The organism is Shewanella sp. SM21, assembly GCF_025654335.1.
Lineage (GTDB): Bacteria > Pseudomonadota > Gammaproteobacteria > Enterobacterales > Shewanellaceae > Shewanella > Shewanella oncorhynchi.
Genome location: NZ_JAKKRL010000011.1, coordinates 1 through 57,671, shown reverse-complemented (window position 1 = coordinate 57,671; position 57,671 = coordinate 1). Strand labels below are relative to the sequence as shown.

Sequence of the window (57,671 nt, the reverse complement as noted above, 5' to 3'; positions counted from 1 at the left end):
ATACCTATTTTGAGGTACAACCATCTTATTTATCCATAAAAATTAAGTATTAAATGAACCGCTATTCTAGTATCCAGCAACGAAATAAAATGAGTAAAATGAACAGTTAAAACTGAAAAAAACTATTATTAATCCTTTTAGACATAATGGACTTATTGGCTTATTGCCAGTTAATGGCGTCATTACATAGCAGTGATACTACTAGATGAAGAACTTACCGCACTAGGGTTTGCTGGCAAGGATGTCACAACGATTTGACTGGATTTGATGCGAGGCTGAGCCCGTGTAGTGTCGTTATCGACATAAACGGGCAACATAAGCAGGTGATGAACACAATTTTGAGCTAGCTTGATAACAACACTAGTCGTGTCCCCAAGGTTTGGGTGGTAATGCGACGGGTTGAGTGAGATCAAAATCGACTTTGAAATCGCGGTTTTCGCGCGTAAGTTGATAGCTAAACGTTGTTGGCGTAATTTCCATGTGCCACACATTCGTGATCGACTGGGTTAGTCCATTCTTGACGAAGTTATCGATAGATTCCCTATCGATTGGAAATGACTGTTTCTGTACTGTCCCATCATTCTTGGTATCACCGCCATACATGGTCACAGCATCTTCACTTCCATCCTGATGGCGATGGTCGTGCTTCAACTTAAGCCCTTGCTGCGTTTTAGTCAGCACCCAAGTACGCGAGTGGTCATCACCCACATGGAACGGGATCTTAAGCTCAGTGTCGCTACATTCACGCACGTGCATAATTAACGACTTGCCGCTAAAGGCCGAATCAGCCGTGTCACCCGATACCACTTTTCCCGCAAAGGCTTGGCCACAATGGGCCGCGATTTGTGCGAAAAACGTATTCTGCGTCTTGGTGGATAGCGACTCAACTTGAGCGGCGATGGATGGCAACGCGATAAAAGACAAACTGATAAGCCCGAGGCTCGGTAGGGTAATGTTGGGATTCATTATGTTCTCCACTTTTTTAGATGGAAAACACCCTAACACTAGGAAATAAATTCAAACTGAATTTCACCTAGTGTTAGTGATGATAAACCAAAGTGATTACCAGCCGATATAAGTACGCGATCGATTACCCAGACGCTTTTTGATAAAGCGAGCCGTCATAATACTGCCTACCATCATAAAAATGAAAATCCCAGCGGAAAAGAGCACGCTAGTCACAGCAGAACCTGGTGGGAAGCGGAAACGCATTACGGTTGCAGCCGTGTTAAATAGCATATCGAAGAGTGGATGAATAAAGAAAATTGCAAAACTCATCTCGGCAACTTCGACTAACCAAGGCAAACGACTTCGTCCCGACAACCATTCACAGAAATTCAGTACTAATACACATAAACAAAGTTTCTGAATAAACTGCCAATCGATACCGCTGTACTCAAATGGTGCCTTATGATAGTTACCAATATGCTGCACTATGTAAGTTTGTTCGACTAAGCTAACCACTAAAAAAATCATCGCTAGTGCGGTGAAAATAGAGCCAAAGCGCGTCACAATATGTTCATCTTGCGAATATAAAATACCAATCAAGTAGAAAGGTACAAAATACACGACTGAGTGGATGAAATTGACGTTGCCTATAGGTCTATGCAATAGGATTGCTACCACACAGCTCAGTACAAATAGTGTCCAACGCATCTGCTGCGAGCAACGGATAAACCATAAAAAAATCGGCGAGAATAAAAACACCGCCATGATGAAGGGAATGTACCAGTGCGGATACAGAATATAACCGTTACGCACAGTATAAAAAATACTCAGCAAGACATTATCGAGCGGCTGATGCTCCATAAATATCCAGCGCAAACACAAACAAAATAGACCTATCAATGACACAACTAAAAAAGGATAAAGTACGTTTTGTACTTTGTTCTTCATAAACTTGCTGTAGTCGAAATCCTTATAAAAAATGCGATGGAAAAAGTATCCCGAGATAAACACAAATAACGCCGTGCCACCACGCAATAGATTTTCCAGCAACAGCGGGAAACCTTCACCAGAGTTGTAAATACTGTGGCCAAGCACGATAAAGATAATCGCAATGCCACGCATGTAGGTAAATTCGAGCTGATTTTTTCTCATTATTAATTCATCGCACAGTAGAGGGTTCTTCCATCAACAACGCTCGCAGAAACCCTAATAGTTCCATGGACTTCCGCTTCGTTGAATACCAGATACTGACCCTCACGCTGAAAGGGGAATGCTAAAGGTAACAGAGTTGCCGCCTCAATGCCCTCACAAAAATTTTGTACCGGAACATCGAGTAATGGACTGCCACTCACTGACAAGTTACTAAATTGCGCGCTCATCCCTAAATAAGCTTGAGTCATTTCCTCTTGATAGGGCACCACATAAAAGCCAGAACGTACGTCACCCACATCGATAAAACTGCTGCTATCGCTCACGCTCGGCATAACCAATAACGGCACTTTTGGATCCTGCACATTCAACAACAACTGAGACAATTTTGCTTGAGTGGCAGGGTAATACGCTAGCATCTCCTGCAGCTGTTTCTTTTGTTTAGCGTCTTTCTTGTCTAGCGGGGATACAGGCTTTACGCGGTTCAGTAGTAAATCCACAGGTAACATACCCGACATGACCGACTCTTTCCACACATAAGGGTCTTGAGTGCTATCCAACAATATGCCCGCCAGAGCGCCAATATTTGCCGCCTCAGCCGTCCAACCAACCCACATCTTCTGCTGTTGATAATAGTCATACACATATTTTGTCAGTATTTGCTGATAACCAAGTAAAGTTTGATTTTGACTCAACACACGCGCACCAGCGGCCAATTCCACATACTTAGCGCTGCCTTCAACAAGATCATTGATGTAACCGACTCGATCTTCATTCGGCGCAATTTGGCGCCATTGCTGCAACCAATAGGCTGCATAGCTAAGGTATAATGACTGTTGCTCGGGTTGTGCCAGCGCCGCCATTAAGGCATCAAATAACTGTAAACGATAATAGCGAGCATCGAAGTTGAGCGGAAAGACCTCGCCCTCATAACGCTTACCGTCTTCCAATACTCGCCATTCGGATTGGGCATAAAAATGGAAGGCTTCATGCAAGCCATTGCTCGCCCAGATTAAAAAAGCTAAATCCGTTGGCTTAGTGTCGCGAGTAAATTGGATGTTCGGCACTTCGAGCTGGATCAATACGCCTGGCTGGCCATTATATTGTGGAAAGCCGAAACTCACCGATAGACCAGAGTGCAGATTGACCGACTCTAACACACTGTTATCTTGAATTATTTCGCCACCAGGCTGTCGAAGCCAGACATTACCAGCATAACTAAAAAGGTGTACTTTATCTTCAAGGCGAAAACCGGGCCACAAAGCTTCGCTCTGGCGACTATTCTGTGCCATAAAATCGAGGTAAAGACGGGCGAGTTGTTCCGGAGAGGCCTCATCGGCAAACGCGGGGGTAGCGGCAGAGACACCTAAAAGCCATAGGATCACTACCATAATATTTTTCATTTATCTGCCTAAACAAACACAAGGGGTTTACAAAACAGCGCTAGCATATAGCGCAATCAAGCAATAGTGAAACATTTGCAAAAAAATATTTTTACCCCAGAAAATCTCAGTCAAAACCAAATCAACGACTCCTAATGAAATCATATTTTTAGCACAATTTTGCATCACTTAGGCGATTGCGTTTGCAATAGGCTTAAGTCTTAGGTTCGCTCGGCTTATCTCCAAACCACAGTGCGAGTTTATCCGCCGCAAGGGATTTCACTTCATCATCGATATATAAGGTCACCATAGTCAGGGCAGCGGCAAGGGCACCTAAATCATCGGTAAAGCCAACTAAAGGAGTCAGATCGGGAATCGCATCTAAAGGCAAAATAAAATACGCTAACGCGCCGTAGATGACTGACTTAGCCCACTTAGGCGTATTGGGTTGTTGCGCTGCATAATAAAGCCATAGTGCCCGCTCGATGACCTCTCTACCTGCTTGACGGCTAAAGAGTTTGATCTTGTTCCAAAATCCGCTGTCAGTAAATTGCTCATCCGCCATCATATTTCTCCAGTACCCTAAAGTTGTTTGGGTATACACCCATGCCACTTCACAGTGTACGACGATAAGCCGCGGGGGTCAGGCCAAATAGTTGCTTAAAACGTAAGGAAAACTTTTCCGCAGATTGATAACCACAGGCCAAAGCCACTTGTAATACTGGCTCACTCGAATTCTGCAACATGGCTAAACCATGACAAAGCCGCACTTCTACCAGTAACTGCCTAAAACTGGTGTCTTCTAAGGCCAATTTACGCCTAAGGCTTGCCGTGCTCATGTGTAACTTGTCGGCAATATCCTCCTGCTGCCATGATGCCGAAGGACTCACACTCATCAAGGCCAAGGCCGCTTGAGTCACGCTGCGTTGGGTGTGTCCATACAACCAGTTCACACTGCGTTTATCCGGCAAACTTAACAGTAACGCGGCCAAATAATGCAGTTGAACAGGATCGGCCAGAGACAAGGTCAAACTCTGTAATAGCGCATTCCAAGCTAAGTCCACAGCGCGTGATACGTTTTGGACTGGCATAGGGTCACGCCAATCGGTAGCGCTTGATAAAATACCTTGGGGTAAATCGTGGGGGAGTAATAACTGCACCGCCCGATAACGCCCAAGAAAAGGTCGATTAACAAAACTAATATGCGAACCAGCAGGAATTAACAGTAACTGCCCTTGGCCTACTAAAACAGATTCATCTTGCCAGAGCAGAGACTTTTCACCATAGATAACCCGAATAATCGACGGCTGATGTACAGGGACTTGAGATAAAGATTGTGCCTGCTTCGAATCATATTCAAACATACGGATCATGACACCAGCCTAATTATCAATGGATTATCGATTATATACCGCAGTCAACTTGGCGTTGCCGAGCGCTTGTGCCCTGAGCATAAAGCCCAATAAGGCAGGGCTAGCGTCCTTTGGCAATTCTAAAGCACTGGGTAATGCCCACACAGTAAATTCATACCTGTGAACGCCATGACCTTGGGGCGGGCATGCGCCACCAAAATTTGTAGTACCAAAATCGTTCTTCAAGGCAATGGCGCCTTTGGGCAGTGCATCAACATGCGAGCCCGCACCTTGTGCGAGCGAAGTTTGCGCTAAGGGTAAGTTATATACGGCCCAGTGCCACCAACCGCTGCCCGTTGGTGCATCAGGATCATAAGCTGTCACTGCAAATGCTTTAGTTCCTGTGGGCACGTCAGTCCAAGTCAGTTGCGGCGAAATATTTTCCCCTTGGCAACCAAAGCCATTAAACACTAATTGCGATGTCAGTTTATTGCCCTCGCTCATATCTTTGCTCGTTAATGTCATAGCACTTGCCTGTCCAACGAATAACCCAAGCACTAAACTCGCCCCTAACCACCCTTTATTCATGTCTATCTCCTATTCATGTTCGACCTGACTCACTTTACGTCAATCAAAAAAATAACATCTGCCCTAAAACGACAACTTTCTGCCCCAAATGCTCAAATGTGAGAAAAAAGTTATCACTTTTGCATTTTTCAAGCAGAAAGATGATTTTGTAACGAAAATATCTGCATAACAATGCAAATATGGAATGCGGTATAAATCAGAATGATGATTACAGCAGCCTTTTAATTAAGATTAGATATTTGAAATAAGATATTTTATGCAAATAATATTATTTAAATAATTCTGACAATATTTACTTTCATAATTTAGATAAAGATACTTAAGCATGATTGACTCCATTTAATATTGATAAATTAAGTTAAATTGACGTGCTAATTATTTAAAAATAAGACATAGGTCATGATTTTATTTATAACTCGCATATAAACTTCATTACGTAATAAAAACCTAACCATTTTCTCTAAGTCATAATGGAGTCGTATATGAAGAGGAAATCTAAAATTATGGCGCATATCAGGCGCACACGGCATATCATGATGCCTAGTCAACGTGACTATTTCGATCACTCCTTTATCTTCCTCCGCTAACCTTAGCGTAGGTAGTAGGCCAATTAACAGGTCTAAAGTGCTATTGCTCTAATAGGCGCAAACACTTATCGTACTGTTTTCATTTGGTTTATTATCTAACACCTTAATCAAAGCATTCTTTTATCAGTGCAGTTTTACTGCGGCTAAGCTATTCATACGCTCAATAAATATATTTCTACTTATATTTATTTCGTAACTTTGGCATAACCACATTTAATCTGCGCACGGAATAGCTATATCTAATTTTCATACCATTAATGTTTTTAATTAGGTATAGGCACACTTGTATCTATTTTTTATAAAGTAAAAGGGAAATTAACTATGAAATCATTAAAAGTAGCCGCTAGCTTATCTGTTAGATCTTGTTTCGATATCGACAGAGAAGTTGTCAATGTATTAACCACAGATTTTTGCGATGTGGGCGCGGCTGTCGTCTCTGTTGATGATGTTAGAAATGGTATTGTTGAAAAGATTAAAAACACCGGATTGAAACTGCCCATTTTCGTTTCAGTTTGCTGTGAAGAAACCTTCCCTGATGATGTTTGCTCATCGATTACAGGGGTATTTGAACTCTGCGGTGATAACACTGACTTCTACGGAAAACAGGTTGAGACTGCAATAAGTAAATATGAACAAGCGCTATTGCCACCTTTCTTCGGTACGTTAAAAAAATACGTCGAAATGGGTAACTCTACCTTTGCCTGTCCTGGTCACCAAGGCGGACAATTCTTCCGTAAACATCCTGTGGGCCGCCAATTCTTCGACTTTTTTGGCGAAACAATTTTCCGCGCGGATATGTGTAATGCCGACGTGAAACTGGGTGATTTACTGATCCATGAAGGCGCTCCACTGGAAGCACAGAAATACGCTGCCAAAGTTTTTAATGCCGATAAAACCTATTTCGTACTTAACGGCACTTCGTCATCAAATAAAGTCGCGACTAATGCGCTGTTAGCGAAAGGCGACCTCGTGTTATTCGACCGCAATAACCACAAATCAAACCACCATGGCGCATTAATTCAAGCAGGTGCTACACCTGTTTATTTAGAAACGGCACGTAATCCCTTCGGATTTATTGGTGGCATTGATGCCCACTGTTTCCAAGAGTCCTATTTAAGAGAGCAAATTCGTGAAGTCGCGCCAGAAAGAGCCGATGAAAAACGCCCATTCCGCTTGGCGATAATCCAACTCGGCACCTATGACGGCACTATCTACAATGCTCGCCAAGTGATTGATAAAATTGGTCATCTTTGTGACTACGTCTTATTCGACTCGGCTTGGGTGGGTTATGAACAGTTCATCCCTATGATGAATGACTGCTCACCACTCTTGCTCGAACTGACTGCTGAAGATCCAGGCATTATCGTGACTCAGTCGGTGCATAAACAGCAGGCGGGTTTCTCACAAACCTCGCAAATCCATAAAAAAGATAAACATATCAAAGGCCAAGATAGATATTGCAACCATAAACGCTTCAACAACGCCTTTATGATGCATGCCTCTACCAGTCCCTTCTATCCTTTATTTGCGGCGCTAGATGTAAACGCGAAAATGCATGAAGGCGCAAGCGGTCGTTATCTGTGGCGCGAAGCGGTAAAAGCGGGTATCGAAGCACGTAAGCTATTGCTCAAAAAGTGTAAATATATCAAACCATTCGTGCCAACAATGATCGACGGCCGCCTATGGCAAGACTATGAAACCGAACAAATGGCCGATGACTTACGCTTCTTCGAATTCGAACCTGGTCAGAAATGGCACTCCTTCGAAGGTTATGAAAAAGGCCAATACTTTGTTGACCCTTGTAAGTTCTTATTAACAACACCGGGCATAGATGCTGAAACTGGCAAATATACCGAATTTGGTATTCCAGCGACTATTCTGGCTAACTTCTTACGGGAAAATAATATTATTCCAGAGAAGTGCGACTTAAATTCGATTTTATTCCTGATGACACCTGCGGAAGATATGGCCAAGATGCAACATCTGGTATCACAAATATCTCGTTTCGAGAAATTAGTCGATGAAGATGCGCCATTATCTGAAGTATTACCTAACGTTTATAACGCCAATAAAGCCCGTTATAAAGACTATTCTATCCGTCAACTCTGCCAAGAAATGCACAATCTTTATGTCAGCCATGACGTAAAACAACTGCAGAAAGAAATGTTCCGTAAAGCACATTTCCCTACAAAAGTGATGGACCCGCAGGAAGCAAACCTAGAGTTTATTCGTGGCAAAGTAGAATTAGTCCCACTCTCGCAAATTGAAGGAAGAATTGCAGCAGAAGGCGCACTCCCTTACCCACCAGGCGTGTTATGTATGGTGCCAGGTGAAATATGGGGCGGTTCTGTTCAGCGTTATTTCCTTGCCCTTGAAGAAGGCATCAACCTATTACCTGGATTCTCACCAGAACTGCAAGGTGTTTATCTCGAAAATACCGCAGACGGCAAAATTCAAGCAATGGGCTATGTACTAAATAAATAATGAAGATTGACTGCAGGGTTTATTAACCCCACTCTGCAGTCAAATTCATGCCTCCTATAATAAGTCACCTAAATTAGGTTATTAGTATGAGTAAATCAGAAAATAAAATTGGCGTCGTCCAATTAACTATTATCACCATAGTCAACATGATGGGTTCGGGCATTATTATGCTGCCAACCCAATTAGCTCAAGTCGGTACTATCTCCATTTTATCTTGGTTAGTAACAGCAGCAGGGTCAACGGCCCTCGCCTTCGCCTTTGCTAAGTGCGGTATGTTTAGTAAAAAATCCGGTGGTATGGGCGGTTATGCCGAGTATGCCTTCGGCCGTTCTGGCAACTTTATGGCCAACTACACCTATGCCGTCTCGCTGTTAATCGCCAACGTCGCGATTGCCATCTCTGCCGTGGGTTACGCTGCCGTGTTGCTGGAAGTTAACTTAAGCCCGATGGCAATTTGTCTTGCGACCATTGGCGTACTTTGGTTGGCAACCATTGCTAACTTCGGTGGTGCACGCATCACGGGTCGCGTAAGTAGCGTGACTGTGTGGGGGATTATTCTGCCTGTGATTGGCGTATCTTTAATTGGTTGGTTCTGGTTTGACATCGACCTCTATAAAGGCGCATGGAACCCGCATGATATGCCATTCTTCAAAGCGTTAGGCGGTTCTATCGCTATGACTTTGTGGGCGTTCCTCGGTTTAGAATCGGCCTGTGCAAACTCAGAAGCCGTCGATAACCCAGAAAAAAACGTACCTATCGCCGTTATGGGCGGTACCTTAGGTGCTGCAGTGATTTATATTGTCTCCACTAACGTCATTGCCGGTATTGTGCCAAATGCCGAGCTTGCCATGTCAAATGCGCCATTCGGTTTAGCCTTTGCACAAATGTTTAATCCTGTGGTCGGTAAAATCGTGATGGCCTGCGCCATTATCTCCTGTACTGGATCACTCTTAGGTTGGCAGTTCACTATTGCCCAAGTGTTTAAAGCCTCTGCCGATGAAGGATTTTTTCCTAAAATTTTCTCTAAAGTCAGTAAAGCCGATGCGCCAATTTGGGGCATGACTATTATCGTCTCGATCCAAACAGCATTATCGCTGATGACCATTAGCCCATCACTGAGTAAGCAGTTCGAAGCACTCGTTAACCTCGCCGTCGTCACCAACATTGTGCCTTATATCTTATCTATGGCCGCGCTTGGCATAATGCAAAGACAGCAAAAAGTGCCTATCAATAAAGCCCGCGTTGCCAACGTGATCGCCGTAATCGGTGCGTTGTATAGCTTCTATGCTTTGTACAGCTCTGGCGAAACCGCAGTGATGCTTGGCGCCATAGCCACCTTCTTCGGTTGGACTATTTTCGGCGTGATCTCAAACCAAGCGCCTGTTGCCGACACACGTCCAGCCTAAATACGGCTAACGCATGATCGGAAACAATTAATACCAACATCCACATCAAGACTAACGATAACTCTGGGATCATAGGCCAAGCCTATGATCCCCTGGAGAATACTTGCTCATTATCGGGGGATTTATGAATAAGACTTGTCTCGCTTTAGTGTTACCTATGCTATTAACGGCCACCAGCAGTCAGGCGGTTGAACTCTATAAAGATCAAAAAAATACCTTAGATTTAACGGGTTGGTTAGGGTTTGCAGCATTAAATGACAGCCACGATACTTCAGTTATCGACGACTCATCACGACTAAGATTCAGCTTCGAGCGCAGCGAGAAAAATGGTTGGACCGCTTTTGCTACCACAGAATGGGGGATCAACATGGTCTCCAGCGACGATGGGCTAGTGATGCAAGGGGGCAAACTCGCCGCCGAAAAAACCGATGATTTTCTCTATAACCGCTTAGGTTATGTTGGCATGTCCCATGATACATGGGGCAACCTGAGTTTCGGTAAACAATGGGGTGCCTATTACGATGTCGCAGGCACTACAGATTTACCGAACGTATTTGCAGGTTACAGCGTTGGCGCTTACACCTTCGGTGATGGCAGCCTCACAGGTACAGGCCGTGCCGATTCCGCCTTCATTTACCGTAATAATTTAGGCCCAGTACAAATCGCCCTGCAATATGCCGCCAAAACCAATGGTGATGTCAGCCTAAAAAACGATGACGGTAGCGAGATGACCAACTCAGAACTGAGTTTTGACAGCAGCTACGGCGCCAGTATCACTTATGCGGTAACCGATAAATTTAAGCTACTAGCAGGTTTTAACCGCGGTGATTTTGAAGGCCACTTAGGCAATACTCAAGTCGATGAAACCAATGAAATTATGGGCATTGGTGCCATGTATGGTGACTACTATCACTATGCCGAAGGACGTGAGGCCAACGGTCTCTATGTGGGCTTTAACGCTCACCAAAGTAAAAATAATGAACTGGTCAACGGCGATCTCTACGACGCCACTGGTGCCGAGTTGATGACGGCCTATCAATTCGACAACGGTTTTGTGCCCATGGTTGTACTCAGTTATTTAGATTTAGACACAGATGCAGCTACACCTATTCAAGGTCAATGGACTCGCCAATTTGCCATGCTGGGGCTGCATTATCGCTACAGTAACGACACTGTGATGTTTGCCGAAATGAAGTTAGATTTCAGTGATATGGATGATCCTGCACTCGAAGCACAGGAAGACAACAGCTTCGCAGTGGGGATCAACTACTTTTTTTAGGACTAAAGGAGATGTTAGCTAAGGTTTCTAAAGCGCTCATTCAACTTTGGCATTGCTTAGTCGCATGAAGCAGGACAATTTTGAGTAACAGTCTTCAGTGACCGTTCTAATCACATGTTGAGTTAAATCATGTATAGCAGGATAGGCAGCTCGCGTCATCGCTCATATGCGTGAGCTTATTTGAGACTGAGGTGCGGCGCACGTTCCGTCTACAAACGCTCGCCGTAACACTCATTGGATGGTACCGCAGGCTTACCATTATCTCTACGCCACTCCAAGTTAGTTTCTGGAGTGGCTTTTTTTCTAAAAAATTGAGCGGTTTAAGCCGATGTGCATTACGACTTTGTGCTTGACTTCAATGGCCAACGTTTACCCTACCCTTCGCCATTTATCGCATTAATACAGCGTTGTACGACTTCTTCGAAAGTGCCATCTATGCTCACTTGGATAACGTCAGCTTCATCAGTCACGGGCATTTCCAGCGTGTCGAACTGACTCTTGAGCAGCTCAATCGGCATGAAGTGGGCTTTTCTGGCAAACATGCGTTCTTTGACTAATTCAAAATCTCCGTATAGATGAATGAACACCAGCTTGCTGTTGTTCTGACGGATTAAATCACGATACTGGCGACGCAGTGCAGAGCAGACAATAACCCCCTGATCCCCCTTTTGCTCAATGCTATACACAGCGTCGTTGATGCGCTCAAGCCAAGGAGCGCGATCGCTATCGTTGAGCGGTGAGCCAGATTTCATCTTGATAATATTGGCTCTAGGATGCAGATCATCACCATCAATAAATTTCGTCTCTAAAGCCTCTGCGACCGCGGCACCAATCGAAGATTTGCCACAACTAGAGACGCCCATGAACACATAGCTATTGCCTTTTTTTCTCTCAGTCACTTTGTTAACCTCATGCCAATTCTCGAATTTAGTCACTTCCCACTCTACCATATTACGGGTAACATGTTACCGGTAACCTACAAAAATGTGGACAACTTAACTAACAAGGAAAAGTCCTCTTATGTCTGATATGTCATTGATTCTGACAGCGCTGGGTTCAATTGCCCTGCTACTGTTCTTAGTGATGAAAGTGAGATTACATGCAGTGGTATCACTGATACTGGTGTCGATCATTGCCGGCCTTTTCTCTGGTATGAACCCAGCTGATATTACCAATACGATTCAACAAGGGATGGGGGGAACACTGGGCTTTGTTGCGGTGGTGGTCGCTTTGGGAGCCATGTTTGGTCGCGTCATGGAAGAGACTGGCGCGCTAGATCAGATAGCCCATACACTGCTGAATAAATTTGGTAACGACAAAGCTCACTGGGCCATGACCTTTACAGGCTTTATCTGTGCATTACCTCTCTTCTTCGATGTTGCTGTGGTACTGCTGATTGGCATCGCCTTTGCCGTGGTTCGTAAAGGGGGCGGCAGCGTCGTTAAAATTGGTATTTCACTGCTCGCGGGTATTGCCACTTGTCAGGCATTTCTCATCCCTGCACCAGGGCCTATTTTGGTCGCTTCCCAGCTCAATGCCGACTTTGGCTACATGATAGTCTTCGGTTTATTGGCATCGATTCCGGCGATGATTCTAGGCGGCCCACTCTTTGCCAGCCTCATCTCCCAAAAAGTCCATGTTGAGCTGCCTGCCCACGAGCAGCAGGAAAAAGGTGAACGAGAAGGCGGACCAATCCCCTCATTCGCGCTATCAATCAGTATTGTGGTGTTCCCACTGCTGCTTATCGGTTTAAAGACGGTGGTGTCACGCTTTATTGATGAAAAATCCGACCTGCATAATTGGCTCGCCTTGATAGGTCATCCCTTCACCGCCATTTTGCTAGCATGTTTAATCGCATTCTATGTACTGGGCGTTAGACGCAATATTCCCAATGAGCGCATCATGGAAATCTGTAGCAGTGCGCTCCAACCTGCTGGGATCATTATTCTCGTCACCGGTGCTGGCGGCGTGTTTAAGCAAGTGCTGATTGACTCAGGTGTCGGCGATGCATTAGGCAATATGTTGGCAGGTTCGGGATTACCGATTGTAATACTGGCATTTATTTTGTCGGCGTCGGTGCGCGTGATCCAAGGGTCGGCAACCGTGGCCATGTTAACGGCTTGCGGCCTTATCATCCCAATACTTGAACCACTAAACTTAGATGGTGCTCAATTGGCGGCAATTACGATTGCCATTGGCGGAGGTTCGATTGTGCTCTCGCATGTCAATGATTCAGGCTTCTGGCTCGCTAACCGTTTTCTTGGATTGTCAGAAAAACAAACACTGCAAACCTGGACGGTAATGGAGACCATTATTGGTACGACGGGCGGCATAGTCGCAGTCATCATCTCTGCGTTTCTCTAACGATAACCTGTGATGACAAACATAAGTCGTTAAGCGAAAGAACGAGGGGAAGTCTACAGTGTTTCCCCTAAATCAATACGATAGCCCAGGTCGATAACCGATTCTGCTATCTCTTTGCCATTTAGCCTGTCTAATAGCTCAGTGGCAGCAATTCGACCAATCTCTTTTCTCGGCGTAATAATGCTCGCCAATTTTGGCGTCATAGATTGGCCAATATCATGGCCATGAAACCCTGCAACGCCAATTTGTTCAGGGATCTTGATGCCTTGTCTTTGACACTCAAATATCACCCCCGCAGCCAAATCATCGTTGGTGCAAAAAAAGCTATCCACATAGGGATATTTCGCTAATGTTTGTTGCAATAACGACGCCCCCAAGGAAAACGACGAGGCCTCATTTGTGGTCATCGCCAAAGGTGTAAGCTGAGCTTGCTGCATCGCTAACTCGTAGCCTCGCATCTTAAGCTGAGTACGAATATCCATGCGCGCGCCTAGGTAGGCAATGTGGCGATAGCCTTGTGCAATCATGGCCTTAACCATTTCGCATGCGGCCGCAGTGTTATCGAAACCCACACACTGTTGAATCGAAGGCGACACGCTATCCATCATTTCGATGACCGGAATGCCCGCCGTTTCAATCATTCGCACGGTACGCGGCGTGTGGTAACTTTCGGACAAGAGTAAGCCATCAATATTGTAAGAGAGCAGTGATGCCACCCGCTCTTCTTCTAATTCGGCCTGATACCCGTAGTGAGCCAGCATGGTTTGATAACCGCGTTTGCCGGTCACATTCTCGATACCGCGCAGCACTTCAGCAAATACTTGGTTGGTTAACGAAGGCACTAACACGCCAATGGCGCGACTGGTTGCTTGCGCTAAAATTTCCGGCGCGCGATTAGGAATATAACCTAAGGTTTCTAGTGCGACAGCAATCTTCTCTTGAGTGCTTTGCGCCACCCTTGTTGGATTTTTTAAATAGCGACTCACCGTCATTTTGGTGACCCCAACTTGATCGGCGACGTCTTGAAGACTGGGTCTACGCTTTTTATTCATAATATCTAATGTTAGTTAACGAACCGCGGATATGGGTGAGATGTATAGCTAAAATATCGAATATAAACAAATAGTAGACATAAACATCAGACAGGGATCTTATAATAGTTCGCCCTGCGATACCAGTTGAGGACTATTTTAGCGGCATGACCATGCTAGCTAGGCCACTCCAAACCATATCTGGAGCGGCCTTTAAACATTATTTGTGATGGCGAAAAGTGTTACTTAGCCTGTTGGCGACCCTGAGAGGGCTTTCCTGCAGATTTGCCACCCGTTTTTGATGGGCTTCCACCTTTAGCCTGAGAGCCGCTTTTAGCTTGAGCGCCTCCGGCCTTAAAACCAGACTGGCCGAAAGGCGCTTTCGCTCCCGGACGGCTCGAATGAGCTCCGCTAGGTTTAGAGCCAGTTGGTTTAGCTCCTGCTGGCTTAGAACCGGCAGGCTTAGCAACATTCGCTGCAGGTTTTCCGCCTTTAGCGGCGGGTTTTGACTCAGCACCAGCCTGAGCTTGCGCGCCGCCTTTAGCTGCACTTTTAGATTTACCGTCGCCCTTGCGGTCATCAAACTGATTGCCCGAGAAGCGAGTAAAGGCTTTTTGGCCTTGATTGGCATCTTTCATCCACTTAGGTCCGCGCTCATTTCGACCTTCTGGTGGCACTAACTGATGCGGACTATTACCAATCAAGTCTTCACGCCCCATGGCGGTTAAGCCTTCACGGATTAATGGCCAACCCGCAGGATCGTGATAACGGAGCAATGCTTTGTGCAAGCGACGTTGGCGCCCTTTCTTCGGTACAGATACCACTTCGCTGGTGTGCTTAACGTTTTTCAGCGAGTTTAACTCGGTATGATAAATCGTGGTCGCATTCGCCATCGGTGACGGATAAAAGTTCTGTACTTGGTCGAGCTTGAACTTACGCTCCTTCAACCACAGCGCTAAGTTCACCATGTCTTCGTCGGTCGTGCCTGGATGGGCCGAAATAAAGTAAGGGATCAGGAACTGCTCTTTGCCCGCTTCCTTAGAAAACTTGTCGAACAATTCTTTAAACTTATCGTAGGCGCCCATGCCGGGCTTCATCATCTTACTGAGCGGACCTTCTTCGGTATGCTCAGGGGCGATTTTTAAGTAGCCACCAACGTGATGCTGCACTAACTCTTTGACGTAGGCCGGATCTTCGATCGCCAAGTCGTAACGCACGCCAGAGGCGATCAATACTTTCTTGATACCAGGTACAGCACGCGCAGCGCGGTACAGGTCGATAGTGTGTTTATGATCTGTGCCTAAGTGGCCGCAAATCGATGGGAACACGCAGGATAAACGACGACAGGTTTTTTCAGCCTTTTCGCTGGTACAACCTAAACGATACATGTTGGCGGTTGGGCCGCCTAAATCGGAAATAACCCCAGTAAAGCCTGGCACTTTTTCCTGAATATCTTTGATTTCTTTAACAATCGACTCTTGTGAACGACTCTGAATGATTCGGCCTTCATGCTCGGTAATCGAGCAGAAAGAACAGCCACCAAAGCAACCACGCATGATGTTGATTGACGTCTTGATCATGTCATAGGCAGGGATTTTTTCCTTGCCGTAAATCGGATGAGGAATACGCTGATAGGGTAAATCGAATACCGCATCCATCTCATCGGTATTGAGCGGCCATGCGGGCGGATTCACCCAAACGGCGCGGTCGCCATGGGGTTGAAATAACGCACGGGCACAACCTGGGTTTTGCTCTTGGTGCAAAATCCGTGAAGCATGGGCATATAAATATTTGTCTTCAGAGACTTTTTCAAACGCTGGCAGCAGCACATAGGTTTTATCCCATGGCTTAGGTTTAGGCGGTTGAACGCTAATAGGCTTAGGGGCTTCGTTATCGAATATCTTCACATCCGACGGGCCGGACAAGTTAGCACAACCCACATCATCGGCGCCGTAAGGATTCGGCAGCGGCTCTATCTTGTGCAGTTGGTCAATCTTGCGCGAGTCCATACCGCGCCATTCGGGCAGCGGCTCTTTACGGATAACAGCTGTGCCACGCACATCATGTAACGAGCTGATCGGTTCACCGGCAGCTAAGCGGCGTGCCACTTCGACTAAAGGGCGCTCGGCGTTGCCGTACATCAGAATGTCGGCCTTAGCATCGAAAATCACACTACGGCGTACTTTATCCGACCAATAATCGTAATGGGCGATGCGGCGCAAACTAGCTTCAATACCGCCAATGATCACAGGCACATCTTTAAAGGCTTCCTTACAGCGCTGGGTGTACACAGTCACGGCGCGATCTGGGCGCTTACCACCAATATCCCCCGCAGTATAAGCATCGTCGGAGCGTAAACGACGGTCGGCAGTGTAACGGTTGATCATCGAATCCATGTTACCGGCGGTGACGCCAAAAAACAGATTCGGGCGGCCCAATTGCATAAAGGCGTCTTTGCTCGACCAATCTGGCTGGGAAATAATCCCAACTCGGTAACCCTGAGCCTCTAACATACGGCCGATCACTGCCATGCCAAAGCTTGGGTGATCCACATAAGCGTCGCCTGTGACTATGATGATGTCACAGCTATCCCAACCAAGCTTATCCATCTCCTTGCGAGACATAGGTAAGAAAGGCGCAGTGCTGTCGCCCGTGGCCCAATACTTGGGATGACTAAAGAGTGTGGATTCAACTTGCATGGATTGTGACCCGAAAACGTAATGTCAAATAAAGGCGCCACGAAAATAAGTTACGCCAATTTAGGGACGCGGAGTATAGCAGGGAATGGAGGATAGATGCGATTAAAAAAACACCAATCGAGGCATTTTCAGGGGTATTTGAGCCAGAAGCGTAATACCCCTAAATCCGCTATGGATATGGCTTAGGGCGGAATTGACCGCCCAAACCTGCGAGCCTAGAGACCCTTTCCTAAACCTTGAGCAAAATGCAGCAAATTCATCAGCGCCAAACTGATAATCACTAGCCAAGTGAGCAATACCCCCCAAAAACGACCAAAATGATAACCACCTTGGCCTTGAGTTAAGCCAATAGCATGGAGTAAGCGCGCCACTATCCACACAGTCCCAAAACAGTGTAAATAAAATGCAGGCAAGCCACCCGCTTCTGCCACCAGCATTAAAATCAATACGATAGGCGCATTTTCGATCAGGTTAACATGCACTCGATTAGCCAAAGCTAAGGTGCTGTTACCACCATCCCCTAGGCCGATTTTCTGACCTCGCCTTAATTTCACTACTCGATAAGCTAAAGCGACAATTAATAGCCCTGTGAGGCTAGCGTAAAGACCCGTTACCATCAAAGACATGCATATTTCCCCTTATCAAAAAGCTGACTATAGCCCGAGCTGCAAAAAATCAGCAATTTATTTGTATTAAGGTTAAAAGCCATTAACCTTTTATAGACAAGATAGGTTAATATGCGCGCGTCATTCCCTACAACTTTTTATACAGTGAATACCCCGATTGGATAACGACGAGTTTATCGAAAAACGCAGATTTATCATAAAGCTAGGAAAAGCCTTGCATAAGTTTGGCACACCCGCTTATCGTCTAGAAACCCACTTACAAACCGTTGCTCGCACCTTAGGTATCGAAGGCTATTTCCTTATTTCTCCGACGTCGATGACCTTCGTTTTGCAACATGATACCGATCAAGAATATAACCATGCCGCTCGCGTTAAGCCTGGTGAACTCGATTTAGGCTCACTCGCCCGCACCGATGAATTGGTCGATGAGTTAACCTCAGGTAAACGTACTTTGGCCGAGGCCTTAGATCGCTTAGAAGAAATTGCCAATAAACCCAACCCCTATGGCCCTGTATTAACTTGCTTTTCTTTTGGAACTTCTGCCGCCGCTTTCGCTATGCTGATGGGTACGGGTTGGAATGATGTATTTTGGTCAGGATTATTAGGCTTATTCGTCTATGGCTTGGTATATCGTGCCGAACGCTCTGCCCGCATGGCAGAAGTGCTCGAACCCTTCGCCACTATCCTTTGCGCCATCGCAGCCTGTGGCATAGCGCGTATCGATCCAAATATTAATATCCCAGTAGTGATCCTCTCTTCCATTATTATTTTTATTCCCGGCTTAGCCTTAACCTTAGGTTTAGCCGAACTCGCCGCACGGGATTTAATTTCTGGCACGGCGCGCATCATGGATGCGAGCATGCAATTATTTAAGCTGTACTTTGGCGCAGTGCTCGGCATGGCAATCGGTAAAGCTATGTTCGGCGAAGCGATTCATATTGAACCTGAGGGTTTACCTCGCTGGGCAATTTGGTCGGCGGTTCCGATTCTATCTATGGCGCTGGTTTTTATCTTCAAAGCAAGGATGCAAGATTCGCCTTGGGGCGTATTGGCTGGGATAGTGGCGTTTTTCTCAGCCATGCTCGGCGGACATTATTTTGGTGATTCGGTGGGGATCTTCTTTGGTGCCTTGGCAGTAGGAATTTATTCTAACCTCTTTGCCCGCTGGATGAAGGCGCCAGCCTCCATCGCCCTGTTGCAGGGAATAGTGATCTTAGTCCCCGGCAGTAAAACCTATATCGGACTCAATGCACTGATCTCAGGTGAGACCATGCTCAATCAGTCGCACATAGGCTCGCAAATCTTTTTGATTTTTATGTCGCTAATTGCGGGGCTCATCTTTGCTAACGTCGCTGTCCCACCTAGGCGTACACTGTAACAATCGCTAATCCGGCTGGAGCCCGCGCCCAGCCGCTACCTCAAGATAATCTTAAGCTAACCTTAAGTAAAATAAGAAACTTATTAAAATGTTTCCTTGACTAACACTCGTTTTCCATGTGTTATTAAATTGTGAATTGCAACGTGAAATTGTTTTCGCTGCAGTCGTCGATTTCATGGGAGTGGCCTTTTATGCAGAAATTTTTTCAGTATGCATGCATCCTATCTTGTTGTGTTGGCAACCTAATCAGAGTTGCCCAAGCAGAAGAGGCTAAGCTCGCCGATCCCGCAAACAAAGATCAAACAAAACAAAAAGTCAGCAAGATTGTGGTGGTCAACAACCCCATTTTTGATGAGTCAGATCCCGATGCTTTTTTCATTCACCGCTGGGCTAACGCCCTGCATATCAATACCAAAGAATATGTGGTTCTCGATAATCTAACCTTCAGCGAAAATGATACTGTTACACAAAAAGATCTCGACGAATCCCAACGACTTTTACGGGCAATGCCTTATATTCGCGATGCGAAAATTTATATCGCAGAAAAAGATCCCCAAGCCGATGTCGATCCATCCGTTGAATCCGTGGTGGTGGAAACCTGGGATAATTGGTCATTATTACCGACAGCGAGTTTGAGTAGTTCAGGTGGCGACACCCGTTACTCCTTCGGGCTCAAAGAAGACAACTTGCTTGGAACGGGGATCCGCACTCGACTTAAATATCAATCCAATGAATCTCGGAATGGCTATAAATTTGCTTTTGAAGCGCCGCTCAGCATTATTGAACACGGCACAGTTGCCGCTGAGTTCTACGACAATAGCGACGGCCAAGCTAAACACGTTTATGTGAGTAAGCCCTTCTATTCCCTCAATACGAGTACCATGTATTCGGCGGAGTTTTTAGACGATAACCATACAGATACCCTCAGACAAAATGGGCAAGAGGTGAATGAGTTCACACACACAGTCGACTATCTCAATCTGCAATATGGCTGGTTAATTAATAAAAACAGTCAGCACCTTTCTCGCTTTATTACTGGTGTCACCCAAGACAAGCACGAGTTTGCCCATTCTGAGCGCTATCCTACGTCCATGCTCCCTCAAGACAGGGACTTTATGTACCCTTGGGTCGCGTACGAGTTTATCGAAGATGATTTCCACGTACTGAATAATGTTCACCTGATCACCAACAATGAAGACTTTAACTTAGGTTGGCATCACTATTTGCAATTCGGTATAGAAACCAATGATATAGGTGATAATAATCCCTTAGGCTACCACGTTAACTGGCAAAGCACTGGCGGGTATAAGTTTAACGATCAACTGTGGCTGTTAGAAATGGGGGGAACAAGCACTATCGGCACCACCCAAAAAGATACTTATAAGTTTGATATTCAAGCCGAATACTTCTATCAAATTCATCCTAAGTGGACGGCTTATGGCAAAGCTTGGGCTAGCCTTTCACAGAACACTTATCTGGATCTAACAAAAGGATTAGGGGATGAAACTGGCGTGCGCGGTTATCCAAACGAATACCAACAAGGGGATAATCAGTGGTTACTGACCGCCGAGATACGCAATTACCCCAATATCAACTTATACCAACTGGCTGAATTAGGCTGGGCAGTCTTTGCCGATCTGGGTCAAGCCTCCGGCGGTCAACTCGCCGAGAATAACGAAGTCAGCGGTCCACTAGGTAGCATAGGCATAGGCGCGCGGATTTATTCCTCTCGATCCAGCTATGGCAACGTAGCCCATATTGATTTTTCACTCCCTTACACGGGCGGCGAGTCAGTAAACAGCTGGGAATGGCGATTCCTAGTGAAAAGCAGTTTTTAAACCTAAGGTACATAATAATCGTATCAACTATGTACTTTTTAAGACAATCCTTGACGCCTTATGGCCTAAAATAATCCTGACGCTATCTGCCTAACCTCCTGCTCAACTCTCTGTACCAGAGAAGCGTCTGCCAATATGGGAGAACCGCTATTAAAGGGCGGTTTAGGATCATATTCAAACAATAACTGCAGTGTTTTAGCCTGTTGTTCACCCTCTATATTGGCAATGAGTGCCAAAGCAAAATCGAGCCCTGCAGTAATACCGCCGCCACTGATCCTATTACGGTCAATCACAATACGTTTATTTTCAAAGGTAATTTGAGGATATTGTGCCAACACTGAAGCATAAGCCCAGTGAGTGGTCGTGCGATAACCATTAAGTAAACCTGTTGCCGCAAGAATCAAGGCACCAGTGCATACAGATGTAATGTATTGCGCTTGCTCCCCCTTGCGTTTTAAGAAAGAAATGACTTTCTCATCCTGTATTTGCGCCAAAGGATTTGCGCTCCCAGGCACTAAAAGGATATCTATCGGCGGACAATTATCGAAATCGTAATTAGGCTGTAAGTTAACGCCCGCATCACAGGGTAATAGCGTGCTGGTTTTCGCAAAAGTGAAGGTTTCAAATGATGGCACAAAGGCTAAAAACTGTAGTGGCCCATAGGCATCGAGCATCGTCATGCCGGGATAAAGGAAAATACCTACTCTTAATTTGTGCTTGATTGGATTATTTGTTTGATCACTTTGAGCCGCTTCAATATTTTCACTCATCATAGATTCTCCATCGGTAGTGACAATTTCATATTTCAGGTAACACTGTCGTTGCAGTTAACCCTATGACCGTCACTATAAAGCCCATTATTCCCAACCATCAGGCACAAACTCGCCCGAATGTTTCAAATGGTACACCTGAGCCTATCTGTTCCACTTAAGCAAAAATCACAACACAAGAGCCATTGAGGCTAATGTATAATCAAACGCCTGAATTGAATTTGGAGCAAAATCCAGTATGCACACCAAGCCCCACATGCGCATAAAACAAAGCCCGCGAGCGATGCTCAAGGTTCTCCACGTTTTCAAGGAAATGCTTAAACAACAAGATTATCGTGATATTGCAGTGGCAGATATTGCGCACAAAGCCGATGTCGGGCGCACGACGTTTTATCGCTACTTCAAACGCAAGTTGGATATTCTTATTGCACTACATCAAAATATTTTTGAAAATATCTTTGAAGATCTACGGTCAACCGAAGACTGGCTTTCAACTAACACACCACCCTCATTGGAAAAACTGCTTATTACTTTTAGCCGAAACAGCATGTTTCGCCGTTCCATGTCATTTAGACTAGGTAGCGACCTCGATGCTGCAACTAAACAATTACAAACTAAACTTGTGCAACATATCGAAAATAAATTGATCAACACCTTCAACACTGACGAATTTATTATTCCAAGCTACACATTAGCCCATAGCATAGCAGCTCTTTATTTATGCCAAATTCAACAACTTATCGCCAGTCCCACACCTTGTCCTACACAACAAGCAAAATACTTACACTTACTGACTCGAGGCATGATTGTAGCTGCATTGACGACAACTAATAGCAGCGAAGCCCACACCAATGGAAATCATTAAGGTAAAAATCACAGCATTTACATCATTCTCAAGCGATGAGTTTGGTAATCCAACGCAAACCAAAGGTGCTACGCAGTAGTTTTACAGTGCTGTTGTGGCGCATTTGAAACAGGCAGCCAAGGCTAAAACTGACGATTAAACCTGGTGTCGACCCTATAAAATCACGACTGCTTTGCGCTAATTGTCGTTTCCTCATCAGTAACAAATCATGCTGCAACTGGCCTTGTTCCGTCAGCACAGTCAGCTTCAACTGCTGTTTTTTAAGTAACTGTTGAATTAGCATAGTCGCACCCCCTATTTTTGATGTTCCGACTCTCGAGTCGAGAGTAAAAGCCGTAATTGCTGCAAAGTCTTCGAAAAGCCAGTTTGTGACAGCACATAGCCAAGACTACGCCAACACCAAAGCAATAAAACAAACTGTAGCACCACCAAAGCGCTCACTGTGGCCAATAACGAACCGCTCAATTGAAACAGCATATAGCCCAGCAGCAATAAAATACTGCCCCAGAATAACGTAATGCCAGTACCAAAACAGACGACTAAAGCCGCAGCAATAATCAGGCTACGCCCTGTTAACCGCCATTCTGCCGTTGCTATTTTCCCAGCCAACTTCAACTGATCGAGATAGGCTTGCTTCACTGAACTGCTAAGAACAGCTATTTCAGCCAGTTGCTCCATTGCCTGATCAGTAACTTTATGCTGGGCAGCAGCTGATGCTGTCTGCCCAGTTTTGGCGGTTTGCGCACTATGCTGGACGGGCCTTTGTTCTGGCGCCTCTGACCTTGCACGGTTTTGCATAAATCCACCTTAGCGACGGCGCAATAAAGCCGTTAATACCACGCCAGCGGCAAAGGCAATCCCAGCAGTAGCCAATGGATTTTGCGCTGCCAACTCACGGGTTTTGCTATAAGAACTTTGCAGTTGTAATTTGATTTCCTCCTGCTTGAGCGCCAGAGTTTCCTGTGAGCTAGCCGCCGTTTTACGCAAAGTGTCTTCTGCAACTGCGGCTTTCTCTGCTACTACATCAACAGCATGGTGCGTCACTTCAGTTGCTTTCGCTGTTGTGGGTGAATTTAAAGCACCGCTATCTTTACTGTTAGTTTGTTCTGCTACGCTTTTTGAACTGGCCATAGAAAGCCTCCTTGGTGAACACTGTGCAATGCAACAAGATGCTGCACTTTGCGTACAAACCAATGCAATGGCTATACCAAACAATATAAACGCATAAAAACAAAAGGTTATAACTACTTTATTTCTATTAACTCTCTCAGTTAACGGTAGATGTTACCTGCATTGAGTAATTTTTACCTGCGACGAAGAAGGACTAAAAATAGCTGTAATGGCGGCTAAACTGAAAGCTAAATAAGCGATAGACTGAATGTACGAAAGAAATAGATAACTCTTATTTTTCAATAAGCTAATCAAATAAAACTTATCATTACCGTATAAGTTAAAAAACAAAAAGCCCGTTTGTCATTACGACAAACGGGCTTTTTGTTGAATGAGGTGAGTTGGCCGATAAGCCGGGTCCTGTCTTGGACAGTCATTCATCTAGGCCTGCAATCGCTCACAGGCTCAAGCGACCTACCCGGTTCCAACGCGAGCCACGCCATACGGAACCCTATTTGGTCTTGCTCCGGGTGGAGTTTACCTTGCTACGAACTATTGCTAGCCGCACGGTGCGCTCTTACCGCACCCTTTCACCCTTACCGACCTGATAAATCAGGCAGGCGGTCTACTCTCTGTTGCACTTGTCGTCGGTTCGCACCGCCCAGGCGTTACCTGGCACCCCGCTCTTTGGAGCCCGGACTTTCCTCCCCGTTCTTGCGAACGCGGCGACTGTCTGGCCAACTCGGCGCGGATTATAGCCTAAGCCACCCTGATGCACCACAGATAATCCGCTCGTAACCGTTTTAGCGCTTATAAATCAGACTCTAGGCCGTATTTGTACAGAGCGTTCTTTTTAAGTCCATGAATTTGCGCGGCAATTGCTGCAGCTTTCTTCAATGGCAATTCCTCACATAAGAGTTTGAGCGTATTAATGGCGACGGTGGGAATTGCTTCGTCATCACTCAAATGGTAGCCATGCACCATAAGCACGATTTCACCCTTCTGCTGATTCGGGTCAGTACTTACGGTGGCAAGCACCTCTGAGACAGGACCAGATAAAAAAGTTTCGAAGGTTTTGGTTACTTCACGCGCCATGACGACATGGCGTTCGCCACCAAGTACTTCAACCATAGTCGTTAGACTGTGCTCGATGCGATGGGGTGATTCATAAAATATCAGCGTGCGTGGATCTTCTTTCAGTGCCAATAACTTATCAGCGCGGGCTTTTTCTTTAGAGGGCAGAAAACCTTCGAAAGAAAAACGGTCCGATGGCAAACCCGAGGCGCTCAGGGCGGTAATTGCCGCGCAAGGGCCGGGCAAGGGGATCACATTAAACCCAGATTGGCGCACATGGGAGACCAAGTGATAACCCGGATCGGAAATCAACGGGGTACCCGCATCTGAAATTAATGCAATCGACAGCCCAGCTGCAAGCTGATCGACAATCCACTGGGCACGAGCACGCTCGTTATGGTCATGCAGCGCCGTAGTTTTTGTGGTAATACCAAAGTGACTCAATAACTTACCGCTGTGGCGAGTATCTTCACAGGCGATCAATGAAACCTGATTCAGCACCTCTATTGCCCGTGAGCTCATATCGCCCAAATTACCTATGGGAGTAGGAACTATGTAGAGTGCGACGCTTTGGTCCATATATACCTCTGTAATGACAGTGCCAAGACTTTCGTCAAGCGCGAGAGAAGGTTAAACTAGAGGCTGCATCTTACCAGAGTGAAGCCCAGTGTTAAAAAGCCTGAATACAACTAAGTTCGTTTCCGTGGCCATTTTATCGGTAATCTTGGCGGGTTGTGGCACTTCAACGCCCACCTCGACCGGAACTGCACCCACAGTGGCTACCTCTTTAGCATCCGCACCTTTGTCGGCCAATGTGTATTTGGCACAAGCCGCCAATAGCAAAGATCCGAAGCAGCGCGATACTAATCTGCTGCTCGCAGCCCATGCCTACATCAATGCCAACGACTACGCAGCGGCGCAGAAGCTACTAAAATCGATACAGCCAAGCTTGAATCAGAGCCCAACATTTCTGGCCGAACATAAATACTTGACCGCGCGCGTGCTTGAACACACGTCCACCTATAGTGATGCACTTAAAGTTCTGAATTATCCAAGCAATTGGAGTTTGCCAAGCTGGCAGATGACGGCTTATCACCAATTCAAGGCGCATTTATATCAATTGAATAAACAGCCTATTGAACAAGTGCGTGAACTGAGTTTGCTGACGACTTACTTGCCCCCCGCCCAAGCCAACGAGGTGAATAACGCGATTTGGCAAGTTCTGCAGCCAATGCACGAACAAACCTTAAAAGCCTTTACCCAAGATGCTAAGACTCCTGTGTTTACGGGTTGGTTACAACTGGCTTATATCGCGAAGCATTATGCTGTCGATCCGACACAGTTAGTACGCTACTTAGGCGAATGGCAGAAACAAAATCCTTATCATCCTGCAGCGGCTAAGCTGCCCGCCGATCTTGACAGAGCCTTAAACGCTAAGCCATTTACGCCAAAAAACATTGCTGTGCTGTTGCCGCTGACAGGCTCAAGAGCTAACGCTGCCAATGCAATTCGCCAAGGCATATTAGCCAGTTACATGGCCAAGCAAAATGACCAAGTCGCAGTCAACTTTTATGACACGGCAAACGATGCTGCCAGCGCTTACCAACAGGCGCTAACTGCGGGAGCCGAATTTATTATTGGCCCATTATTGCCTACTGAAATTGAACAACTGCAAGTGATCAATGCGGCAAACACAGCCACCACTAATGCGGTGACTAATACTGCTAACCCAGACAAAACAGCCAATACAGCACCTGCTACGCCTGTGCCGCAACTATTTTTAAATCAAGTAGATAAGTTCACCCCCGATCCAAATAAGTTCTACTTTGCATTATCTCCCGCACAAGAGGCGGCCGATGCGGCGGAGCATTTATATCAAGATGGCGTAACTATGCCGTTACTGCTGGCCAGTAACGATACCCTTGGCAAACGCATGGCCGAAAGCTTTATTCAAGCATGGAAAAAGAAGAGCGATAACCCTGTCGAAGTTCACTACTTCGATGGCGGTGATAAAATGCGCACCACAGTACAAGATGCCCTTGGCGTGCGCGATAGCCAAGAGCGGATCGCCCGTATTAAAGAGCTGTTAGGCAATTCAGTACAAGCCGACTTCCGTTCACGCCAAGATATTGATGCCATTTATATGATTTCAACGCCACAGGATCTAACCCTGCTCAAGGCCTTTATCGACGTCAACTTTAGCGTTTTCACACAACCTGTGCCTTTATATACCTCAAGCCGCAGCCGAGTTGAAAATGAAAGCACACAAACGGCGCAGGATTTAAATAACCTGACCCTAAGCGACGCACCTTGGCTAATGCAAAACGGCGAAGAAAATCTGATGGTCAACACACTATTTTCGGGCTGGAATAACAGTCAGAAACGTTTGTTTGTTATGGGTTATGATGCAATGGATTTGATCGGCCGTTTGGCGCAAATGCGCTCATTCACGGGTTATCAATTCAATGGTCGCAGTGGTGCTTTATCTGTCAGTCCAGATGGCATAGTCAACCGCCAATTAAGCTGGGGACGTTATGAAAGAGGTAGCTTCCGCCAGCTATGACACTCGGACAGCAGGCAGAATCGCACGCCCAACGTTACCTTGAACAACAAGGCTTAACTTTTGTCGAACGTAATGTCCGCTATCCGTTTGGGGAAATTGATTTAATCATGCGCCATAAAAACCATTGGGTATTTGTCGAAGTGAAGTATCGTTCGGCAAATCAATATGGCGGCGCATTACAGGCCCTAAGCAGCGCGCAGATCTCGCGAATTCGCAAAGCGGCTAGCCACTATTTACAACTCAATAGACTCGATGTGCCCTGTCGTTTCGATGTCATCGCCATGGAAGCCGATCAAATTCATTGGCTGGTCGATGCCTTTTAAGCGCCAATAGTAAAAGAGTGACTACACAAATTATTTTAACGTCTGTGCCTCAACACGCTTGTGGAAATATGGCATGATAGCAACACTTTATCCTGAAAGGATTTATCCATGTTAGAACGCATTAAAGACAGCTTTACTGAATCTATCCAGACAAAAATCGATGCAGCCGAAGCACTGCCAGAATCCATCGCCAAAGCGGCCGAGATGATGGTGCACTGTCTTTTGGGTGGCAATAAAATCCTTGCTTGCGGTAACGGCGGCAGTGCTGGTGATGCGCAACATTTCTCAGCAGAACTGCTAAACCGCTACGAGATTGAGCGTCCCCCCTTACCAGCCATCGCTCTGTCTACCGATACTTCAACCATCACAGCTATCGCCAACGACTATAGCTATGATGAGATTTTCTCAAAACAGATTTTTGCCTTAGGTCAACCGGGCGACATTCTGCTAGCAATCTCGACCAGTGGTAACTCAGGTAACGTGATTAAAGCCATTGAAGCCGCATTAAGCCGCGACATGACTATCGTAGCGCTAACAGGTAAAGATGGCGGCGCTATGGCTGGCCTACTGAGCGTGAACGATGTGGAAATCCGCGTGCCTTCAAATGTCACTGCACGTATCCAAGAAGTGCACTTACTGGTGATCCATTGCCTGTGTGACAATATTGACCGCACCCTCTTCCCACAGGACGAGCAGCAATGAGACACGCTGCCCCGCTGTTAATGGTTTGCTTGCTGCTTCAAGGCTGCGCCGGTGCCGTTATGGTGGGCGCAGTCAGTGGCGCTATGATGGCCAACGACGAACGTACTGTTAAGACTCAGCTTGATGATACCAATACTGATTTTAAGATCACCAGCGCACTGCTAGAGCAAGAAGATCTTAAAAAACAAACGAATATCACAGGTGTATCCGTCAATGGCAATGTACTTATGATAGGCCAAGCCCCTAACTCTACGTTAAGGGATAAAGCCATCAAGGTCGTACAAGATCTTAAGCTCGGCGGCAAAATACATAATCAAATCCGCATTGGCAATCCAACCTCTTTCACCACCCGCAGCAATGACACTTGGGTTACGACCAAAGTGAAGGGCCGCATGCTGAACGAAAAAGATTTGGATGTGACTCGCATTAAAGTCATCACTGAAAATGGTGAAGTCTTCCTGCTGGGGGTTATTCATCGCTCACAAGCAGACTTAGCTGTTGATATCGCCCGTAATACTGCTGGCGTGCGTAAAGTGGTGAAAGTATTTGAGTATGCTAAGTAATTTTGCAGTTTACCTATTTAAAACTTGAGCCTAAGTGGTGAGCTAACTCGCCCACTTAGGCTTTAACCCTCGCTGTTATTTTCCCGTGAGTGTATCTGCTATCTTAGGTGCCGATTTTGATAGGAGCGATCCTAGCCAAGGTAAAAACAACGAAGGCAATACGATTAAGGCGGCACCGAGCCAACTTAAGTTATCCAACCATTCATCGAACAACAACCAGCCTAAAAAGACAATAAACAACAAGCCTGTGTATTCCGCAATCGCGATATCACTCGCCTGGGCCTTGCGGTAAGCCAGCACACAAAACCAGTGATAAACCAATAAAAATGCGTTGCTCAGCAAGGCCACGCCCACCAGCTCCCAACTCAAACCCTCAATCCCCTGAAACGCTGCAATCACTAACGTTGCCGGAATACCCAGCAAGTTATATAGCATTAGCGTTAGCACGGGATGCTCAGCATGGGGCACTTTTTTAAGTGCTAACTGATTCACTGCAAAGGTAAAAGCAGAAAACAGCACAGCAATGCCGTACCAATTCATTTCGCTCGGTCGCAGGATAATCAAGATGCCGACAAAACCTAAGCCAGTACAGATTGTCTGAGCAGCGGTGATCCTCTCGCTCAGGAAGAAATACCCCATCAAAATAATCATTAGCGGTGCGGAATAAAACAATGAGCTAACTGTCGCAAGCGGCAATGCCATTAAGCCAATAATTAAAAAAAGCGCGCCAACTGAGCCTATGTTGGCACGCCAAAGGTGAACTGAGATATGTGTCGTCATCGGACGCTGCGAATACAGCCACACTGGCAACAACATAAATACTGAAGAGATTTGCCTGACAAGGAGGAAAGTCGAGGCACTCGCATCGTCCGGTAACCACTTGATCGACACATCATAGAAGGCACTGAATAGATTACCTACTATCAATAAAATCAAACCAATAACTACTGGGCGTTGCATTTTTTAACATCCATAAACCTCAATGGCGGCATGATAATCCTCGCAAAACTTAAGCTGAAATGATGCTTTCTCATGCTAGATGAATTAAATTCATACTAAAGCCTTTAGATATTGAAAATCATGAGAAAGCTCCCTCCATTACGCGCTCTACAAGTGTTTGAAGCTGCCGCCAGACAGCAGCATTTTTCTAAGGCCGCCGATGAACTGTGCATCACCCAAAGTGCAGTGTCGCACCAAGTGCGAGTATTAGAAGAGTATTTTGGCGAGCAACTGTTCGACCGTCAGGGGCGTAAACTGCAGTTAACGCCTAAGGGGCACGGACTATTTCTAGAGTTAGAACGGATATTCAACGAGTTAAGCGACCTCAACTTGAAAGTGCGCGATACGCCAAATCAACAGCTCTGCCTAGCCGTTTACAGCTCATTCTCAGTAAAATGGTTGATCCCAAGACTCGCCGATTTTCGCCGCCAATATCCGAGCGTGAAAATCCGCCTCGAGATGATCACCCAAGATCCTGATCTAAGCACCAGCACCGCGGATATCTTCATCGCCGGTAAGTTAAATCAACGTGGCTATTGGCAACAGTTACTGCACAAAGAGCGTTTAATTCCTGTATGCAGCCCCAGTTTTTACCTTAAATGGCGCGACATAAGCCTGAGTAATTTCCAGCAACAAGCTCTGCTGGTGGTTGATGAAGGACCATTAGGGCTCGACTGGCATAAGTGGTCATCGGCGCACCAAATACCACTCGATAACGAACAACAGCATGTGTTTAGTCATATTGTGATGGCGATTGAAGCAGCGATTGCCGGCCAAGGCTTAGCCCTAGCGCCGGACTTTATGGTGGCTGGCGATATCACCACGGGGCGTTTAGTCGCCTTGAATCTTCCCGATGTGCATACCGGATTTGAATTTACCTTCTTTTGTAAGCAGCGCCGTTTATCAGAACCTGCGATTGCCGCTTTCTCATCTTGGCTAAAATCACAGGCTTAGGATGAATTACAGGCACAAAAAAGCCGACGCGAACGTCGGCTTAATTTATCGATCGATTGATTACACTAACAAACCAATCTTCTCATACACTTTCTTCAGGGTCACTTCGGCACGCGCCTGCGCACTCTGTGCACCAGCTTTCATCACTTGGTCTAAGTAAGCACGGTCGGCACGAATCGCGCGGTAACGCTCTTGCAGTGGCTCTAACATGCTCACAACCGCTTCACCTGCTGCACCTTTCAAATGGCCATACATCTTGCCTTCAAACTCGGCTTCTAGGCTCGCAATGCTTTGCCCTGTCACACCCGACATGAGACTCAGCAAGTTAGAAACACCCGGTTTATTATCCACATCAAAACGCACGACTGGCGGCTCATCACTGTCTGTCATGGCTTTTTTCAGCTTCTTCAGCACTGATTTCGGATCTTCTAGCAGGCCGATAACGTTATTACGGTTGTCGTCTGACTTAGACATCTTCTTTAGCGGCTCCTGCAGCGACATGACTTTAGCGCCAAGTTCAGGAATAAACGGCTCAGGAATGGTGAAAGTATCACCATAGGCATTGTTAAAACGAGTAGCGATATCACGCGTTAACTCAAGGTGTTGTTTCTGATCTTGGCCAACGGGGATTTCGTTCGCTTGATAAATCAGAATATCCGCCGCCATCAACACTGGGTAGCCAAATAAACCCACGTTGATGTTGTTAGCGTGCTTTTGTGATTTATCTTTAAACTGAGTCATGCGGCTCAACTCGCCCATTTGGGTATAGCAGTTTAATGCCCAACCCAATTGCGTATGTTGTGGCACCTGTGACTGGATAAACACTGTACTCTTTTTAGGATCGACGCCACAGGCCAAATACAGGGCTAAGGTATCTAAACACGCTTCGCGCAACGCTTTAGGATCTTGGCGCACGGTAATGGCATGCAAATCGACGACACAATACAGGCAGTCGTGGCTATCTTGCATCGCAACCCATTGACGCAATGCACCCATGTAGTTACCTATGGTTAATTCGCCGGACGGCTGTGCACCGCTGAGTACTATGGGTTTGGTCATTACGTCATTGCTCCACTATCTATATAAAAAGACTAAAAAATCGACTAAAGAACAGGTAACCCCCATTACTTGGTAGGTTTTACCCAGTTCAAAATCTCACTAAATTGCTCACATACGGCATCTGGGCCACTGAGCCCAATATCTTCACCGTAGTTGTAGCCGTAGGTCAAGCCGATTGACGCTATCCCAGCCGCTTTCGCGGCTAAAATGTCATTTTTAGAATCGCCGACCATCAATAACTCAGTTTTCTCCAATTGCCACTCATGCAATAAGTGCTGCAGCGGCAAAGGGTCGGGCTTCATCTTAGCTAAGGTATCGCCACCTAACACTAAGCTGAAAAAGTCGTTAATCCCAAAGGCATTGAGTAATGGCATGGTAAAACGATAGGGTTTATTGGTAACAACCGCTAACTTAAAGCCTGCATCAAACAAAGTTTGCAGCACTTGATGCACGTCGCTATACAGCGCACTGTGCTTTTCAAGATTTTCTTGATAATGATGCATAAAAATCGGCATAGCCGCATCAAGGGTTGTTTGCTCAACATCCGTACCCAAAGCATGACTCATAGCACGGCGCATCAACATCTCTGCACCGTTACCAACCCAAGTACGAACTTGCGCCTCAGAGCAGCTCTTCAAACCTAACTCAATCAAGGCTTCCTGCGTAGCAACGGTTAGGTCCGGCACACTGTCAATCAGCGTGCCATCTAGATCAAACGCAATCGCTTTAATCTTATCCCACATGGCTATGCCCCAACTTTAGCAAGTTCGGCACGCATCTCATCAACAACGGCCTTATAATCGGGCTTGCCGAAAATAGCCGAGCCCGCAACAAACATGTCCGCACCGGCGGCCGCGATTTCTGCGATATTGTCGACCTTAACGCCGCCATCGACTTCTAAACGAATATCAAAACCACTGGCATCAATACGCGCACGCACTTGGCGCAGCTTATCTAAGGTCGATGGGATAAAAGATTGCCCGCCAAAACCAGGGTTCACTGACATCAATAGGATCACGTCGAGTTTATCCATCACATGGTCAAGATAATGCAGTGGTGTCGCAGGATTAAACACGAGACCCGCCTTACAACCGCACTCTTTGATGAGCTGAAGAGTACGATCGACATGCTCAGAGGCTTCAGGGTGGAAAGTAATAATAGACGCGCCCGCTTTAGCAAAATCAGGCACGATACGGTCAACCGGCTTGACCATCAAATGCACATCAATATCAGCGGTAATCCCATAGTTACGCAGTGCTTGGCACACCATAGGGCCAATCGTTAAGTTAGGAACATAGTGATTATCCATCACATCAAAATGTACTACGTCGGTTCCCGCATCTAACACAGCTTTTACATCGTCACCCAAACGGGCAAAATCGGCAGATAAAATTGATGGAGCAATCAAGAATGGACGCATAAAACACTCGCTGCTATTTGGATAAAAAGTGCCTTATTTTACCCTGAGCCAAGCTAAGCCTCTATAGCTAAAGCCACATTTCTGGCAATTGATCCGCTATGCCGATGTCAGTAAAGCAGCACACTCTGCAGCTATCGCAGTAAATTGGGGCTTAGATTCGGTAAAATAAGCTAATATTTCCGAGCATTTTGGCTGGAATTGATAATTTTTTGTTCATAAACTAAGCGAGTTTGTTATACTCGAGGCGCAGTGCTGGTTCATTCCAAAGGAAGCGTTATGATGGAGCGGTTTAGTCAGTTTTCACACTATGTTAGGTCGGTGACATTTAAGTCATCTATGATGTTGGCATTTACTGCAGTTGTAGTGGCCACGCTAGCTTTGGGCGTTGAAAAACTTACGGAAAATACCGAAACTGCATCTTGCGCTTGTAGCAATGACACTCGTTACAACAATGCACTGCCCAGTAGCCACCCTAATAATCGCTGCGCCGATCAAGCACAAACCTTAAGCTGGAAAACGTGGCTTACAGGTAAAAACCGTTCGAGTCAGTTCCACTTTGTCGATCTACTTGAACTATTACATGGTCATCAAGATAAACCTATGGATGATCTCAAGCCCACTACGTCGCATCTCGCCTATTAATGCTTAGCCGAATTTGGCAAGTATTCCACAGTACCGTTGCAGCTTTTTTCGGGGTACAAACTAGCGAAAATCGTAAAAAAGATTTTCAAACCAGTTCCCCATTGCCCTACATAGTGATGGGCATAGTGTTAGCTGTCATCTTAGTGGCAAGTCTGATGTTTCTCGTAGGACAAGTGCTTAGCTAAACGTTATTTATGTTGAAACTAGTCGTCTTTTGGATCGTAGTTTTCATCATATAACGCCATCAACTCATCCACTTTGTTACGACCACTGCCATTTTGACTAATGTTGCGTTGCACTTGAATTTTCGCTAAATGCGCACCGCGATATAACTCGCGAGTTAATGGAATATCGTGATTACTAATCAATACCGGAATACCACGCTCTAACGCGGTATGGCGCGAATGACGAGCCAGCAGTGCTTGATCGTCTAAACTAAAACCTGCACCAACATATGTCGTGAAACTGGATGTAGTAGATAACGGTGCGTAAGGTGGATCGCAATAGATAACATCGCCACTGCGTGTCTGCTCAAAGGCTTTTTCGTAACCAATGCATTTAAACTCAGCACGTTGCGCTTTTTCAGAAAAGGCCCAGATTTCCTTTTCGGGGAAATAAGGTTTTTTATAGGAGCCAAAGGGCACATTGAAGCCACCCTTACGGTTATAACGGCATAAGCCATTAAAACCATGGCGATTTAAATAAAGAAAATACACAGAACGCTGGAAAGGGTCGCGACATTTATTAAAGTCGGTCCGCACCTGATAGTAAGCTTCCTTTTGATTCATCTCATCGACAAACAATGCTTTAGCGGCGGCAATGTATGCTTCTGGTTGATGCTTCACTATCTGATATAACTCGATCAAGTCCTGATTAATGTCACAGAGCAGGTAGCTAGGATAATCCGTATTCAAGAAAACGGATCCTGCACCCACAAACGGCTCGACCAAACGGTCTCCTGCGGGTAAATAACTGGCTAAATCATCCACCAATTTAAATTTACCGCCAGCCCACTTAAGGAAGGCTCTGTGTTTTTTTATCATTTAACTTGATGAATGCCGACAAAAATAAAGGCCATGATTGTACTCTGTTTATTCTGAAATTTCACGATTTGAGAGACTTTCTTCTACTTGATAATCTTTCAAATCGGCCCATTTTCTGACCCAAGGTTGCTCAAAACGATACTCCTTAACCAATTGAGCCGCCGCATTCGAAGCCAATTTGCTACTGCTGTAGTGCCCAACGAGAACAACCCACCGCTGTTTATACTTTGCGACTCGAACACCCTCGACATTCTCAAGACTCTTTAATGTCGAACGCAGGGTATCTAACTGAGCAACACTCGCTATTTGTACGGTATAACCTTTGAGTGGCTTTTGCGGTTCCAAAACTGTTTTATCAACCTTTGCAGCCTCTGGCGCTGGAGACTGAACATCTACCGTTTTAGCTTGAGGCCCTGCATCCACAGTTGGCTCATCATCACCAAAAGACTTGCTACTCACTTCACCAACACTCACTAAGGCTGCATCATCAGGCTCTGGATGTGGTGCCTCACCATGAAATTCACTTAATGGATCGACAGCCGGTTCTGTTTTGGCTTTGGATGTATCTAGTTCGTTAACTTTCACGGTTACAGTGGCAAACTTTAATTGTTCAGCGCGCAGAGCAAAATAGGGTGCTAAGATTTTTTGCCCATAGGACAAGAAAGCGGGGGAATCTATCGCAGGAAAAGTCGCAGTCTCTATGGCTTGCTCTTCAGAAAATGGTTGAGTAACACCAAGCCAAATACCTAGCGCTAACAACATGCTCACAGCTGTCACCACCACAGCTTTATATTTCACCCAAGAAGATGTTTTCTCTTGCGGGCTATGCAAGGCTTTATCTAACAGATTGACCACTTCTTGCGGCGTACCCGTTTGCTTCTCAAGCTGACTGCGTACGATTTCCCTTGGCGTAAAAGGGTTTTGATCGCTGTATCTCAGCAATGTTTGATACAAAGCTTCACGCTCTGGCATGGTTAACGGCTCAATACTGATAGGTAATATTTGCCGCCGCAATTGCTCGGGTAATTGTGGCAATAGGTCCGCTAAGAATGCCGGTGGAACCGTGAGCGTGACGGCAATATTCTTACCCGCACACTGGATCTGATTGAGAATAATGCACTCAGCCCATAATGCCTTAGGCAATAAATGCGCATCATCGATAATGATATGTAAGGGTTTAGTTTGCGTGCTCGCAAGCCGCAACAGAGTATCGGCGAGGGGAATGTCGTCGTCAAAAATAGGGGATGAAATTAGCTGGACTAGAATTTTGCGGCGTATCTCAGCGTTATCGGCATGCATAGGACAAATCACAAATGCCGCATTTGACTCGTCAAAATCGGTCGCTAATCCGGTAACTAAGGTCGTTTTTCCTGAACCGCTGACACCAGAAAGCACCAGCAGCTGATCGCTATAACTGGCAACATGATGCATTCTTTGTATGAGGGCTTCCTGAGAAGGAAGCAAGACAGAACCCTGAAACGTCACTCGCCCACCACACAGTTTTTATGCGCAGCGAATAACCTGTTCAAGGGTAGATTCTGTGACTTGACTAAACACATCCGCGCGGCCTATTGCCGTTGGGAGCACCAGTCGAATCTGACCGCCTAAAACTTTTTTATCGCGTCGCATATGTTGAATGAAACTGTCGAAATCCATAGATTCCGGCGCACTCACTGGAAGATCAAAAGCTTGTAGTAACTGTATGATACGACAAACGATTGACTCATCGATAAGCCCCAGTGCCTTAGCTGTTTTAGCAGCAAGGACTGTGCCAGCTGACACGGCTTCACCATGCAGCCAATTACCGTAGCCCATTTCGGCTTCAATCGCGTGACCAAAGGTATGACCCAGATTCAACAAAGCACGCACGCCCTGCTCAGTTTCATCTTGGCTAACCACATCAGCTTTAATCTCACAGCAACGAGAGATAGCATAAACTAATGCTTCGGCATCTAAAGTTTTTAGCGCCGTTACATTATCTTCAAGCCATTGAAAAAAATCAGCATCCCACATGATGCCATACTTGATGACTTCCGCCATTCCCGCCGCAAACTCGCGCGCTGGAAGCGTATGTAAACATAAAGTATCGATAAGCACGATTTGTGGCTGATAAAAGGCCCCAATCATGTTTTTACCAAGAGGATGGTTAACAGCCGTTTTACCGCCGACGGAAGAATCCACCTGCGACAATAAAGTTGTCGGAATTTGAATAAAATCGATCCCACGTTGATAACATGCCGCGGCAAAGCCCGTCATATCACCAATCACGCCGCCACCCAAAGCCACCAGCATAGAATCTCGACCATAGTTTTGCTGCAGCAGTGCAGTAAAAATAGTATCTAGATGTGCTAAGTCTTTGAATTGTTCGCCATCGGGAAGGATAACACTCTCTACCTCACCAAACGAAGCCATCGTCTCTTGTATCTGTTTAAGATACAAAGGCGCGACAGTTTCATTGGTGACGATAAGAATACGTTTTTTAAGCAGGTAGCGAGACAAAGTCTCGCCATCACTCATCAAATTCTGGCCAATGTAAATGGGATAACTACGTACACCTAAATCAACCTGAATTTGCTTCATAAATTCTGCCTAAAAACCTAATTGCTCAATGATCTGATTTGCGACGATCTTTGCGCTTTGATCATCGGTTTTGACAATCACATCGGCAATTTCTTCGTACAATGGATTACGGATCTCTGCAAGATTCTCCAACACTTCTCGAGGATCATCCACTTGCAATAATGGGCGTCGCTTGTCTCTTTGAGTACGAGCGACCTGTTTGTCGATAGTGGTTTCCAGGTAAACCACAATGCCACGAGCAGACAGATGATTACGGATATCTTTGCTTTGTACTGAACCACCACCGGTGGCAAGGACGATACCTTGTTTCTCAGACAAATCAGCAATAACCTGAGCTTCACGACGACGGAAGCCTTCTTCACCTTCGACGTCAAACACCCAAGCAATATCAGCGCCTGTGCGTTGTTCAATCTCTTGATCCGAATCGTGGAATTCTAAATGCAGCATTTGCGCCAGATGGCGACCAATTGTGCTTTTACCTGCGCCCATAGGGCCTACCAGAAAAATATTACGTTTTTCAGCCATTTCTTGTACGTCTGAATCTTATTGAAAAGTATGCCTATATCGACTCAACATCAAGCCGACCTATATGTTACCTTGCTCTTATGAGACTTGACCGAGGATTATCTCAGCTTAGGGTCTACTATGGCAAGCCATGTGCGCTATTTATGCAAAGAATTGTATTCCAGTAATAATAAAGCCAGCAATCACTGCTGGCTTTAGTCGATACATAGCAAGTGCTTAGATCTTCTCACCGACTATTTTGGGGGTTACGAAAATAAGTAGCTCTTGACGCTCATTTTTGTCTGTTGTGTTCCTAAACAGGAAACCGACTAAGGGAATGTCACCGAGAATAGGGACTTTACTCACACGGCTGATCAAGTTTTGCTGATAAATACCACCAAGGACTATGGTTTCACCGTTATCAACTAGCACTTGAGTGCCAATACGTTGAGTATCGATGGCGACAGCGGGACCCGTTGGTGTGTCAACCGTCTTGCCCTGAGAGTCTTGGGTGATTTCCAAATCTAAAATAACGCGGTTATCAGGTGTAATTTGTGGTGTAACTCGCAAGGACAACACGGCTTTCTTAAAAGTGACCGAGGTTGCACCGCTTGAAGTCGACTGCACATAAGGTATCTCCACACCCTGCTCAATATAAGCCGCCTTTTGGTTAGAGGTAGTAATACGAGGGCTGGCGATAATTTCACCTTTATTTTCTTGCTCTAACGCACTCAATTCCAAATCAAGAATAGTACCATCTGCCAACTTAGCAACGTGGAATGCGATACTTGTTGGATTGGTCACTGCCGCAGGCAAATTAACGTTCAAACGTTGGTCAGGAGTTGGAATGATGCCGTTGGCAATACTCTGAGCACCTTCTAATGTACCAGAAGTTCCCTTACTGCCCTGCTGATCCGTTACGCCCCAACGTATGCCTAAGTCTTCAGAGACATCATCTTTGACTGTTACCATACGTGACTCGATCAGCACTTGACGAATAGGGATATCGAGTACTTCGACTAAACGATGGATGTTCTCAATCGTTTCTGCCGTATCTTTCACAAGTACAGTGTTGGTACGTTCATCGACCGCGACTGAGCCGCGTGGCGATAGTAAGCTAGAATCTGCGCTTTTAAGCAGCTCAGCAATGTCGATCGCTTTGGCATAGTTAATTTGCAAGTACTCAGAATACAAAGGTGCTAACTCTTTAACTTCTTGCCTATTTTTGAGATTTTGGCTTTCACGAATAGCCAACTCTTCGCTCGGTGCCACCATTAAGATGTTGCCTTCGATACGTTTATCTAGGCCTTTGGTTTGTAGAATCAAATCTAATGCTTGGTCCCAGGGCACATCATCCAATCTCAAGGTGATGTTGCCTTCAACAGTATCACTCGTGACTAAGTTAAAATTGTTATAGTCAGCAATGATCTGCAAAACAGTACGTACAGGGATATTTTGAAAGTTAAGCGACAAAGTACGGCCATTGTATTTTTTAACATCTTTCTTGGCGGCAACTCTCTCAACTTTATTCATCGAGAGTCTAAAGAGATTATCCTCTTGCTTATAACTGAACTCATATTCCCCAGCAATATCAACTAAAATGCGCGTTGTTAGATCTTCTTTAAATGTCTCGAAGCTTTTTACTGGTGTTGAAAAATCTTTCACATCCATAACATAAAGCAGATCACTATTAATATCAGTGTTATATAACTTAACTTCGAGTTTAGCGCCCACTTGCTCAACGTTAACGGCAACCGAGCGGTTATTCAAATAGACCAATAACTCACCGCCACCATTTTCATTACGACGAAAATCGATATTTTTAATGCTGTTAACGAAGGGATTTTCTGCCTGAGTCTGAGCGCCTGCAACCTCATCATTAATAGTGAGTCGATATGAGTTGCCCATGACTGAACCTTGGTAAGGTTTCACTTTGGACATACCTAAGGTGACTTTAAGACGAGTATCTTGCTGCTCAGTCATCATGTCAGTTACACCGACTTGATTAATGGGTAAGCGATCCTTAGATAAACCAGAAATACTATTCTCAAAGGTTAATACGAGCTCTGCAGGCGAGGCATTAGAGTCAATAACTGGCGGAGTGACCGCTTCTTCAAATACCAATTCTAGCTCTAACTGGTGGTCAACCAAGGCATGGTACTTAACATCCATTAATCGGTTTGCAGCATAACTCGATGGCAAAATTCCAAATACCAATGCGATCCCAATAACAGACTTGATTAAGCCTGAAGAAATTAACGGGACTTTTATCGCGGCAGAAGATTTCATTATTCCCTCATCCTTCGCTCGTTATTCTCCAGAAAGTTCTAAATTGCTCGTCCTTTCGGACCAACAACCTGAACCATCTGGAATTAATTCTACTACTTCGACATTTTGTGAAGTAACTTTAGAAATGCGTCCATTAAACAGACCTAAATACTCACCAACGCCCATCCGATAAACACTGCCGTCATTTGTTTCAACTAACGCCCAAGTTGTATCGGCTTCACTTAAGGTGCCACGCATTTTTAAATTATCTAAAGGATAAGTTTCTAATCGTCCTTTTCGACGCTTTAAGTCCGGTTGTAAACAATCTTTGCTGGTATCAACAACTTCTTCCGTTAACTCACGCGAAGGTGGTACAAAAGGGCTACGCATTAATTCGGCTTGATAGGCAAAGTGCTCAAATCTTGGCGGCTCTTTCAAGGGCGGGATATGAGCAACGTGTTGCGCTTTGGTTGTAGTAACAAATAGCTCTAAATCACTACGATCGCCAACACAACCCATTAAAAAAAGACTCAAGGCTAACAAAGGTAAGAATTTCATTATTTCTTCCCCTTATTAGCAGGTTTTTCAGGCGGTAATTCAGCCCCTTCTTTAAAGCGGTATGTCTTGGCTAAGATATCCATTGCTAAGTTGCCGGCTTCATCTCGCTTAATGGTGAAATCATGGAGGCTAACGATACGCGGCAGCTTAGCGACACCACTCACCATACTACCTAGCTGATGGTAATCTCCCGTCACAGACATTTTAATTGGAAACTCAATATAGAAATCCCGCTGAATTTCGGCCTCCCAATTCAAACTATTAATTTTGAGTCCTGCATCCGTAGCCACAAAAGTTAAATCGTCTAGCAAACCTGGCATTTCATTTTCAGATGGCAGCATCTTCAGTAACTCTGCAAACTGTACTTCCATCGTCGCTAGCTGATCTCGGTAGAGTTTTAAATTTGCCGCAAGTTGATACTTATTCTTGAAATCATCTCTGAGCTGCACTTCTTTATCTTGCTCTGCGGTATAAATATCTACCGAATCGGAGACGACCAAGAAATATCCCGCAGCAAAAACACAAAGTGCTAAAAGGATCGCGAAAAAGGTTTTAACTTGATTTGGCCAACCACCAATATTTTCAAAGTCGATATCATTAAATTGACTTAGATCGAGTTTCATTTACTCGCTCCTTTTGTCATTTTCTCAGGCTCGTCTACACTCGCGCCTTTAATAGTGACTCTCAAACTAAAACGCTGTAATTGCCGTAACTCTTCATTTTGGGTCACGATCGACTGCATATTAGGATCGGTTAACCATTCGGAAGTTTTCACTTTTCGCATCATGTTGGCGACGTTATTGTTCGATTCACTACGCCCTTCAATCAGCAACAAACTGCCCTTTTTCTCTAGGCTAGACAGATATATTCCTGGAGGTACAATTCGAACAAGCTCATCTAACACGTGAGTAGGCAAATTACGGGATTGCTGTAGATTAAGAATAATTTCTGTACGCCGCTCAATGTCTTTCTTACGTTCAGTAATTTTCTTGATCTCAGAAATTTGCGTTTCAAGCAGACTGATTTCCGATTGCAAATAAGCGTTACGTGCTTTTTGCTCATCGGTCATAACATCTAATAAAGATACTGCGACATAGACTAAAATCGCCGACGCTAAAAATACTGCCGCTAAAATACCAATATAGTCGCGCTTTTGTTTTTCTCTCGCCTCTTCTCGCCAAGGGAGTAGGTTTATGTTCGCCATTGACCGTAACTCCTCAATGCTAAGCCACAAGCAACCATATATTTGCTGATTGTAGGTTGCAGCGCACTTTTAACCGACTCATCGGCATGCAAACACCCTTGAAAAGGATCGGCGATAATAGTGTGAACACCCAATTCATTCGTCAGTAAATTAGCCATACCTTCTAATTTAGATGTCCCACCGCATAATACGAGATAATCGACTTTATCTTTACCGCTGGAAGTGCAATAAATCTGCAGCGTACGTTTTATTTGTTGTAATAGCTGAGTTTGAAAAGGTGACAAAACTTCAAACATATAATTTCGTGGTAAGTCGCCTTCAATCTTTGCTTTCTCAGCTTGATCATAAGACATGCCATAGAAGGATAATATTGACTGAGTAAATTGCTCACCACCGAAAGCTTGCTCACGAATAAAAGTCGTCTCACCCGATTCAACCACAGAGAAAGTCGTCATATTCGCGCCGATATCAACCATAGCGACGGCTTTATGTTTCGCTCCTTCTGGAAGCTGGGCCATAATTAGCTCGGCAGCTCGACCTAGAGCGTAACCTTCAACATCCACCACTTTAGCCTCAAGTTCAACGCTATCCAGCGCATCGACTCTGACATCAATATTATCAGTGCGGCATGCGCTCAACAGCACATCAACTTTAGTAGGATCGGTACTGTTTACGTTTAGCGTTTCAAAATCTATGCTAACTTCATCGAGTGAATACGGAATAAGGTTATCGGCTTCAATTTCTATCTGTGCCTCCATTTCTTCCTCACTAAGGGAGGCATCCATGTAGATCACTTTCGTCATCACAGCAGAACCCGAAACAGAAACAGCGGCATATTTAACGGATTTAGGCAGGCTACGTTTTATTTGCTTAAGGCATTCAACAACGGCATCAGCATCACGAATATCATGATCGTTAACGGCCCCCTTCTTAATGGGTACCGCGGCATGACTCAATATTTTGTATCCGTCAGCAGTCTTACTCAACAAAATGGCCTTAACTTCATGGGAACCGATATCGATTCCCACCATCTGCGGAGCCTGACGCTTCCATAAATTTGAAAGCATATCCATTGTCACTTTTTTATTTATATTTCAGTAAAAGAGATTAGCACAAAATCAACTTGTTATACTTACTTGTATCGAATGTTTCATCATTTTACAAATGCTATTTTGTGAGTCTCACGTTTTTACTTCACCAAGACGTGTGCGCCTTATATACTGTCGCACTTAACAGAACATTAGGATAAATTTTGGTGAAGTGGTTAAAACGTATTGTTATAGCACTATTCAGTCTAGCCCTTTTGGGCGTAGGCGCCATTGTGGCAGCATACTTTTATGTTTTGCCGGATTTACCGGATGTTTCAACACTAAAAAATGTGCAACTTCAAACACCTTTACGTATTTACAGTAGTGACGGCAAACTTATTTCTCAATTCGGTGAGAAACGTCGCATTCCACTAACGTTAGACGAAGTGCCAAAACCTCTGCTACAGGCGTTTATCGCAACCGAAGATGCCCGCTTTTATGAACATGGTGGTATAGACCCTGTTGGCGTGCTTCGCGCCGCATTAGTGATGTTGACCACTGGTGAGAAAAAGCAAGGTGCGAGTACGATTACCATGCAGGTCGCGCGTAACTTCTTCTTAACCCGCGATAAGACTATTATTCGTAAAGTGAAGGAGATTTTTATCTCCTATCATATTGAAGAGTTGCTCACCAAAGATGAAATTTTAGAGCTCTACGTAAACCGCATTTACTTAGGCCAACGGGCCTATGGGGTTGGGGCTGCTGCGCAAGTGTATTTCGGTAAAAACGTGCAAGAACTCAGCTTATCTGAACTGGCCGTTATTGCAGGCCTACCCAAGGCGCCCTCTACACTCAATCCAATCACGTCACCTTCGCGTGCATTGGCTCGCCGTAATGTCGTCCTCATGCGGATGAATGAAGTCGGCTACATCAGCCAAACCGAATACCAAGCAGCACTACAAGAACCATTGGTGGCCAGATATCATGGCGCTGAAATTGATCTCTATGCCCCTTATATTTCTGAAATGGCTCGGGATTACATGGTACAGAAGTACGGTGAAGAAGAAGCCTATACCAATGGCTACAACGTCTATACGACTATCTCATCGGATCTACAACTTAAAGCTCAACAGGCACTGCGTAATAACGTCTATGCCTATGATGAACGCCATGGCTACCGCGGTCCTGCTGCCGTGTTGTGGACGGACGAAAAACCTGAACCTGCTCAAATCAAAACTGAACTAGCCAAGATTGCTTCAGTACAAGAATTGCAACCCGCCGCAGTCATCAGCATTGCAGATCAGCAAGCAAGTATAATGACCGCCAAAGGCGAAACTAAAGTCATTACTTGGGATGGATTGAAGTGGGCACGTAAGTTTATTACTGATAAGCGTCAAGGTAGTGTACCGAAATCAGCTTCTGACATACTCAAGGTCGGCGAGCGTATTTGGATCCGTGATAACGGCCAATATTTGCAACTATCGCAAGTACCAGAAGTCGCCAGCGCAACAGTATCACTCGACCCCAAAAATGGTGCTATTCGCACTTTAGTTGGTGGTTATAGCTTTAGCCAAAGCCAATACAACCGAGTGACTCAAGCGAAGCGTCAATTAGGTTCGAATATAAAACCTTTCATCTATGCCGCAGCATTAGAGAAAGGCTTTACCTTAGCGACCCTCATAGACAATGCGCCAATTAATAAACCCGATATCAGCCAAGGCACAGCATGGCGCCCTAAAAACTCACCCGATATCTATGGCGGCCCCACTCGTTTACGTGTGGGTTTAGCGCAATCTATTAACGTTATGTCTGTGCGTGCAATGCGTCATGTCGGACTCGACGAAACCATTGCTCAACTCGTTGAATTTGGTTTTGATCCTAACGACTTACCTCGCAACGAATCGATTGCATTAGGTTCGTCTTCAGTCACGCCATTGCAAGTAGTTACTGCATTTAACGTATTTGCTAACGGCGGTTTCTTACTCGAACCTTTCTATATTGATCGCGTAGAAGATGCTTACGGCAATGTTATCGAAAAAGCGAACCCTACATTGGCCTGTAAGCCTAGCCAACCAGTTACACCGAGCGACTCTATAGCGTTCAGCGTAAGTGGAGACTCTGGTGCTGAGCGTAGTGCACCTGTTGCGCAGTGTTTCAATCAAACCGGTCGCTACGCTCCGCAAATTATTTCAGAGCAAACGGCATTCCTCATTACCGAAGCACTGAAGAGCGTGATCTGGGGTGGGGGCGATTGGAGTAAAGGCACGGGTTGGCAAGGTACGGCTTGGCGCGCGGCAAAATTGATTAAGCGCCATGATATTGCAGGTAAAACGGGTACAACCAACGAATCGCGCGACACTTGGTTCAGTGGTTTTAGCCCAGTCATCACTAGCACTTTCTGGGTCGGTTTCGACGATCACGGTCGCCAACTGGGCAGAACCGCATGGAATGCAAACGGCGAAAAAGATCAGATAACTGGCGCCGAAGCGGGAGCGAAAACAGCAGGTCCGGGCTGGAACGAGTTTATGAACAGTGTCTTACAAGGCACACCAGAGACAACCTCGATTCCGCCAGAAGGCATAGTTTCGGTACGCATCGATTTAGCGACGGGTAAACTTACCCGAAAAACCGACTATACCAGTGCGTTCGAGTACTTTATTTCAGGTACGGAGCCGAAGGAATACATCAGCGAAACTCAGGATGAAAACAATTTATTCATCGATGCACCAACCGATGATTTATTCCAATAAACAAATGCTAAAAAGTCATTACCACTAATTGTGGCCCAATAAAAACGCGACCTAATGTCGCGTTTTTTATTGGCTTGAATTGTGGATTTGAATAACTCGCTTAACGAACTTTCTTGGCCGCAATCGCCTGCTGAATTTGTGGCAATGCAGTACCACCGAGCACGTCGCGTTTCGCTAAACAAGCTTCAATAGTCAGGTTTGGATAGACATCATCTTCAATGATAGCGGCAAAAGTTTTTAATTCGGCCAAGGAGAAATCCTCGAGCGGAATTTGCTTCGCTATCGCAGCAACCACGACTTCACCCACAACATGGTGCGCCTCACGGAAAGGCATACCTTTAGACACGAGATAATCCGCAAGCTCAGTAGAATTTGCATAACCTTGCTGTGCGGCTAACAGTGCATTAGGACGATTGACCTTCAAACCTGACAACACTAACGCCACCATATCGAGGCAAATTGCCCAGCTATCAACTACGTCAAACAGGCCTTCTTTATCTTCCTGCATATCTTTGTTGTACGCCAAAGGCAGTGCTTTCATCGTCGTGAGAATGCCCACTAAGCTGCCATACACCCGGCCGGTTTTGCCACGGATAAGCTCTAATGCGTCTGGATTTTTCTTCTGTGGCATCAGGGATGAACCCGAGGTCACTTCATCACTCAGGGAAATAAAGTTCGCTTCACCTGAGTTAAAGAAAATCAAATCTTCAGCCATACGGCTTAAGTGCATCATGCTGATCGATGCGGTTGAACAAAGCTCTACCACGTGATCTCTGTCTGATACACTATCTAAGCTATTCAGCGTTGGCGAGGCAAAATTAAGCGCAGCAGCCAGTGCATGTCTATCTATTTTATAAGCTGTGCCCGCAAGGGCACCAGAACCTAATGGACAGGTATTCGCGCGGGTTAACGCATCGGCTAAACGGCTGATATCCCGCTCAGTCATTTCCACATACGCTAAACACCAGTGGCCAAATGTCACAGGTTGCGCGCGCTGCAAGTGAGTATAACCCGGCATTACCGCATCAAATTCACGCTCAGCCAACGCCAGTAATTCAGCATGTAAGCCTTGAAGGCGCGCGAGTAATGCTTTGCCTTCGGATTGACACCAAAGCTTTAAATCGGTGGCAACTTGATCGTTACGGCTACGACCGGTGTGCAATTTCTTACCGAGATCGCCCACTTTGGCAATCAAAGCCGACTCGACGAAACTGTGAATATCTTCGGCGCCCGAGGCGAGAATAATCGCTGGATCGCCCTGCACTTCCACCAGCAAGTCATTGAGTGCTTTTTTCAAGTCTCGGCATTCAGTTGCCGAGATAATTCCCACGCTGGCAATCGCATCCGCCCAAGCAATGGAGCCGACCACATCCTGTTCGAACAAGCGATAATCCACAGGCAACGAATCGTTGAATAATTTGAATAGCGCGCTCGTTTCGCCCTGAAATCTTCCACCCCATAAAGCCATGCTAACTCCCCTTACTCACTACTTATTTAAAATCGACTCATCTGAATCAAAAACTCAATCAAAACCTAAAAACAAAAAAGGGCGCTAGGCGCCCTTTTACACGACCTATTACTTACCCTTAACGTCATTAGCGTTGAGTGCGCGGATGCGGCTCGCTAATGAGTACAGGCGGATAAAGCCTTCTGCATGTTTTTGATCGTACACTTGATCTTCACCGAAAGTCGCAAACGCTTCAGAGTACAAGCTGTTAGGTGAACGTTTCTTCACTGCGCTCGCTTGGCCTTTGTAGAGTTTAACCACAACTTCACCGTTAACTGATTCAGCCAGTGACTCAGATGCTGCCAGCAATGACTTACACAGTGGCGTGAACCAACGGCCGTCATACACTAAATGCGCCATTTGTGCGGCAACTTGCTCACGCCAGTTACGGCTAGTCTTGTCGAGAACAAGCTCTTCAATTGCACGTAGTGCTGCGAACATCACAGTGCCGCCGGGTGTTTCATAACAGCCACGAGACTTCATGCCGACTAAACGGTTTTCAGTAATGTCGATACGACCCACACCGTGTGGCGCAGCAATGGCGTTTAATGTCATCAGCGCAGCATAAGGCGTTAGGGCTTCACCATTCACTTTAGTGATACGGCCATGTTCTACTTCTAGCGACACATATTCAGGCTTGTTCGGTGCATCTTCAGGATCGGCAGTCAGTGTCCATACGCCTTTGCTTGGCTCGTTCCATGGATCTTCTAACTCACCACCTTCATGGGAAATATGGAAAGCGTTGGCATCACGGCTATAGATTTTAGTCGCTGACGCTGACGTCTTGATGTCACGTTCAGCTAAATAGGCCAGTAGATCTTCACGGCTCTGCATAGTCCATTCACGCCATGGGGCAATCACTTTTAAATCAGGTGCTAATGCGGCGAAGCAACCTTCGAAACGCACTTGGTCGTTACCTTTGCCGGTACAACCGTGACACAGAGCATCGGCGCCCACTTTACGAGCCACTTCAACCTGCGCTTTGGCAATAATAGGACGCGCCATTGACGTACCGAGTAAATAAGTGCCTTCGTAAATCGCACCGCTCGCAATCGTTGGGTAGATATAGTCTTTAACGAATTCTTCTTTTAGATCGACGATATGACATTCAGAAGCACCTGAAGCTAAAGCTTTTTCAGTCAAGCCAACCAGCTCTTCTTCGCCTTGGCCAACGTCGGCGCAGAATGCGATGATTTCACAGTTATCGTAGTTTTCTTTTAACCAAGGAATAATGGCCGAGGTATCTAGACCACCTGAATAGGCTAAAACCACTTTTTTCACGCCAGTATTTTTGTTCTCGATAGACATCTTAAATTCCTATGACTCGTTTCTCTCAAGGAGAAAACAGGCTGCTAAACAGGGTTAATTTAACTAAATAAGGTTACCAGTACCGCATTTTGGGCATGCATCCGATTTTCGGCTTGTTGCAGAATTAAGGAGCCTGCACCGTCCATCACTTCATCTGTTACTTCTACACCACGGTGGGCGGGCAAACAATGCATAAAGAAGTTAGCGCCCGCTTTCGCCATCAAAGCTTTGTTTACTTGGTATGGTGCAAACTTCGCTTTGATATCAGACAAAGGCGTTGGATCGCCCATTGAAATCCAAGTATCAGTATAAATAGCGTCGTGACCTTCAATCGCATCGATATCTGAAGTCAGCACTATCTTGCCGCCATATCGTTTGGCGAGCTCTTGCACTTCTGCCACTACGTAGCCATCAGGAAAGTGACCCGCTGGGCAGATCACTGTCATGGTGGCACCGAGAATAGCCGCACAGTACATCAGCGAGTTAGTGACATTATTACCATCACCAACATAAGCTAATTTAGCTTTACTGACATCCTCAAACTGCTCTGCCAGTGTTAAAAAGTCAGCTAAGGCTTGGCAAGGATGATAAAGATCCGACAGCGCATTGATCACGGGCACTGAGCCGAACTCGGCTAATTGTTCGATAGTGGTGTGTGAATAGGTTCTCGCCACAATTGCGTCGGCCCAACATGACAGGTTAGAAGCAAAGTCAGCAACCGATTCCCGTTTTCCCAGTTCACCATTTTGCTGGTCTAGGTATAAACAGTGGCCCCCGAGCTTATTAATACCGATATCAAAGCTAACGCGTGTTCTGAGTGAGGGCTTTTCAAATAACATCACCACACTCTTGCCATCCAGCGCATGACGATACTCAGCCGGATTGGCTTTAATCGTTTTTGCCAAGGCAATTAGATCCTGTAACTGCTTCTGGGTTAAGTCTTTTATCGATAGTAAATGCTTCATAACCTACTCCACTTATGGTTGGATTTGTGTTCCTACGGCTTCACCTTTTGCTAATGCGATTAATTGGCTTGCATCACGCCACGAGGCAACTTGTACCGCCTGCCCCATCCACTGTGCGACTTCGAGCGCAGCTTCAACTTTGACCTTCATTCCTTTTTCGATCACACCTTGCTTAACAAGGTCTGCTATCTGCTTGCCATTTAAACTGTGGATGAGCTGGCCTTTACCATCGAGCACCCCAGAAACATCCGACAGTAGCACTAACTTGCCGCCCACTAATTTGGCTAAGGCCGTCGCAGCTTGATCAGCATTGACGTTAAGCATTTGGCCATCGTCCATCATGGCGATAGAGCTACAAATCGGCATCCAACCTTGGGCGAGGATAAACTTAAGATAAGTGCCATCGTTTGGCGTGACTTCGCCCACTAGGCCTAAACGCTCATCTTTAATCTTAGCCGAAACAGTATTGCCATCGGCGAGGCTCATGCCCACACTCACAATGCCAGCCTTAGTCGCTGCGCCTTGAAGAATTTTGTTCGAAGTCCCCGCAAGTGCGCCGGCAATAATCGGCATTTGCTCGGGCGGAGTCACACGCAAACCTTCTAACTTGACGGTTTCCATACCATTCGCTGCTAGCTGCTCATCCACCAGACAGCCGCCGCCATGCACCATCAACACTTGCTGACCATTGGCTAACATAGCCGCAGCCGTATCCATCAATCGCGCCATCCCCATTTCACATTGCAGCAGCGCGCCGCCCACTTTAAGCACTAATACTGAGTTGTTTGTAGACATCTTGACGACTCTCTTAAATAAGGATGAACAATTAAAGGTTAAAATGAATCTTTATGCATTGCAGCGCTTGGCTGGCAGCACCTTTCATCAAGTTATCGATGGCACTGGCTACCACTAAGTAACCGCTATTCTCATCAAACTTCCAACCTAAGTGACAGTTAGGTGTCAGCACCACATCGTCTACTTTCGGGAACTGATTGTGCTTCACGGTGACCAATGGCGCCTTGTCATACACGCTATAGGCCGCGGCCACATCGGCAGTCGTAGTACCTGGTTTTAGCTGTACGGTAATGGTCGCTAAAATGCCACGCTTAAAGTTACCAAGGTGCGGTGTAAATATCACTTCTTGGCCAAGCTGAGTGGCAATCTCGGGTTGATGTCTGTGGCCTAATACGCCGTAGGGTGTCAGGCTAACTTCACAAAAACTGGTGTGTAACTGCGCTTTACGGCCCGCACCTGTTACGCCGCTCACAGCATTGATTACCGGATAAGCCGATGTCAGTAAACTCACTAGCGGCTTTAACGCTGTCAATGATGCGGTCGGGTAACAACCTGGCACGGCAATCATCTTAGTCGCAGCGATTTCTTTAGCATTCCATTCGGCAAGGCCATACACGGCTTTGGCTAAAACTTCAGGATATTCATGCTCAAAGCCATACCACTTCGGATATTGCGCCACATCACTGAAACGATAGGCACCGCTTAAATCGAATACCGCTAACCCTTGGCTATAAAACCAAGCCGCTAAATGCAGGCTCACCGAGTGCTCAGTCGCTAACACCACGGCATCGGCTTCGACAACGATTTTTGCCTTAGCTTCATCGGACAATGGCGACAGCGTTAATGCGATATGGCTATAGCTAGGATACAAATCCGCTAAAGGCTTACCTTTATCTAAACTGTTTTCAGAAACATACAACCCTTGAATCGTCAGTTCTGCTTCTGCATGGATTAAAGCGGTCAGTTGCGCGCCTGTGTAACCACTGGCACCAATAATGGCGATATTTTTCATGTTTTTGTCTTATTAACCGAATCAAAGAAACTTAAAGAGTAGATGAATAGCTTACACGCAACCGCGCATATCTATGATGACAAGACTATCGTCGCAGGAAATCGTAATAGGTTGTTATTTTATTCACTGTCAGGCTAATACTGTACATCATGATATTCACTCTACAGGTCACAGGGGGTGACTCATCTCAACTGATGGCTAGACTACCACAAAGATCTACTTATGCAATATATGTGAATATATATTTTTAATTTATTTTCATATTTTAAGCTCAAACTGGGATATCGAAGACACGCCTCCCATTCAGCTAACTCGTTAATAACACAGTTATCCAGGGTCAACATGAGTCAAAATCAGTCCTTTTCATTAACAGCTAAGATACATGTCTGCAAAGCATAAAATAATGCACTTCATATTCACTTGCACTAATCATCAAAAAATATTGCGTGACTTCGCATTTCTATTGAATATTCTTCATCAAATACCGTGATTGGTTGCATATCGGATAAGCCAGTCGTATAAGTTATAAGTTCTGCTGTTGACCATAGCCCCAAGTGATAGGTATTGTGCTAACGGGCTATATACCCAAGCTACCTGAAGATACGAGTTTCAGAGCGCCTAGGGTGCTTCAATTCAAGGCGCATCAATGAAAGAATGTCGGCCACCTTTTAAATTGATGCAACACGGAAGTGGAGTGCCCTAGGTGCTCCGTCCCGGCGGGTTTTAACGCACTTTATGCTGCGTTGGTTATTTTTAACTTAGCCCGCTAGGCCTGCAAATAACTGCCTTGCCTAAAGTGCGTTAAACTCCCGCTGAATCCTGCATCTTCAGGTTGTTTGGGTATATACACAGCGGATTTTCATGTTTTTCTATTCGGAGTAACTATGTCAGTAACCATGGCAGACAATATGACAGATATGTATGCGTCATTAAGATCGAACGTGAGTATGTTAGGCCAAATCCTTGGCGATACTATGCGTACCCATCTTGGGGACTCTTTTCTTGAGAAGGTTGAACAGATCCGTAAGCTTGCCAAAGACTCACGCCGAGGCGATCAAGCCGCCAGAGAGCAAATGCTCGAGTTACTGACAGCTTTGCCAGACGAAGAATTAGTCCCTTTTGCAAAAGCTTTTAACCAATTTCTTAACTTAGCTAACTTATCCGAGCAATTTCATACTATCAGTCGTAATTGCGACGAACTTGTCTGCGTGCCAGACCCAGTGGAACAACTCCTAGGCCGCATGCTCAATGGTCGTGTCGACCAAGCTAAAATGCTCGACTGTCTAAAAACACTGGATATCGATCTGGTGCTAACAGCGCACCCCACTGAAATTTCCCGTCGCACCCTGATCCAAAAATACGCCGCCATTGTCGACTGCTTAACAGAGCAAGAAAACGACCAACTATCGGATAGAGAACGTCAACAGATCAATCTGCGCCTGCGCCAATTAATCGCGCAAATATGGCACACCAATGAGATCCGCCGCGAGCGCCCAACTCCAGTAGATGAGGCTCGCTGGGGATTATCCACCATTGAAGAGTCACTCTGGCATGCGGTGCCTGACTTCTTAAGACAACTTAACGATCGAGTGCAGCAACGCACAGGGCAGCAATTACCGATTGATATCGCGCCAGTGCGCTTTTCAAGCTGGATGGGCGGCGATCGCGACGGCAACCCGTTTGTTACCGCAAAAGTCACCCAAGAGGTGCTCGATCGTAACCGCCATGCTGCCGCCAGATTATTCTTAAAAGACATAGTCCTACTGGTCGGTGAACTGTCGATGGAAGAAGCCAATGATGAGTTAAAGGCTTATACCAATAACAGCTGCGAACCTTACCGCCACGTGCTGCGATCTATTCGTCAAAGACTGCGTGACACCATAGATTATTTAAATGCGCGCATCGAAGGCCACAATCCTGAAGTCGATAAGTCGAGCCTGATTTGGCAAGAAAGCGATCTCAAAGCGCCGCTAGAAATGCTCTATAAGAGTTTAACCGACTGCGGTATGCGCTTAATCGCCAACGGTTTATTGCTCGACATTCTCCGCCGTCTCGCCTGCTTTGGCATTCATATGCTCAGGCTCGACATTCGCCAAGATGCCAGCCGTCACAGCGATGTGCTCGCCGAGTTAACTCGCTATCTCGGCATGGGTGATTTCAACCATTGGGACGAGACTGAGAAGCAAGCTTTCCTATTACGTGAACTCAGCAACCGTCGTCCACTGATCCCAAGTAACTGGCAACCCTCGGCCGATGTGGCCGAAGTGCTTAATACCTGTCGTTTGATTGCTAAACATCCGGCAAAAGCACTCGGATCCTATGTGATTTCGATGGCGGGTAAACCATCGGATGTCTTAACGGTTTTACTGTTACTCAAAGAAACAGGCTGTTCGCATCCAATGCGCGTGGTGCCACTGTTTGAAACCTTAAGCGACTTAAACAACGCCGCTGCATGTATTACCGATTTGCTCGATATTGACTGGTATCGTGGCTATACCAAGGGCATGCAAGAGGTCATGATTGGCTACTCTGACTCAGCTAAAGATGCCGGTGTTATGGCGGCGGCTTGGGCTCAGTATCACGCCCAAGAGCAGTTAGTGGCAGTCTGTAAACAAGCGGGCGTCAAGCTCACACTATTCCATGGCCGTGGTGGCAGCATTGGTCGCGGGGGTGGTCCTGCACACAAAGCAATCCTATCGCAACCACCAGGTTCGGTAGATGGCCGCATTCGCGTGACTGAGCAGGGCGAGATGATCCGCTTCAAGTTTGGCTTACCAAAACTCGCGGTTCAAAGCTTGGCCCTGTATACCTCGGCCGTATTGGAAGCAACCCTGTTACCACCGCCAGAGCCGAAGCAAGAATGGCGCAATTGCATGCAACGTATCGCAGAAGAATCAGTGGGTGCTTACCGTGGCATAGTGCGTGATGAACCTGATTTTGTGGCTTATTTCCGCGCGGCAACGCCAGAAGTGGAATTAGGAAAACTGCCACTCGGCAGCCGCCCAGCCAAACGTCGTGTCGATGGTGGGATCGAAAGTCTGCGAGCTATTCCGTGGATTTTTGCTTGGTCGCAAAACCGCTTGATGTTACCTGCATGGCTTGGCGCCGGTGAAGCACTTCAAGCCGCCTGTGAACGCGGTGAAATGGGCTTACTGCAAGAGATGGAACGGGAATGGCCTTTCTTCAGCACTCGCATTTCAATGCTGGAAATGGTCTACGCCAAGGCGGAACCTAATTTGGCCCGCTACTACGAAACCTGTTTAGTACCGAAAGACTTGCATCACTTAGGCGAAACCTTGCGCCAACGCTTGGATCTGGGTATTAAAGTCGTGCTTGAACTGACAAAATCAGATAGTTTAATGGCGCATACACCGTGGAATCGCGAATCAGTTAAACTGCGAAATCCGTATATCGATCCATTAAACTTCTTACAAACCGAGCTATTAGCGCGGACACGTAAGGAAACAACCGAAACTCCTGCGTCTGAACATGTACAGTTAGCGCTAATGCTGACCATTGCAGGTGTGGCAGCGGGTATGAGAAACACTGGTTAATGAAAAAACTTTCCCGCACGATTTGCTTGGGACTGACTGTACTGCTTGGCGGCTGCGTCTCGCAGTACAGTATCAGCGAGCACGAAATGGAGCAGTACCTCAGTAAAGAGATCCATTTTGAGATTAAACAAGGCAATCAATTAGTTGGCGCAGAAGTGCGCATTAACGACATCAGTGTCAAGCTAGGTGTAAAACCTGACACTATGAGTGTAAGTGCCGCAACTCAAGTATCAATTAAGAATCCGATCTTTCCATTGAGTGCCAAACTCACTACGACTTTCGAAGCTAAGCCTTGGTATGACAGCGCAACGCACAGTGTCTATCTGCGTCAGCTCGAATTAGTCAAAGTGGAATCAACGCCCAAGGATATTGAAAAAGCGATTAGCAGTGCCACACCGCAGGTGATGGGTTATCTAAGGCAATTCTTAGAAAACCAGCCTGTGTATGTACTGGATACCAAGGACAGTAACCAAGCACTGATGGCAAAAATGACCGAAAGCATTCAAGTTGCCCCAGGCAAATTAGTGCTTAAGTTCACTAAATAATCTGCCATTTTTGTATCTCTGTAGAAGTTAAAATGCTCCCTCGGGAGCATTTTTGTTGGCGGGCATAAATGGATATATACCCGTATAAGAGTTACTTACTGAATCGCCCAATCGACTGATAATCGACGATCACAGCTTCAGCTAAAAGCTCACGTCTTAGCATATCGTAAGCCACAGCAGCACTTAAACTGCGTACCAGATCCCGTGAACGTCTCGGTAGTTTAATCATCTGACTATAAACACCGCCGCGAGTTGCTAAAGCGATCGCCACAGTGCCCACAGGTTTCTCATCTGTGCCACCATCGGGCCCCGCAATTCCACTAGTTGCCAGCGCATAGTCACTGTCTAAAATTTGCCTTGCCCCCTTAGCCATTTCTTCTACAGTCGCAATGGAGACTGCACCATGATCATCTAAGGTTGAAGGATTAACACCTAACACGCGAACTTTAGATTCATTACTATAAGTCACTAATCCGTGCTGTAAGTAAGATGAACTGCCGGGGAAATCAACTAACTGACTGGTGATCATGCCGCCGGTGCAAGACTCGGCAACGCTTAAGGTCAAGCCTGAGTTAAGTAGCTTATAATGAATTTCTTCGGCAAGAGTGGCTTTATCTTCCGCGACAACCGCAGTACCCAGCACCATTTTGATGTGCCCAGCGACGCGAGGTAATACTGCAATCGCCTTCTCGCCACGGGCGAAAATCTTAATCTCAATATGCGGCATAGAAGAGCGGTAACCAATAGTAATGCCTTCTGGCAGCTCTAGCGGTTCTAACTTATCTGCCAAAGCGGACTCACCTTGGCCTATGGTCAATAGTTTCTTTAAAGCAACCTTGGAATCAAGGTTAAACTCTTCGCGAATAAAGGGCACAAACTGCTCTGTAACCATGTGCTTCAGCTCAAAAGGCACACCAGGCGTGAAGAATAACCAAGCGCGATTAAGTTTAACTCTAAAACCACAAGCGGTTCCCACAGGGTTATCAACCATCACAGCTGAGGCTGGTAGCATAGCTTGCTTGAGATTACTTAAAGGCATTTCACGGTTATTACGGGTAAACCACTCCTCTAAACGCTCACGCCACTCCGCATTCTCAACCAATGGTTCGCCCTTCGCCTTCGCCATCGCTAAAGCAGACATATCATCACTTGTGGGCCCAAGACCACCATTAACGAGAATCACATCTGCATGTAAGCTACGTTCTTGGAAAACCGCAATCAGATCCTCGAGGCGATCGCCGACGGTTACTCGACGCTGGATCTCGACACCATGCTCCATCATAGTACTGGCAAACCAAGCGGCGTTGGTATCAACAATCTGTCCCGCCAACACCTCTTCCCCAGTGCAAATCATCTCTAACTTCATCTCAGATCCTTATCTACCCCAATAAATTAAAACATAAGGTAAGTAACCGCTTAACTAATAGCAATAGCTAGGCTCGATCGAGAACTAAGATCGCTGTAGCAAAATCGGAGCATTGACAAAATAACCGTACAAATAACCGACAACTATTACTTATTATTGATGTCATGAAGAGTGTTAAGGAGAGAAAAATAGGAGGAAAACAGACTAATTAAATAGAAACAAGGCTGGATTTAACAAATTGCAAATGCAAAAAAGCCAGCTTATTCAGCTGGCTTCGTTGCATCTCAATGAGATAATTAGGCGCTTGGCGATGACCTACTCTCACATGGGGAGACCCCACACTACCATCGGCGCGTTTGCGTTTCACTTCTGAGTTCGGGATGGGATCAGGTGGTTCCACAAGGCTATTGTCACCAAGCAAATTCTGTTTATTACCGTGTCCATCTCTGGCTCACGCAAATAATAATTCGGAAAGCTGATTTTCTGTTGAGTTTTTAACTTCATCAAGTGTCGATATTCTGTCTAAGGC

52 protein-coding genes, 1 rRNA gene and 1 other RNA gene are annotated in these 57,671 nt (G+C 45.8%); 18 read left to right on the top strand and 36 right to left on the bottom strand.

Annotated features, from left to right (window positions below):
- Positions 1-360 precede the first annotated feature (360 nt).
- The 6 genes from L5L94_RS15630 to L5L94_RS15605 form a co-directional block, all read right to left on the bottom strand.
- Positions 361-966 (bottom strand): hypothetical protein, encoded by a 606-nt coding sequence (locus L5L94_RS15630; RefSeq protein ID WP_263163906.1) that lies wholly within the window; start codon positions 964-966, stop codon positions 361-363.
- A gap of 96 nt (positions 967-1,062) precedes the next feature.
- Entirely contained in the window at positions 1,063-2,100 is a 1,038-nt protein-coding gene (locus tag L5L94_RS15625) for an acyltransferase family protein (RefSeq protein WP_263163904.1), read from the bottom strand.
- Between the two features lie 2 nt (positions 2,101-2,102).
- Complete coding sequence (locus L5L94_RS15620; RefSeq protein WP_263163902.1) at positions 2,103-3,500, bottom strand: hypothetical protein; 1,398 nt, start codon at positions 3,498-3,500, stop codon at positions 2,103-2,105.
- 193 nt (positions 3,501-3,693) lie between these two features.
- Positions 3,694-4,044 carry a YkvA family protein gene (locus L5L94_RS15615; protein ID WP_113941434.1) on the bottom strand — a complete coding sequence of 117 codons (351 nt, stop codon included), beginning with the start codon at positions 4,042-4,044 and terminating at the stop codon, positions 3,694-3,696.
- A gap of 49 nt (positions 4,045-4,093) precedes the next feature.
- A complete protein-coding gene (locus L5L94_RS15610; protein ID WP_263163900.1) occupies positions 4,094-4,852 on the bottom strand; it encodes a helix-turn-helix transcriptional regulator in 759 nt (252 codons plus the stop codon).
- Between the two features lie 24 nt (positions 4,853-4,876).
- Positions 4,877-5,419, bottom strand: a complete 543-nt coding sequence (locus L5L94_RS15605; protein WP_173248074.1) for a YbhB/YbcL family Raf kinase inhibitor-like protein — start codon at positions 5,417-5,419, stop codon at positions 4,877-4,879.
- Positions 5,420-5,889: 470 nt separating this feature from the next.
- On the opposite strand from L5L94_RS15605, the gene speFL reads away from it, so the two are divergent.
- The 4 genes from speFL to L5L94_RS15590 all read left to right on the top strand — a co-directional run bounded on the left by speFL (position 5,890) and on the right by L5L94_RS15590 (position 11,175).
- Positions 5,890-6,006 (top strand): leader peptide SpeFL, encoded by a 117-nt coding sequence (gene speFL / locus L5L94_RS21880; protein ID WP_100199882.1) that lies wholly within the window; start codon positions 5,890-5,892, stop codon positions 6,004-6,006.
- Between the two features lie 321 nt (positions 6,007-6,327).
- Positions 6,328-8,490 carry an ornithine decarboxylase SpeF gene (speF, locus tag L5L94_RS15600; protein ID WP_105250508.1) on the top strand — a complete coding sequence of 721 codons (2,163 nt, stop codon included), beginning with the start codon at positions 6,328-6,330 and terminating at the stop codon, positions 8,488-8,490.
- 86 nt (positions 8,491-8,576) lie between these two features.
- Entirely contained in the window at positions 8,577-9,896 is a 1,320-nt protein-coding gene (gene potE, locus L5L94_RS15595) for a putrescine-ornithine antiporter (RefSeq protein WP_105250509.1), read from the top strand.
- Between the two features lie 124 nt (positions 9,897-10,020).
- On the top strand, positions 10,021-11,175 hold the full coding sequence (locus tag L5L94_RS15590; protein ID WP_263163898.1) for a porin: 1,155 nt from the start codon (positions 10,021-10,023) through the stop codon (positions 11,173-11,175).
- Positions 11,176-11,549: 374 nt separating this feature from the next.
- Here L5L94_RS15590 and L5L94_RS15585 read toward each other — a convergent pair whose 3' ends face one another.
- Positions 11,550-12,110, bottom strand: a complete 561-nt coding sequence (locus tag L5L94_RS15585) for a gluconokinase (protein WP_263163897.1) — start codon at positions 12,108-12,110, stop codon at positions 11,550-11,552.
- 85 nt (positions 12,111-12,195) lie between these two features.
- Between L5L94_RS15585 and gntU the strand changes: the two genes are divergently transcribed.
- Positions 12,196-13,539, top strand: a complete 1,344-nt coding sequence (gntU, locus tag L5L94_RS15580) for a gluconate transporter (RefSeq protein ID WP_105250511.1) — start codon at positions 12,196-12,198, stop codon at positions 13,537-13,539.
- Between the two features lie 53 nt (positions 13,540-13,592).
- Here the strand turns inward: gntU and gntR are convergent, their stop codons facing one another.
- From gntR to L5L94_RS15565, 3 genes are all read right to left on the bottom strand, one after another.
- Positions 13,593-14,591: a gluconate operon transcriptional repressor GntR gene (gntR, locus tag L5L94_RS15575; protein WP_113941439.1), complete on the bottom strand. Its 999-nt coding sequence runs from the start codon at positions 14,589-14,591 to the stop codon at positions 13,593-13,595.
- A 221-nt stretch (positions 14,592-14,812) separates the two neighbouring features.
- A complete protein-coding gene (locus tag L5L94_RS15570) occupies positions 14,813-17,269 on the bottom strand; it encodes a YgiQ family radical SAM protein (protein WP_263163896.1) in 2,457 nt (818 codons plus the stop codon).
- 215 nt (positions 17,270-17,484) lie between these two features.
- A complete protein-coding gene (locus tag L5L94_RS15565; RefSeq protein ID WP_263163894.1) occupies positions 17,485-17,895 on the bottom strand; it encodes an MAPEG family protein in 411 nt (136 codons plus the stop codon).
- A gap of 157 nt (positions 17,896-18,052) precedes the next feature.
- Here L5L94_RS15565 and L5L94_RS15560 point away from each other — a divergent pair, with 157 nt between their 5' ends.
- Both L5L94_RS15560 and L5L94_RS15555 read left to right on the top strand, forming a co-directional pair.
- The gene (locus tag L5L94_RS15560; RefSeq protein ID WP_105250515.1) at positions 18,053-19,273 is read left to right on the top strand and encodes a threonine/serine exporter ThrE family protein; all 1,221 of its coding nucleotides are present in this window, start codon (positions 18,053-18,055) and stop codon (positions 19,271-19,273) included.
- 191 nt (positions 19,274-19,464) lie between these two features.
- Positions 19,465-21,111, top strand: coding sequence for a hypothetical protein (locus tag L5L94_RS15555; RefSeq protein WP_263163892.1), 1,647 nt, complete (start codon positions 19,465-19,467; stop codon positions 21,109-21,111).
- A gap of 65 nt (positions 21,112-21,176) precedes the next feature.
- Here L5L94_RS15555 and L5L94_RS15550 read toward each other — a convergent pair whose 3' ends face one another.
- The gene (locus L5L94_RS15550) at positions 21,177-21,884 is read right to left on the bottom strand and encodes a DJ-1/PfpI family protein (protein WP_263163890.1); all 708 of its coding nucleotides are present in this window, start codon (positions 21,882-21,884) and stop codon (positions 21,177-21,179) included.
- Positions 21,885-22,119: 235 nt separating this feature from the next.
- Between L5L94_RS15550 and L5L94_RS15545 the strand changes: the two genes are divergently transcribed.
- The gene (locus L5L94_RS15545; protein ID WP_263163888.1) at positions 22,120-22,746 is read left to right on the top strand and encodes a TetR/AcrR family transcriptional regulator; all 627 of its coding nucleotides are present in this window, start codon (positions 22,120-22,122) and stop codon (positions 22,744-22,746) included.
- Positions 22,747-22,774: 28 nt separating this feature from the next.
- Here L5L94_RS15545 and L5L94_RS15540 read toward each other — a convergent pair whose 3' ends face one another.
- The 5 genes from L5L94_RS15540 to rsmI all read right to left on the bottom strand — a co-directional run bounded on the left by L5L94_RS15540 (position 22,775) and on the right by rsmI (position 25,509).
- A complete protein-coding gene (locus L5L94_RS15540; RefSeq protein WP_113941445.1) occupies positions 22,775-23,029 on the bottom strand; it encodes a hypothetical protein in 255 nt (84 codons plus the stop codon).
- 11 nt (positions 23,030-23,040) lie between these two features.
- A complete protein-coding gene (locus tag L5L94_RS15535; RefSeq protein ID WP_263163886.1) occupies positions 23,041-23,544 on the bottom strand; it encodes a hypothetical protein in 504 nt (167 codons plus the stop codon).
- 9 nt (positions 23,545-23,553) lie between these two features.
- Positions 23,554-23,877, bottom strand: a complete 324-nt coding sequence (locus L5L94_RS15530) for a DUF883 C-terminal domain-containing protein (protein WP_105250521.1) — start codon at positions 23,875-23,877, stop codon at positions 23,554-23,556.
- Between the two features lie 372 nt (positions 23,878-24,249).
- Positions 24,250-24,601: RNase P RNA component class A (gene rnpB / locus L5L94_RS15525), an RNA gene on the bottom strand.
- A gap of 65 nt (positions 24,602-24,666) precedes the next feature.
- A complete protein-coding gene (gene rsmI, locus L5L94_RS15520) occupies positions 24,667-25,509 on the bottom strand; it encodes a 16S rRNA (cytidine(1402)-2'-O)-methyltransferase (RefSeq protein ID WP_105250522.1) in 843 nt (280 codons plus the stop codon).
- An 88-nt stretch (positions 25,510-25,597) separates the two neighbouring features.
- On the opposite strand from rsmI, the gene L5L94_RS15515 reads away from it, so the two are divergent.
- From L5L94_RS15515 to dolP, 4 genes are all read left to right on the top strand, one after another.
- Positions 25,598-27,493, top strand: coding sequence for a penicillin-binding protein activator (locus L5L94_RS15515; protein WP_263163884.1), 1,896 nt, complete (start codon positions 25,598-25,600; stop codon positions 27,491-27,493).
- Positions 27,490-27,816 (top strand): YraN family protein, encoded by a 327-nt coding sequence (locus L5L94_RS15510; RefSeq protein ID WP_105250524.1) that lies wholly within the window; start codon positions 27,490-27,492, stop codon positions 27,814-27,816. Before L5L94_RS15515 ends, L5L94_RS15510 begins: the two co-directional genes overlap by 4 nt.
- Positions 27,817-27,924: 108 nt before the next feature.
- On the top strand, positions 27,925-28,518 hold the full coding sequence (locus L5L94_RS15505) for a phosphoheptose isomerase (RefSeq protein WP_105250525.1): 594 nt from the start codon (positions 27,925-27,927) through the stop codon (positions 28,516-28,518).
- Complete coding sequence (dolP, locus tag L5L94_RS15500) at positions 28,515-29,081, top strand: division/outer membrane stress-associated lipid-binding lipoprotein (RefSeq protein ID WP_105250526.1); 567 nt, start codon at positions 28,515-28,517, stop codon at positions 29,079-29,081. The genes L5L94_RS15505 and dolP overlap by 4 nt, the downstream gene beginning before the upstream one ends.
- Positions 29,082-29,156: 75 nt before the next feature.
- Here dolP and L5L94_RS15495 read toward each other — a convergent pair whose 3' ends face one another.
- The gene (locus L5L94_RS15495; RefSeq protein WP_131525400.1) at positions 29,157-30,041 is read right to left on the bottom strand and encodes a DMT family transporter; all 885 of its coding nucleotides are present in this window, start codon (positions 30,039-30,041) and stop codon (positions 29,157-29,159) included.
- A 120-nt stretch (positions 30,042-30,161) separates the two neighbouring features.
- On the opposite strand from L5L94_RS15495, the gene L5L94_RS15490 reads away from it, so the two are divergent.
- Complete coding sequence (locus L5L94_RS15490; RefSeq protein ID WP_173913161.1) at positions 30,162-31,034, top strand: LysR substrate-binding domain-containing protein; 873 nt, start codon at positions 30,162-30,164, stop codon at positions 31,032-31,034.
- 60 nt (positions 31,035-31,094) lie between these two features.
- Here the strand turns inward: L5L94_RS15490 and trpS are convergent, their stop codons facing one another.
- From trpS to rpe, 3 genes are all read right to left on the bottom strand, one after another.
- Positions 31,095-32,093 (bottom strand): tryptophan--tRNA ligase, encoded by a 999-nt coding sequence (gene trpS, locus L5L94_RS15485; RefSeq protein WP_131525401.1) that lies wholly within the window; start codon positions 32,091-32,093, stop codon positions 31,095-31,097.
- Between the two features lie 65 nt (positions 32,094-32,158).
- Positions 32,159-32,836 carry a phosphoglycolate phosphatase gene (locus L5L94_RS15480; RefSeq protein WP_263163883.1) on the bottom strand — a complete coding sequence of 226 codons (678 nt, stop codon included), beginning with the start codon at positions 32,834-32,836 and terminating at the stop codon, positions 32,159-32,161.
- A 2-nt stretch (positions 32,837-32,838) separates the two neighbouring features.
- Positions 32,839-33,513, bottom strand: coding sequence for a ribulose-phosphate 3-epimerase (gene rpe / locus L5L94_RS15475; RefSeq protein WP_012090481.1), 675 nt, complete (start codon positions 33,511-33,513; stop codon positions 32,839-32,841).
- 276 nt (positions 33,514-33,789) lie between these two features.
- Here rpe and L5L94_RS15470 point away from each other — a divergent pair, with 276 nt between their 5' ends.
- Complete coding sequence (locus L5L94_RS15470; RefSeq protein ID WP_173248104.1) at positions 33,790-34,155, top strand: hypothetical protein; 366 nt, start codon at positions 33,790-33,792, stop codon at positions 34,153-34,155.
- The gene (locus L5L94_RS15465; protein ID WP_105250532.1) at positions 34,155-34,340 is read left to right on the top strand and encodes a DUF2970 domain-containing protein; all 186 of its coding nucleotides are present in this window, start codon (positions 34,155-34,157) and stop codon (positions 34,338-34,340) included. Before L5L94_RS15470 ends, L5L94_RS15465 begins: the two co-directional genes overlap by 1 nt.
- An 18-nt stretch (positions 34,341-34,358) precedes the next feature.
- On the opposite strand, the gene L5L94_RS15460 is transcribed toward L5L94_RS15465, so the two are convergent.
- The 9 genes from L5L94_RS15460 to L5L94_RS15420 all read right to left on the bottom strand — a co-directional run bounded on the left by L5L94_RS15460 (position 34,359) and on the right by L5L94_RS15420 (position 43,379).
- Positions 34,359-35,198, bottom strand: coding sequence for a Dam family site-specific DNA-(adenine-N6)-methyltransferase (locus tag L5L94_RS15460; protein ID WP_131525404.1), 840 nt, complete (start codon positions 35,196-35,198; stop codon positions 34,359-34,361).
- A 48-nt stretch (positions 35,199-35,246) separates the two neighbouring features.
- Entirely contained in the window at positions 35,247-36,683 is a 1,437-nt protein-coding gene (locus L5L94_RS15455; protein WP_263163882.1) for an AAA family ATPase, read from the bottom strand.
- Between the two features lie 18 nt (positions 36,684-36,701).
- The gene (aroB, locus tag L5L94_RS15450) at positions 36,702-37,778 is read right to left on the bottom strand and encodes a 3-dehydroquinate synthase (RefSeq protein ID WP_263163880.1); all 1,077 of its coding nucleotides are present in this window, start codon (positions 37,776-37,778) and stop codon (positions 36,702-36,704) included.
- A 9-nt stretch (positions 37,779-37,787) separates the two neighbouring features.
- The gene (gene aroK, locus L5L94_RS15445; RefSeq protein WP_006083542.1) at positions 37,788-38,303 is read right to left on the bottom strand and encodes a shikimate kinase AroK; all 516 of its coding nucleotides are present in this window, start codon (positions 38,301-38,303) and stop codon (positions 37,788-37,790) included.
- 216 nt (positions 38,304-38,519) lie between these two features.
- Positions 38,520-40,571 carry a type IV pilus secretin PilQ gene (locus L5L94_RS15440; RefSeq protein ID WP_263163878.1) on the bottom strand — a complete coding sequence of 684 codons (2,052 nt, stop codon included), beginning with the start codon at positions 40,569-40,571 and terminating at the stop codon, positions 38,520-38,522.
- A 21-nt stretch (positions 40,572-40,592) separates the two neighbouring features.
- The gene (locus L5L94_RS15435; protein ID WP_105250537.1) at positions 40,593-41,108 is read right to left on the bottom strand and encodes a pilus assembly protein PilP; all 516 of its coding nucleotides are present in this window, start codon (positions 41,106-41,108) and stop codon (positions 40,593-40,595) included.
- Positions 41,108-41,731 carry a type 4a pilus biogenesis protein PilO gene (locus tag L5L94_RS15430; RefSeq protein WP_105250538.1) on the bottom strand — a complete coding sequence of 208 codons (624 nt, stop codon included), beginning with the start codon at positions 41,729-41,731 and terminating at the stop codon, positions 41,108-41,110. Before L5L94_RS15430 ends, L5L94_RS15435 begins: the two co-directional genes overlap by 1 nt.
- The gene (locus L5L94_RS15425; protein ID WP_105250539.1) at positions 41,728-42,312 is read right to left on the bottom strand and encodes a PilN domain-containing protein; all 585 of its coding nucleotides are present in this window, start codon (positions 42,310-42,312) and stop codon (positions 41,728-41,730) included. The genes L5L94_RS15430 and L5L94_RS15425 overlap by 4 nt, the downstream gene beginning before the upstream one ends.
- Entirely contained in the window at positions 42,300-43,379 is a 1,080-nt protein-coding gene (locus L5L94_RS15420) for a pilus assembly protein PilM (protein ID WP_263140930.1), read from the bottom strand. Before L5L94_RS15420 ends, L5L94_RS15425 begins: the two co-directional genes overlap by 13 nt.
- Positions 43,380-43,567: 188 nt before the next feature.
- Between L5L94_RS15420 and L5L94_RS15415 the strand changes: the two genes are divergently transcribed.
- A complete protein-coding gene (locus L5L94_RS15415) occupies positions 43,568-46,090 on the top strand; it encodes a penicillin-binding protein 1A (RefSeq protein WP_263147668.1) in 2,523 nt (840 codons plus the stop codon).
- Positions 46,091-46,190: 100 nt separating this feature from the next.
- Here L5L94_RS15415 and argH read toward each other — a convergent pair whose 3' ends face one another.
- From argH to argC, 5 genes are all read right to left on the bottom strand, one after another.
- Positions 46,191-47,558, bottom strand: coding sequence for an argininosuccinate lyase (gene argH, locus L5L94_RS15410; protein WP_219251822.1), 1,368 nt, complete (start codon positions 47,556-47,558; stop codon positions 46,191-46,193).
- Positions 47,559-47,666: 108 nt separating this feature from the next.
- A complete protein-coding gene (locus tag L5L94_RS15405) occupies positions 47,667-48,905 on the bottom strand; it encodes an argininosuccinate synthase (RefSeq protein WP_263147671.1) in 1,239 nt (412 codons plus the stop codon).
- Between the two features lie 59 nt (positions 48,906-48,964).
- Entirely contained in the window at positions 48,965-49,870 is a 906-nt protein-coding gene (locus tag L5L94_RS15400) for an ornithine carbamoyltransferase (protein ID WP_219251823.1), read from the bottom strand.
- Positions 49,871-49,882: 12 nt separating this feature from the next.
- Positions 49,883-50,665, bottom strand: coding sequence for an acetylglutamate kinase (gene argB, locus L5L94_RS15395; RefSeq protein ID WP_106649098.1), 783 nt, complete (start codon positions 50,663-50,665; stop codon positions 49,883-49,885).
- Between the two features lie 31 nt (positions 50,666-50,696).
- Positions 50,697-51,677, bottom strand: a complete 981-nt coding sequence (argC, locus tag L5L94_RS15390) for an N-acetyl-gamma-glutamyl-phosphate reductase (RefSeq protein WP_263147675.1) — start codon at positions 51,675-51,677, stop codon at positions 50,697-50,699.
- A gap of 884 nt (positions 51,678-52,561) precedes the next feature.
- Here argC and ppc point away from each other — a divergent pair.
- Together ppc and L5L94_RS15380 are read left to right on the top strand one after the other, a co-directional pair.
- Complete coding sequence (ppc, locus tag L5L94_RS15385; RefSeq protein WP_219234812.1) at positions 52,562-55,231, top strand: phosphoenolpyruvate carboxylase; 2,670 nt, start codon at positions 52,562-52,564, stop codon at positions 55,229-55,231.
- A complete protein-coding gene (locus L5L94_RS15380) occupies positions 55,231-55,776 on the top strand; it encodes a DUF1439 domain-containing protein (protein WP_263147679.1) in 546 nt (181 codons plus the stop codon). Before ppc ends, L5L94_RS15380 begins: the two co-directional genes overlap by 1 nt.
- Positions 55,777-55,867: 91 nt before the next feature.
- Here L5L94_RS15380 and L5L94_RS15375 read toward each other — a convergent pair whose 3' ends face one another.
- Positions 55,868-57,142: a CinA family nicotinamide mononucleotide deamidase-related protein gene (locus tag L5L94_RS15375; RefSeq protein WP_173248122.1), complete on the bottom strand. Its 1,275-nt coding sequence runs from the start codon at positions 57,140-57,142 to the stop codon at positions 55,868-55,870.
- Positions 57,143-57,444: 302 nt separating this feature from the next.
- Positions 57,445-57,560 (bottom strand): 5S ribosomal RNA (gene rrf, locus L5L94_RS15370).
- Positions 57,561-57,671 lie beyond the last annotated feature (111 nt).

Bases quoted from the DNA above. Each gene is read 5' to 3' on its own strand.
- L5L94_RS15630 (WP_263163906.1), bottom strand. From the start codon at position 966: ATGAATCCCAACATTACCCTACCGAGCCTCGGGCTTATCAGTTTGTCT.
- L5L94_RS15625 (WP_263163904.1), bottom strand. From the start codon at position 2,100: ATGAGAAAAAATCAGCTCGAATTTACCTACATGCGTGGCATTGCGATT.
- L5L94_RS15620 (WP_263163902.1), bottom strand. From the start codon at position 3,500: ATGAAAAATATTATGGTAGTGATCCTATGGCTTTTAGGTGTCTCTGCC.
- L5L94_RS15615 (WP_113941434.1), bottom strand. From the start codon at position 4,044: ATGGCGGATGAGCAATTTACTGACAGCGGATTTTGGAACAAGATCAAA.
- L5L94_RS15610 (WP_263163900.1), bottom strand. From the start codon at position 4,852: ATGATCCGTATGTTTGAATATGATTCGAAGCAGGCACAATCTTTATCT.
- L5L94_RS15605 (WP_173248074.1), bottom strand. From the start codon at position 5,419: ATGAATAAAGGGTGGTTAGGGGCGAGTTTAGTGCTTGGGTTATTCGTT.
- speFL (WP_100199882.1), top strand. From the start codon at position 5,890: ATGGAGTCGTATATGAAGAGGAAATCTAAAATTATGGCGCATATCAGG.
- speF (WP_105250508.1), top strand. From the start codon at position 6,328: ATGAAATCATTAAAAGTAGCCGCTAGCTTATCTGTTAGATCTTGTTTC.
- potE (WP_105250509.1), top strand. From the start codon at position 8,577: ATGAGTAAATCAGAAAATAAAATTGGCGTCGTCCAATTAACTATTATC.
- L5L94_RS15590 (WP_263163898.1), top strand. From the start codon at position 10,021: ATGAATAAGACTTGTCTCGCTTTAGTGTTACCTATGCTATTAACGGCC.
- gntU (WP_105250511.1), top strand. From the start codon at position 12,196: ATGTCTGATATGTCATTGATTCTGACAGCGCTGGGTTCAATTGCCCTG.
- gntR (WP_113941439.1), bottom strand. From the start codon at position 14,591: ATGAATAAAAAGCGTAGACCCAGTCTTCAAGACGTCGCCGATCAAGTT.
- L5L94_RS15570 (WP_263163896.1), bottom strand. From the start codon at position 17,269: ATGCAAGTTGAATCCACACTCTTTAGTCATCCCAAGTATTGGGCCACG.
- L5L94_RS15565 (WP_263163894.1), bottom strand. From the start codon at position 17,895: ATGTCTTTGATGGTAACGGGTCTTTACGCTAGCCTCACAGGGCTATTA.
- L5L94_RS15555 (WP_263163892.1), top strand. From the start codon at position 19,465: ATGCAGAAATTTTTTCAGTATGCATGCATCCTATCTTGTTGTGTTGGC.
- L5L94_RS15550 (WP_263163890.1), bottom strand. From the start codon at position 21,884: ATGATGAGTGAAAATATTGAAGCGGCTCAAAGTGATCAAACAAATAAT.
- L5L94_RS15545 (WP_263163888.1), top strand. From the start codon at position 22,120: ATGCACACCAAGCCCCACATGCGCATAAAACAAAGCCCGCGAGCGATG.
- L5L94_RS15540 (WP_113941445.1), bottom strand. From the start codon at position 23,029: ATGCTAATTCAACAGTTACTTAAAAAACAGCAGTTGAAGCTGACTGTG.
- L5L94_RS15535 (WP_263163886.1), bottom strand. From the start codon at position 23,544: ATGCAAAACCGTGCAAGGTCAGAGGCGCCAGAACAAAGGCCCGTCCAG.
- L5L94_RS15530 (WP_105250521.1), bottom strand. From the start codon at position 23,877: ATGGCCAGTTCAAAAAGCGTAGCAGAACAAACTAACAGTAAAGATAGC.
- rsmI (WP_105250522.1), bottom strand. From the start codon at position 25,509: ATGGACCAAAGCGTCGCACTCTACATAGTTCCTACTCCCATAGGTAAT.
- L5L94_RS15510 (WP_105250524.1), top strand. From the start codon at position 27,490: ATGACACTCGGACAGCAGGCAGAATCGCACGCCCAACGTTACCTTGAA.
- L5L94_RS15505 (WP_105250525.1), top strand. From the start codon at position 27,925: ATGTTAGAACGCATTAAAGACAGCTTTACTGAATCTATCCAGACAAAA.
- dolP (WP_105250526.1), top strand. From the start codon at position 28,515: ATGAGACACGCTGCCCCGCTGTTAATGGTTTGCTTGCTGCTTCAAGGC.
- L5L94_RS15495 (WP_131525400.1), bottom strand. From the start codon at position 30,041: ATGCAACGCCCAGTAGTTATTGGTTTGATTTTATTGATAGTAGGTAAT.
- L5L94_RS15490 (WP_173913161.1), top strand. From the start codon at position 30,162: ATGAGAAAGCTCCCTCCATTACGCGCTCTACAAGTGTTTGAAGCTGCC.
- trpS (WP_131525401.1), bottom strand. From the start codon at position 32,093: ATGACCAAACCCATAGTACTCAGCGGTGCACAGCCGTCCGGCGAATTA.
- L5L94_RS15480 (WP_263163883.1), bottom strand. From the start codon at position 32,836: ATGTGGGATAAGATTAAAGCGATTGCGTTTGATCTAGATGGCACGCTG.
- rpe (WP_012090481.1), bottom strand. From the start codon at position 33,513: ATGCGTCCATTCTTGATTGCTCCATCAATTTTATCTGCCGATTTTGCC.
- L5L94_RS15470 (WP_173248104.1), top strand. From the start codon at position 33,790: ATGATGGAGCGGTTTAGTCAGTTTTCACACTATGTTAGGTCGGTGACA.
- L5L94_RS15465 (WP_105250532.1), top strand. From the start codon at position 34,155: ATGCTTAGCCGAATTTGGCAAGTATTCCACAGTACCGTTGCAGCTTTT.
- L5L94_RS15460 (WP_131525404.1), bottom strand. From the start codon at position 35,198: ATGATAAAAAAACACAGAGCCTTCCTTAAGTGGGCTGGCGGTAAATTT.
- aroB (WP_263163880.1), bottom strand. From the start codon at position 37,778: ATGAAGCAAATTCAGGTTGATTTAGGTGTACGTAGTTATCCCATTTAC.
- aroK (WP_006083542.1), bottom strand. From the start codon at position 38,303: ATGGCTGAAAAACGTAATATTTTTCTGGTAGGCCCTATGGGCGCAGGT.
- L5L94_RS15440 (WP_263163878.1), bottom strand. From the start codon at position 40,571: ATGAAATCTTCTGCCGCGATAAAAGTCCCGTTAATTTCTTCAGGCTTA.
- L5L94_RS15435 (WP_105250537.1), bottom strand. From the start codon at position 41,108: ATGAAATTCTTACCTTTGTTAGCCTTGAGTCTTTTTTTAATGGGTTGT.
- L5L94_RS15430 (WP_105250538.1), bottom strand. From the start codon at position 41,731: ATGAAACTCGATCTAAGTCAATTTAATGATATCGACTTTGAAAATATT.
- L5L94_RS15425 (WP_105250539.1), bottom strand. From the start codon at position 42,312: ATGGCGAACATAAACCTACTCCCTTGGCGAGAAGAGGCGAGAGAAAAA.
- L5L94_RS15420 (WP_263140930.1), bottom strand. From the start codon at position 43,379: ATGCTTTCAAATTTATGGAAGCGTCAGGCTCCGCAGATGGTGGGAATC.
- argH (WP_219251822.1), bottom strand. From the start codon at position 47,558: ATGGCTTTATGGGGTGGAAGATTTCAGGGCGAAACGAGCGCGCTATTC.
- L5L94_RS15405 (WP_263147671.1), bottom strand. From the start codon at position 48,905: ATGTCTATCGAGAACAAAAATACTGGCGTGAAAAAAGTGGTTTTAGCC.
- L5L94_RS15400 (WP_219251823.1), bottom strand. From the start codon at position 49,870: ATGAAGCATTTACTATCGATAAAAGACTTAACCCAGAAGCAGTTACAG.
- argB (WP_106649098.1), bottom strand. From the start codon at position 50,665: ATGTCTACAAACAACTCAGTATTAGTGCTTAAAGTGGGCGGCGCGCTG.
- argC (WP_263147675.1), bottom strand. From the start codon at position 51,677: ATGAAAAATATCGCCATTATTGGTGCCAGTGGTTACACAGGCGCGCAA.
- ppc (WP_219234812.1), top strand. From the start codon at position 52,562: ATGTCAGTAACCATGGCAGACAATATGACAGATATGTATGCGTCATTA.
- L5L94_RS15380 (WP_263147679.1), top strand. From the start codon at position 55,231: ATGAAAAAACTTTCCCGCACGATTTGCTTGGGACTGACTGTACTGCTT.
- L5L94_RS15375 (WP_173248122.1), bottom strand. From the start codon at position 57,142: ATGAAGTTAGAGATGATTTGCACTGGGGAAGAGGTGTTGGCGGGACAG.